Origin of the sequence: Ruegeria sp. HKCCA0235A (genome assembly GCF_013033235.1) — a bacterium.
GTDB lineage: Bacteria > Pseudomonadota > Alphaproteobacteria > Rhodobacterales > Rhodobacteraceae > Ruegeria.
This window is the reverse complement of record NZ_WQDQ01000001.1, coordinates 339,604-395,485: the sequence shown is the minus strand read 5'-3', so window position 1 is coordinate 395,485 and position 55,882 is coordinate 339,604. Positions and strand designations below refer to the sequence as shown.

59 protein-coding genes and 1 tRNA gene (2 of these 60 running past the window's edge) are annotated in these 55,882 nt (G+C 56.9%); 36 read left to right on the top strand and 24 right to left on the bottom strand.

Going from position 1 to position 55,882, the window contains the following annotated elements:
* The 3 genes from alaS to GOW56_RS01965 all read left to right on the top strand — a co-directional run.
* Window positions 1-1,021, top strand: partial view of an alanine--tRNA ligase gene (alaS, locus tag GOW56_RS01975; RefSeq protein ID WP_171204779.1) — the end only. The gene continues 1,652 nt to the left of window position 1, outside the view; 1,021 of the gene's 2,673 nt are visible here — the last part of the coding sequence; its start codon lies beyond the left edge, outside the window; the stop codon is at window positions 1,019-1,021.
* 1 nt (window position 1,022) lies between these two features.
* A complete protein-coding gene (locus tag GOW56_RS01970; RefSeq protein WP_170344227.1) occupies window positions 1,023-1,310 on the top strand; it encodes a DUF1330 domain-containing protein in 288 nt (95 codons plus the stop codon).
* Window positions 1,311-1,679: 369 nt separating this feature from the next.
* Complete coding sequence (locus tag GOW56_RS01965; protein WP_371807867.1) at window positions 1,680-2,303, top strand: transglutaminase-like cysteine peptidase; 624 nt, start codon at window positions 1,680-1,682, stop codon at window positions 2,301-2,303.
* Here GOW56_RS01965 and GOW56_RS01960 read toward each other — a convergent pair.
* From GOW56_RS01960 to GOW56_RS01935, 6 genes are all read right to left on the bottom strand, one after another.
* Entirely contained in the window at window positions 2,212-2,610 is a 399-nt protein-coding gene (locus GOW56_RS01960) for a hypothetical protein (protein ID WP_217358777.1), read from the bottom strand. The two genes, GOW56_RS01965 and GOW56_RS01960, sit on opposite strands and share 92 nt — an antisense overlap.
* Window positions 2,611-3,221: 611 nt before the next feature.
* Window positions 3,222-5,039, bottom strand: a complete 1,818-nt coding sequence (gene typA / locus GOW56_RS01955) for a translational GTPase TypA (RefSeq protein WP_170344229.1) — start codon at window positions 5,037-5,039, stop codon at window positions 3,222-3,224.
* Between the two features lie 76 nt (window positions 5,040-5,115).
* On the bottom strand, window positions 5,116-5,451 hold the full coding sequence (locus tag GOW56_RS01950; RefSeq protein ID WP_152458020.1) for a multidrug efflux SMR transporter: 336 nt from the start codon (window positions 5,449-5,451) through the stop codon (window positions 5,116-5,118).
* A gap of 379 nt (window positions 5,452-5,830) precedes the next feature.
* Window positions 5,831-6,994 carry an HD family hydrolase gene (locus GOW56_RS01945; RefSeq protein WP_171204777.1) on the bottom strand — a complete coding sequence of 388 codons (1,164 nt, stop codon included), beginning with the start codon at window positions 6,992-6,994 and terminating at the stop codon, window positions 5,831-5,833.
* Window positions 6,991-7,236, bottom strand: a complete 246-nt coding sequence (locus GOW56_RS01940) for a hypothetical protein (RefSeq protein ID WP_152458018.1) — start codon at window positions 7,234-7,236, stop codon at window positions 6,991-6,993. The genes GOW56_RS01945 and GOW56_RS01940 overlap by 4 nt, the downstream gene beginning before the upstream one ends.
* Window positions 7,236-7,889, bottom strand: coding sequence for an alpha/beta hydrolase (locus GOW56_RS01935; RefSeq protein WP_152458017.1), 654 nt, complete (start codon window positions 7,887-7,889; stop codon window positions 7,236-7,238). Before GOW56_RS01935 ends, GOW56_RS01940 begins: the two co-directional genes overlap by 1 nt.
* Before the next feature lie 181 nt (window positions 7,890-8,070).
* On the opposite strand from GOW56_RS01935, the gene GOW56_RS01930 reads away from it, so the two are divergent.
* From GOW56_RS01930 to GOW56_RS01880, 11 genes are all read left to right on the top strand, one after another.
* On the top strand, window positions 8,071-8,529 hold the full coding sequence (locus GOW56_RS01930; protein WP_171115867.1) for an Rrf2 family transcriptional regulator: 459 nt from the start codon (window positions 8,071-8,073) through the stop codon (window positions 8,527-8,529).
* Between the two features lie 50 nt (window positions 8,530-8,579).
* A complete protein-coding gene (locus GOW56_RS01925; RefSeq protein WP_171204776.1) occupies window positions 8,580-9,623 on the top strand; it encodes a cysteine desulfurase family protein in 1,044 nt (347 codons plus the stop codon).
* Window positions 9,624-9,641: 18 nt separating this feature from the next.
* Complete coding sequence (gene sufB / locus GOW56_RS01920; protein ID WP_171204775.1) at window positions 9,642-11,162, top strand: Fe-S cluster assembly protein SufB; 1,521 nt, start codon at window positions 9,642-9,644, stop codon at window positions 11,160-11,162.
* Entirely contained in the window at window positions 11,162-11,365 is a 204-nt protein-coding gene (locus tag GOW56_RS01915; protein ID WP_171204774.1) for a hypothetical protein, read from the top strand. The genes sufB and GOW56_RS01915 overlap by 1 nt, the downstream gene beginning before the upstream one ends.
* Before the next feature lie 49 nt (window positions 11,366-11,414).
* The gene (sufC, locus tag GOW56_RS01910; protein ID WP_171204773.1) at window positions 11,415-12,170 is read left to right on the top strand and encodes a Fe-S cluster assembly ATPase SufC; all 756 of its coding nucleotides are present in this window, start codon (window positions 11,415-11,417) and stop codon (window positions 12,168-12,170) included.
* The gene (locus tag GOW56_RS01905; protein WP_170344240.1) at window positions 12,170-13,450 is read left to right on the top strand and encodes a SufD family Fe-S cluster assembly protein; all 1,281 of its coding nucleotides are present in this window, start codon (window positions 12,170-12,172) and stop codon (window positions 13,448-13,450) included. The genes sufC and GOW56_RS01905 overlap by 1 nt, the downstream gene beginning before the upstream one ends.
* Window positions 13,450-13,935, top strand: coding sequence for a YIP1 family protein (locus GOW56_RS01900; RefSeq protein WP_170344241.1), 486 nt, complete (start codon window positions 13,450-13,452; stop codon window positions 13,933-13,935). Before GOW56_RS01905 ends, GOW56_RS01900 begins: the two co-directional genes overlap by 1 nt.
* Complete coding sequence (locus tag GOW56_RS01895) at window positions 13,932-14,498, top strand: YIP1 family protein (protein WP_171168083.1); 567 nt, start codon at window positions 13,932-13,934, stop codon at window positions 14,496-14,498. Before GOW56_RS01900 ends, GOW56_RS01895 begins: the two co-directional genes overlap by 4 nt.
* 12 nt (window positions 14,499-14,510) lie before the next feature.
* Entirely contained in the window at window positions 14,511-15,731 is a 1,221-nt protein-coding gene (locus GOW56_RS01890) for a cysteine desulfurase (protein ID WP_152458008.1), read from the top strand.
* 77 nt (window positions 15,732-15,808) lie between these two features.
* Window positions 15,809-15,885 (top strand) — tRNA-Arg (locus GOW56_RS01885).
* Between the two features lie 465 nt (window positions 15,886-16,350).
* Window positions 16,351-16,683: a hypothetical protein gene (locus GOW56_RS01880; protein WP_171204772.1), complete on the top strand. Its 333-nt coding sequence runs from the start codon at window positions 16,351-16,353 to the stop codon at window positions 16,681-16,683.
* Window positions 16,684-16,738: 55 nt separating this feature from the next.
* On the opposite strand, the gene GOW56_RS01875 is transcribed toward GOW56_RS01880, so the two are convergent.
* A complete protein-coding gene (locus tag GOW56_RS01875; protein WP_171204771.1) occupies window positions 16,739-17,308 on the bottom strand; it encodes a DUF882 domain-containing protein in 570 nt (189 codons plus the stop codon).
* A gap of 351 nt (window positions 17,309-17,659) precedes the next feature.
* Between GOW56_RS01875 and GOW56_RS01870 the strand changes: the two genes are divergently transcribed.
* From GOW56_RS01870 to GOW56_RS01855, 4 genes are read left to right on the top strand one after another with little or no spacing between them, the layout of a single operon-like run.
* Window positions 17,660-19,267, top strand: coding sequence for a murein L,D-transpeptidase (locus tag GOW56_RS01870; RefSeq protein WP_171204770.1), 1,608 nt, complete (start codon window positions 17,660-17,662; stop codon window positions 19,265-19,267).
* Between the two features lie 34 nt (window positions 19,268-19,301).
* Window positions 19,302-20,393, top strand: coding sequence for a UDP-3-O-(3-hydroxymyristoyl)glucosamine N-acyltransferase (gene lpxD / locus GOW56_RS01865; RefSeq protein ID WP_171204769.1), 1,092 nt, complete (start codon window positions 19,302-19,304; stop codon window positions 20,391-20,393).
* 32 nt (window positions 20,394-20,425) lie between these two features.
* On the top strand, window positions 20,426-20,683 hold the full coding sequence (locus GOW56_RS01860) for an acyl carrier protein (RefSeq protein ID WP_171204768.1): 258 nt from the start codon (window positions 20,426-20,428) through the stop codon (window positions 20,681-20,683).
* Window positions 20,684-20,692: 9 nt separating this feature from the next.
* Window positions 20,693-21,901, top strand: coding sequence for a beta-ketoacyl synthase (locus tag GOW56_RS01855; protein ID WP_152458002.1), 1,209 nt, complete (start codon window positions 20,693-20,695; stop codon window positions 21,899-21,901).
* A 51-nt stretch (window positions 21,902-21,952) separates the two neighbouring features.
* Here the strand turns inward: GOW56_RS01855 and GOW56_RS01850 are convergent, their stop codons facing one another.
* Window positions 21,953-22,531, bottom strand: coding sequence for an invasion associated locus B family protein (locus GOW56_RS01850; protein WP_171115889.1), 579 nt, complete (start codon window positions 22,529-22,531; stop codon window positions 21,953-21,955).
* Between the two features lie 448 nt (window positions 22,532-22,979).
* On the opposite strand from GOW56_RS01850, the gene GOW56_RS01845 reads away from it, so the two are divergent.
* Window positions 22,980-24,527: a helicase HerA-like domain-containing protein gene (locus GOW56_RS01845; RefSeq protein WP_171168144.1), complete on the top strand. Its 1,548-nt coding sequence runs from the start codon at window positions 22,980-22,982 to the stop codon at window positions 24,525-24,527.
* Window positions 24,528-24,559: 32 nt separating this feature from the next.
* Here GOW56_RS01845 and GOW56_RS01840 read toward each other — a convergent pair whose 3' ends face one another.
* The 7 genes from GOW56_RS01840 to GOW56_RS01810 form a co-directional block, all read right to left on the bottom strand.
* On the bottom strand, window positions 24,560-24,814 hold the full coding sequence (locus GOW56_RS01840; protein ID WP_171115893.1) for a hypothetical protein: 255 nt from the start codon (window positions 24,812-24,814) through the stop codon (window positions 24,560-24,562).
* Window positions 24,815-24,995: 181 nt separating this feature from the next.
* On the bottom strand, window positions 24,996-26,309 hold the full coding sequence (locus tag GOW56_RS01835) for a branched-chain amino acid ABC transporter permease (RefSeq protein ID WP_171204767.1): 1,314 nt from the start codon (window positions 26,307-26,309) through the stop codon (window positions 24,996-24,998).
* Entirely contained in the window at window positions 26,306-27,316 is a 1,011-nt protein-coding gene (locus tag GOW56_RS01830) for a branched-chain amino acid ABC transporter permease (protein WP_152457997.1), read from the bottom strand. Before GOW56_RS01830 ends, GOW56_RS01835 begins: the two co-directional genes overlap by 4 nt.
* Window positions 27,317-27,525: 209 nt before the next feature.
* Entirely contained in the window at window positions 27,526-27,855 is a 330-nt protein-coding gene (locus GOW56_RS01825; RefSeq protein WP_171115897.1) for a hypothetical protein, read from the bottom strand.
* A gap of 328 nt (window positions 27,856-28,183) precedes the next feature.
* Window positions 28,184-29,014, bottom strand: a complete 831-nt coding sequence (locus GOW56_RS01820) for an ABC transporter ATP-binding protein (protein WP_171204766.1) — start codon at window positions 29,012-29,014, stop codon at window positions 28,184-28,186.
* Complete coding sequence (locus GOW56_RS01815) at window positions 29,011-29,799, bottom strand: ABC transporter ATP-binding protein (RefSeq protein WP_152457994.1); 789 nt, start codon at window positions 29,797-29,799, stop codon at window positions 29,011-29,013. Before GOW56_RS01815 ends, GOW56_RS01820 begins: the two co-directional genes overlap by 4 nt.
* Window positions 29,800-29,924: 125 nt before the next feature.
* A complete protein-coding gene (locus tag GOW56_RS01810; RefSeq protein ID WP_171204765.1) occupies window positions 29,925-31,106 on the bottom strand; it encodes an ABC transporter substrate-binding protein in 1,182 nt (393 codons plus the stop codon).
* A gap of 153 nt (window positions 31,107-31,259) precedes the next feature.
* On the opposite strand from GOW56_RS01810, the gene GOW56_RS01805 reads away from it, so the two are divergent.
* Both GOW56_RS01805 and GOW56_RS01800 read left to right on the top strand, forming a co-directional pair.
* Window positions 31,260-32,357: a PQQ-dependent sugar dehydrogenase gene (locus GOW56_RS01805; protein WP_171168154.1), complete on the top strand. Its 1,098-nt coding sequence runs from the start codon at window positions 31,260-31,262 to the stop codon at window positions 32,355-32,357.
* A 96-nt stretch (window positions 32,358-32,453) separates the two neighbouring features.
* Complete coding sequence (locus tag GOW56_RS01800; RefSeq protein WP_171115904.1) at window positions 32,454-32,981, top strand: GNAT family N-acetyltransferase; 528 nt, start codon at window positions 32,454-32,456, stop codon at window positions 32,979-32,981.
* Window positions 32,982-32,990: 9 nt separating this feature from the next.
* Here GOW56_RS01800 and GOW56_RS01795 read toward each other — a convergent pair whose 3' ends face one another.
* Window positions 32,991-33,995: a GlxA family transcriptional regulator gene (locus GOW56_RS01795; protein WP_171168156.1), complete on the bottom strand. Its 1,005-nt coding sequence runs from the start codon at window positions 33,993-33,995 to the stop codon at window positions 32,991-32,993.
* A gap of 169 nt (window positions 33,996-34,164) precedes the next feature.
* On the opposite strand from GOW56_RS01795, the gene GOW56_RS01790 reads away from it, so the two are divergent.
* Complete coding sequence (locus tag GOW56_RS01790) at window positions 34,165-35,535, top strand: class II 3-deoxy-7-phosphoheptulonate synthase (protein ID WP_171115908.1); 1,371 nt, start codon at window positions 34,165-34,167, stop codon at window positions 35,533-35,535.
* A 68-nt stretch (window positions 35,536-35,603) separates the two neighbouring features.
* On the opposite strand, the gene GOW56_RS01785 is transcribed toward GOW56_RS01790, so the two are convergent.
* Window positions 35,604-36,278, bottom strand: a complete 675-nt coding sequence (locus GOW56_RS01785) for a PAS domain-containing protein (protein WP_171115910.1) — start codon at window positions 36,276-36,278, stop codon at window positions 35,604-35,606.
* Window positions 36,279-36,523: 245 nt separating this feature from the next.
* Between GOW56_RS01785 and GOW56_RS01780 the strand changes: the two genes are divergently transcribed.
* The 11 genes from GOW56_RS01780 to GOW56_RS01730 all read left to right on the top strand — a co-directional run bounded on the left by GOW56_RS01780 (window position 36,524) and on the right by GOW56_RS01730 (window position 46,972).
* Complete coding sequence (locus tag GOW56_RS01780) at window positions 36,524-37,414, top strand: YicC/YloC family endoribonuclease (protein WP_152457987.1); 891 nt, start codon at window positions 36,524-36,526, stop codon at window positions 37,412-37,414.
* Between the two features lie 17 nt (window positions 37,415-37,431).
* On the top strand, window positions 37,432-38,073 hold the full coding sequence (gmk, locus tag GOW56_RS01775; RefSeq protein WP_152457986.1) for a guanylate kinase: 642 nt from the start codon (window positions 37,432-37,434) through the stop codon (window positions 38,071-38,073).
* Window positions 38,070-38,594, top strand: a complete 525-nt coding sequence (locus GOW56_RS01770) for a gamma carbonic anhydrase family protein (RefSeq protein ID WP_171204764.1) — start codon at window positions 38,070-38,072, stop codon at window positions 38,592-38,594. Before gmk ends, GOW56_RS01770 begins: the two co-directional genes overlap by 4 nt.
* A 27-nt stretch (window positions 38,595-38,621) precedes the next feature.
* The gene (locus GOW56_RS01765) at window positions 38,622-39,662 is read left to right on the top strand and encodes a cell wall metabolism sensor histidine kinase WalK (RefSeq protein WP_171204763.1); all 1,041 of its coding nucleotides are present in this window, start codon (window positions 38,622-38,624) and stop codon (window positions 39,660-39,662) included.
* A 194-nt stretch (window positions 39,663-39,856) separates the two neighbouring features.
* Window positions 39,857-40,897 carry a substrate-binding domain-containing protein gene (locus GOW56_RS01760; RefSeq protein WP_152457983.1) on the top strand — a complete coding sequence of 347 codons (1,041 nt, stop codon included), beginning with the start codon at window positions 39,857-39,859 and terminating at the stop codon, window positions 40,895-40,897.
* A 92-nt stretch (window positions 40,898-40,989) separates the two neighbouring features.
* Window positions 40,990-42,462: a phosphate ABC transporter permease subunit PstC gene (gene pstC / locus GOW56_RS01755; protein ID WP_171204762.1), complete on the top strand. Its 1,473-nt coding sequence runs from the start codon at window positions 40,990-40,992 to the stop codon at window positions 42,460-42,462.
* On the top strand, window positions 42,459-43,790 hold the full coding sequence (gene pstA, locus GOW56_RS01750) for a phosphate ABC transporter permease PstA (RefSeq protein WP_171204761.1): 1,332 nt from the start codon (window positions 42,459-42,461) through the stop codon (window positions 43,788-43,790). The genes pstC and pstA overlap by 4 nt, the downstream gene beginning before the upstream one ends.
* A 12-nt stretch (window positions 43,791-43,802) precedes the next feature.
* Window positions 43,803-44,600: a phosphate ABC transporter ATP-binding protein PstB gene (gene pstB, locus GOW56_RS01745; RefSeq protein WP_152457980.1), complete on the top strand. Its 798-nt coding sequence runs from the start codon at window positions 43,803-43,805 to the stop codon at window positions 44,598-44,600.
* A gap of 16 nt (window positions 44,601-44,616) precedes the next feature.
* The gene (phoU, locus tag GOW56_RS01740; protein WP_171115921.1) at window positions 44,617-45,318 is read left to right on the top strand and encodes a phosphate signaling complex protein PhoU; all 702 of its coding nucleotides are present in this window, start codon (window positions 44,617-44,619) and stop codon (window positions 45,316-45,318) included.
* Between the two features lie 12 nt (window positions 45,319-45,330).
* Window positions 45,331-46,020 carry a phosphate regulon transcriptional regulator PhoB gene (phoB, locus tag GOW56_RS01735; protein ID WP_152457978.1) on the top strand — a complete coding sequence of 230 codons (690 nt, stop codon included), beginning with the start codon at window positions 45,331-45,333 and terminating at the stop codon, window positions 46,018-46,020.
* Between the two features lie 184 nt (window positions 46,021-46,204).
* Window positions 46,205-46,972 carry an SDR family oxidoreductase gene (locus GOW56_RS01730; protein WP_171204760.1) on the top strand — a complete coding sequence of 256 codons (768 nt, stop codon included), beginning with the start codon at window positions 46,205-46,207 and terminating at the stop codon, window positions 46,970-46,972.
* Here GOW56_RS01730 and GOW56_RS01725 read toward each other — a convergent pair.
* Together GOW56_RS01725 and GOW56_RS01720 are read right to left on the bottom strand one after the other, a co-directional pair.
* Window positions 46,969-47,838, bottom strand: coding sequence for an acyl-CoA thioesterase II (locus GOW56_RS01725; protein WP_171204759.1), 870 nt, complete (start codon window positions 47,836-47,838; stop codon window positions 46,969-46,971). The genes GOW56_RS01730 and GOW56_RS01725 overlap by 4 nt on opposite strands.
* 51 nt (window positions 47,839-47,889) lie before the next feature.
* Complete coding sequence (locus GOW56_RS01720) at window positions 47,890-49,122, bottom strand: serine hydrolase (RefSeq protein ID WP_171204758.1); 1,233 nt, start codon at window positions 49,120-49,122, stop codon at window positions 47,890-47,892.
* A gap of 197 nt (window positions 49,123-49,319) precedes the next feature.
* Between GOW56_RS01720 and GOW56_RS01715 the strand changes: the two genes are divergently transcribed.
* On the top strand, window positions 49,320-49,949 hold the full coding sequence (locus GOW56_RS01715) for a 2-hydroxychromene-2-carboxylate isomerase (RefSeq protein WP_152457975.1): 630 nt from the start codon (window positions 49,320-49,322) through the stop codon (window positions 49,947-49,949).
* Window positions 49,950-49,977: 28 nt separating this feature from the next.
* On the opposite strand, the gene GOW56_RS01710 is transcribed toward GOW56_RS01715, so the two are convergent.
* Entirely contained in the window at window positions 49,978-50,796 is an 819-nt protein-coding gene (locus GOW56_RS01710) for an SDR family oxidoreductase (RefSeq protein WP_171204757.1), read from the bottom strand.
* Window positions 50,797-51,252: 456 nt separating this feature from the next.
* Here GOW56_RS01710 and aroQ point away from each other — a divergent pair, with 456 nt between their 5' ends.
* Entirely contained in the window at window positions 51,253-51,702 is a 450-nt protein-coding gene (gene aroQ / locus GOW56_RS01705) for a type II 3-dehydroquinate dehydratase (protein WP_152457974.1), read from the top strand.
* The gene (locus tag GOW56_RS01700; protein WP_152457973.1) at window positions 51,699-52,454 is read left to right on the top strand and encodes an autoinducer binding domain-containing protein; all 756 of its coding nucleotides are present in this window, start codon (window positions 51,699-51,701) and stop codon (window positions 52,452-52,454) included. The genes aroQ and GOW56_RS01700 overlap by 4 nt, the downstream gene beginning before the upstream one ends.
* Before the next feature lie 366 nt (window positions 52,455-52,820).
* Here GOW56_RS01700 and tsf read toward each other — a convergent pair whose 3' ends face one another.
* The 4 genes from tsf to GOW56_RS01680 all read right to left on the bottom strand — a co-directional run.
* Entirely contained in the window at window positions 52,821-53,696 is an 876-nt protein-coding gene (tsf, locus tag GOW56_RS01695; RefSeq protein WP_171115937.1) for a translation elongation factor Ts, read from the bottom strand.
* A 76-nt stretch (window positions 53,697-53,772) separates the two neighbouring features.
* The gene (gene rpsB, locus GOW56_RS01690) at window positions 53,773-54,573 is read right to left on the bottom strand and encodes a 30S ribosomal protein S2 (protein WP_152457971.1); all 801 of its coding nucleotides are present in this window, start codon (window positions 54,571-54,573) and stop codon (window positions 53,773-53,775) included.
* A 166-nt stretch (window positions 54,574-54,739) separates the two neighbouring features.
* Window positions 54,740-55,594: a 1-acyl-sn-glycerol-3-phosphate acyltransferase gene (locus tag GOW56_RS01685; protein ID WP_171204756.1), complete on the bottom strand. Its 855-nt coding sequence runs from the start codon at window positions 55,592-55,594 to the stop codon at window positions 54,740-54,742.
* A protein-coding gene (locus GOW56_RS01680; RefSeq protein WP_171204755.1) for a GNAT family N-acetyltransferase crosses the window boundary here: on the bottom strand, window positions 55,581-55,882 show its final stretch. 454 nt of this gene lie beyond the right edge of the window; 302 of the gene's 756 nt are visible here — the last part of the coding sequence; its start codon lies beyond the right edge, outside the window; its stop codon occupies window positions 55,581-55,583. The genes GOW56_RS01685 and GOW56_RS01680 overlap by 14 nt, the downstream gene beginning before the upstream one ends.

Here is a 55,882-nt window from a genome sequence, read left to right as displayed (position 1 = left end):
CGAGCTGGAAGTCGATCATGCGCGCCGCACGGCAATCCGGGCCAACCACTCGGCCACCCACTTGCTGCATGAAGCGCTGCGGGAAACGCTGGGCGACCATGTGGCGCAGCGCGGCTCGCTGAATGCGGCGGATCGTCTGCGGTTCGACTTCAGCCATTCCAAAGCGCTGAGCCTGGAGGAAATCCAGAAGATCGAACGTGAGGTGAACGGTTTCATCCGCCAGAACTCGGCTGTCGAGACACGGGTCATGACACCGGATGACGCACGCAAACTGGGCGCGCAGGCACTGTTCGGCGAGAAATACGGTGACGAGGTGCGTGTTGTTTCGATGGGCAAGGCACCTACGGGCAAGGGCCATGATGGCGAAACCTGGTCGATCGAACTGTGCGGCGGCACCCATGTGCGCCAGACGGGTGACATCGGCACCTTTGTTATCCTGGGCGACAGCGCAAGCAGTGCCGGCGTGCGCCGCATCGAGGCACTGACCGGGGATGAGGCGTTCCGTTACCTTTCGGCACAGGATCATCGTCTTGCGCAGGTGGCGTCGGAACTGAAGGCGCAGCCGGATGATGTGGTGGCCCGCGTGAAAAGCCTGCTGGAGGAACGCAAGTCATTGCAGAACGAAGTGGCGCAACTGCGTCGAGATCTGGCGATGGCCGGCGGGAACGGGCAGGGCGGTGGTGCCGAAGCGCGTGATGTGAACGGCGTGAAGTTCATAGCGCAGGCCCTCAGCGGGGTGTCCGGCAAGGATCTTCCGGCATTGATCGACGAACACAAGGCGCGTCTTGGGTCGGGGGCGGTGTTGCTCATCGCGGATACCGGCGGCAAGGCCGCGGTTGCGGCTGGCGTCACCGAAGACCTGACAGGAACCGTTTCGGCGGTCGATCTGGTCAAGGCCGCCGTGGTGGAATTGGGCGGCAAGGGCGGCGGCGGCCGCCCGGATATGGCCCAGGGCGGTGGACGGGATGCGTCAAACGCGGATTCGGCGATCAAGGCCGCAGAACAGGTTTTGGGAGGATAAGATGGCCGCACTCTGGATTGCACATGTGACGGTGACCGATGCTGAGGCGTATGGAAAATATGCCGAATTGGCCGGGCCGGCCATTGCCAAGCACGGGGGCACTTTCATCGCCCGTGCGGCGCGTTACGTTCAGTTGGAAGGCAAGGAACGGCCACGCAACGTTGTTGCCCGTTTCCCGTCGCTTGAAGCGGCTGTCGAATGCTATAACTCGGATGACTATCAACAAGCATTGAGTCATGCGCGCGACGCCAGTGAACGTGAATTGGTTGTGGTTGAAATCACGGAGTGAACGTCTGCGTTCACGAAGTGTAGCGCGGTTTGCCCGGTAAACGGGCAGCCAATAGGCAATCATTGGCTTATGCCACGATCGACCTTGGAAACTCAGCTCGCAAATATGGGCTGAGTTTATTTTTTCATTATTTCAATTACTTGTCAGGCCACGCCGTCGCGGATTTGCGCGTTTAGCGCCTGAATTGTGGCTGCTTCACCCAAATTCTTGCGCAAAAAGGTCAGATTGACGGACGAATTTCCGCCCTTTTTCCCCTTCAACTTTTTAGGTGATTGCCTGCGCGGGGTTGTTCGCGGATAGTTTCACGAATCGGAATGCGACCCTGTTTGACGTGCAATCGTACGAAGAACATCGGATTGGGGTACAGGCATGAAACACTTCACAAATCTGGCCAAGCGGTTTGGTGCAAGACTTCTGCCGGTTTCAGTGCGGGCTTTCAGCATCAGTTTTTTGGGCGTTTGCACCATCGCCATGGCCCCCGCCGCACATGCTTCCGGGAACGGGTTTATCCCAAGTGTCGCGTCCTCGCCGCCACCGTCAGGAGCTATCAACCTGTGTGCTCAGTACCAATGGGCCTGTGCAGGAAAACGATCCGTATCCATGTCCAGCCAGCAAGAACTGAAGGTTGTCGAACAGATAAACCGGCGCGTGAACAGATCGACGCGTGAAGTCACCGATCAATCTCAGTATAAAACGACTGAGCGTTGGGCGCTTCCGACGGCCAGGGGCGGCGATTGCGAAGACTTCGTGCTGTTGAAGAAAAGGGATTTGATCCATGCCGGCGTCGATCCAAGCAAACTCTTGATCGCTACTGTTCTGGACACGCGCCGAGTGCCTCATGCGGTGCTGGTGTACCGCTCTTCAAACGGTGATTTGGTTTTGGACAACCTCACAAACCGTATCAAACCCTGGACAGCGACGCGGTACCTGTTTCTTCGCATGCAAGACCCGAACCGGCCCGGACGTTGGGTTGGTGTTTACGGGCATAGCTGAGGAAAACTGAAAACTTTTTTGAGAAAGTGAAAACCGGTGCAATCGAATCTTGCACCGGTATTTTTGCTTCCAAATCAGAAGGTTTCGCCGCCGCCTTCACCTTCACCTTCACCTTCACCTTCACCTTCGCCGCCGCCTTCACCTTCGCCGCCGCCTTCACCTTCGCCGCCGCCTTCGGTTTCACCACCGCCTTCGTTTTCACCACCAGTGCCGCCACCTTCACCGCCAGTGCCACCGCCTCCAGTGCCAGTTCCACCGCCTGAACCACCGCCGCCACCGAAAGCCGGGCTGCTGTTGACAGTCTCATCAGACGGGCCATCTCCGGACCGTTGATCACTTGCGCCGATCGATGCCGTGGGAAAATCAGAAAGCAAATCTGCAAGTGGTGTGCATTCAGCTCCGACTCGCGCCAGAATTTGATCGAAATCGTGCCGGCGTTGAATGTACCGGATCATACCCGATGTCACCGCGTCGCACTCACATAACACCTGTGCGGAAGCTGCGGATTGTCTGGCTGTTTGAACGGTACATGTCCCGGCTGCGAAAGCTTCACCCGCAGGCGAAAACAAAAACGTCGTAGCAACAAAAAACAGCGGGATATTGCGGGACCGGATACCCATTTGGAACTCCTCGAAACTCGATACTTTACTACGTGTTCATATGAACCACCGAAGCGAGGGTGTTTATGAACGACGTCACACAACTGGCATATTTTCACCTTAAACGGGTCTCAATCACAATATGTGGGCCGGGGGAGTGGTGAAGAATTAATGCAACCGGAAGCAGAAAGCCGCCTGTTATCAAAAGAAAACCGGGCGCAGTGCCCGGTTGTCCATTTTTCATCTTTTGTCCGTTTGGACGCAAAATTGCCACACTTGGGCAATTGTTTCTGATCGCGACGGTGGTCTGCCCGGAAAATCAGGCCGACTTGGCCATCCGCTTGCGTTCGTGCGGATCAAGATAACGCTTGCGCAAGCGCACCGCATTCGGTGTGACTTCGACCAGTTCATCGTCGTCAATATAGGCAATTGCCTCTTCCAGCGAGAATTGAACATGCGGTGTCAGGCGAACCGCATCGTCCGAGCCACTGGCGCGTACGTTTGTCAGTTTCTTGCCCTTCAGCGGGTTCACTTCCAGATCATTGTCACGAGAATGCTCGCCAATCACCATGCCTTGATAGACATCCGTTTGGGGGCCGACAAACATCCGGCCCCGCTCCTCCAGGTTCCACAGGGCGTAAGCGACGGCCTGACCGTTCTCCATCGAGATCAGAACGCCGGCCCGGCGACCCGGGATCGGGCCTTTGTGCGGCGCCCAGCCATGGAACACGCGGTTCAGAACGCCTGTGCCGCGGGTGTCAGTCAGGAATTCGCCGTGATAGCCGATCAGACCACGGGACGGTACATGCGCGATGATGCGGGTCTTGCCGGCCCCAGCGGGGCGCATCTCGACCAACTCACCTTTGCGCGCCCCTGTGATCTTCTCGATCACCGAGCCCGAGTATTCATCATCCACGTCGATGGTGACTTCTTCGATGGGTTCCAGACGCTGTCCGTTTTCTTCGCGGAACAGAACCTGCGGGCGCGAAATGCTGAGCTCGAACCCTTCGCGACGCATGTTCTCGATCAGAACACCCATCTGCAATTCGCCTCGGCCGGCGACCTCGAAAGCCTCGCCGCCGGGTGTGTCGGTGACGCGAATCGCGACATTGGATTCGGCTTCTTTCATCAGGCGATCACGGATGACGCGCGACTGAACCTTCTTGCCGTCACGACCGGCCAACGGAGAATCATTGATGCCAAAAGTTACGGTGATCGTCGGCGGGTCGATGGGCTGTGCAGGCAGGGCTTCTTCGACCTGCGGAGCAACCAGAGAATCCGCCACGGTGGCTTTGCTCATGCCGGCGATGGTGACGATGTCACCGGCTTCGGCCACATCGATAGGTTGCTGTGCCAGCCCACGGAATGCCAATATTTTTGAGGCGCGAAAGTTCTCGATCAACGATCCGTCACGGCTCAGGGCTTTCAGGCTGTCGCCAGCTTTCAATGTGCCGCTTTCCACACGACCCGTCAGAATGCGGCCGATGAAAGGATCGCTGCCCAAAGTGGTGGCCAGCATCCGGAACGGCTCACCCTTATGCGCGATCTGTTTCGGGGCAGGAACGTGATCGACGATCAGATCAAACAGTGCGCTCAGGTCCTTGCGCGGGCCGTCCAGCTCCATATCCGCCCAGCCGGAACGGCCTGAGGCATACATGGCCGGGAAGTCCAACTGATCATCATCGGCACCGAGGTTTGCGAACAGGTCAAAGCATTCGTCCAGTGCGCGGTCAGGTTCCGCATCCGGCTTGTCGACCTTGTTCAGAACCACGATCGGGCGCAGGCCCAGCGCCAACGCCTTCGACGTCACGAATTTGGTCTGCGGCATCGGGCCTTCGGCGGCGTCAACCAGCAGGACAACGCCATCGACCATGCTGAGGATACGCTCGACCTCACCACCGAAATCGGCGTGGCCGGGGGTGTCGACGATGTTGATGCGTGTGTCTTTCCATTCGACCGAAGTTGCCTTGGCCAGAATGGTGATGCCACGCTCGCGCTCCAGATCGTTGCTGTCCATGGCGCGTTCCGCCACGGCCTGGTTTTCCCGGAACGCGCCGGATTGTTTGAGCAGCTCATCCACCAGGGTCGTCTTGCCGTGGTCCACGTGAGCGATGATTGCGATGTTGCGCAGGTCCATGAGAGGTCAGCCTTTGAACGGGAAGTTGCCGCGCGCATAGCGCGGCGCGACAAAATATACCAGCCCTAACCGATGATCAGTGACCGGCAGTCTTGGAAAAGAGGTGAATGATCAGGATTCCGGACAAGATCAACGTCAACCCCAGGATCGCAGGCCAATCCAGCCTTTGGCCGAACACGATGAATCCGATCACGGCGATCAGAAAGATGCCCAGACCGGACCAGATCGCATAAACGATACCGACAGGCATGTATTTCAGCGTCAGCGCCATGAGGTAAAATGCGAGTCCGTACCCCACGACCACAAGGACGGACGGCCAGAACCGGGTGAATTGTTGACTGGCCTGCAAGGCCGTGGTGCCAATGGTTTCCGCAACAACAGCCAGCATCAGATACAGATACGCTTGGGGCATTTTGATCCTCGAAACAGGAAAGATACCCTCGCGTTGAGCATGAAACCGAAGCGGTGGGCAAGGCGATTTTTTGGGTCTGAGGATATGAGAATACCATCTGAGGTCAGGTATACCTGACTATTCAGAGAATCGAATTGGTGTAGTCTTCTCAACGTATTTTATGATTTGTTATTGAGTTTTGAGTTATGACGACATTTTCGAAATCCGTAATATTTGCTGCGGGTCTGATAGTGGCGATTGGGTGGCTTGCTGACGGGGGGTCCGTCGAAGTTGAAGCAGCCAACATGGTTGAACAGTTTGATGGTAGTAGTGTTTTTTAAGCGCCACGTAGAGCTTAGCAGGGAAAAAGGAGCCGTCGGGCTCCTTTTTTCTTTTCTGCCTAGTGGTGTACAGCCTCGACGCTCTGGAAGTGTGCAGCCAGTTGCGGTTGCAGCCAATCCCACAGCCTGGGAGAACCTGCTGCAATCGCAGGCTGAACGCGTGCCTCAAGCTGGGCATATGTTACCTTGTAATCGACCCACGATCCGCCACCGGTTTCCAGATTGGCGACAGGTGTCTGAAAACGATCAACGGCTTTGGCGAACCTGGCGTCGGGGCTATCTGCCGCTTCAAACTCGTGCCACAATGTCGTGAAGGTGTTGCATTGCGTGTCGGGCAGCAACCCGAACAAGCGCTTGGCGGCCGCTTGTTCCTTGGCTGCTTGCGCTGCGTGATCGACCTGCCCGTGGATCGGATTGTCGCCAGCGTCGATTTCAACGATATCGTGCAGCAACAGCATCTGAAGGACCCGATCAACACTGACCCCCGGGGGCGCGTTTTCAGCCAGGACCCAGGCGTAGAGCATGATGTGCCACGAGTGTTCTGCCGAGTTTTCGAAACGATCACCCGCCATCAGCCGCGAGGCACGGAGAACAGACTTCAGCTGATCAGCTTCGGTCAGAAACGCCAGCCGTGTCGTAAACGCGTTGGCCTGCGAATCTGCACCAGCCAGCAGGTTTGCGGCGTGCTCGTAGGCCAGTGGAAAAACCTTTTCCAGATAGGCGGCGCGACCGCCTTCGAGATTTGAACGCGCTATGTCCACGTGATCCGGATCTGGGTTCGGGGCACACAGAACCTGAAACAGTGGCTGACAACGATCCAGAACCTTTGCAAACCGGGCGTCGGCGGTCTGATCCTCTTCAAATTCACGCCAGACAGCGTGAAACGCATCGGCCTGATCCTTTGGCAAAAGCCCAAACAGTTCTTTGGCTGCAGCTTGCTCAGCTTTGGCAACCAAGTTCCAGTCAGTCTTAAGGTGGATTGGATGGTCGCCGACAACGATTTCAACAAGGTCATGCAGCAACAGCATGCGTATGACCCGATCAATCGAGACATCCGGCCCTGCCAACGGGGCCATGACAAGGGCCCACAAGGCCAAATGCCAGCTGTGTTCTGCCGAGTTTTCGGGTCTGGACCGGTCAAGCAGGACATTTGCCCGCTCGACCATTTTCAGTTCGTCGGCCCGTTTCAGAAATGCGATTTGCGCCGACAAACGGTCGGTCATTGCTTTTCGATCGCCTTCTGCTTTGCACGATGCGCAGACAAGCGTTTGATCACGAACTGCCTGGCTTTCCGCTCAGCCAACCGAACACGAATTTCCGTCAGAAACGCCTCTTCCAGAGACTGAGACGCGGCCCCGAGCACTTCACCAACTTCGACAAAGAACCTGTCTTCGCCTGTCTCATCCATAACCTTCATCGTATCTTCGGCCAGTTTGGCGGCAAGAGATGTGATGGTGTCGGACATCAGCGGGTGTTCTCGGTCAGGCGGCGTTTCACATAGTCGCTGACATTGGTGATCAGCGTATCCATATGACGATCCTGAAAGAAGTGATCTGCACCTTCCACTTCGGTGTGAGTGATGGTGATTCCCTTCTGCTCGTGCAGCTTGTTCACCAGCGAGGTCGTGTCAGCCGGTGGCGCCACCCTGTCAGCGGTGCCGTTGATGATCAGGCCGGAAGACGGGCAGGGGGCAAGGAACGAAAAGTCATACATGTTTGCAGGGGGCGATACACTGATGAACCCCGTGATCTCAGGGCGGCGCATCAGCAGTTGCATACCGATCCACGCACCGAACGAGAAACCTGCGACCCAGCAGTGTTTCGAATTGTTGTTCATCGATTGCAGGTAGTCCAGCGCCGACGCCGCATCGCTCAGCTCGCCCACGCCCTGATCATACTCGCCCTGGCTGCGACCGACGCCGCGGAAGTTAAAGCGCAACACGGTGAAACCCATGTTGTAGAAGGCATAGTGCAGATTGTAGACCACCTTGTTGTTCATGGTCCCGCCGAACTGAGGGTGCGGGTGAAGCACGATGGCGATCGGTGCGTCTTTTTCCTTTTGCGGGTGGTAGCGGCCTTCCAGGCGGCCTTCGGGTCCGGGAAAAATCACCTCGGGCATGTGTGCTTTGGTCCTGTCTTTTTCGTACCGATGCCCGGATATACTTGACGATAATCGTCGGGCACCTTAGAACGGTTCTAATTATATTGCTTGGCGCATACCAGCGCTGTCAGTCGGAGATACGCACTGGCAACGTCGGCGTCAATGATTTCGCGCAAATCCTGCTGAAAGGGGACATGGAATGAAGCTGTCGACCAAAGGGCGTTACGCAATGGTCGCCCTGGCGGATATTGCGCTCCAGCCGACGGAACGACTGGTGACGCTCGGGGAAATCTCCGAGAGGCAGGACATTTCGTTGCCATATCTCGAGCAGCTCTTTGTCAAACTGCGCCGGGCGGACATGGTGTCTTCCGTGCGGGGGCCCGGCGGCGGGTATCGACTGGCACGCCCGGCATCTGAAATTCGTGTCGTCGAAATTCTGGCGGCCGTGGACGAAACCGTTGATGCGCTGCAAAAAGGGGCCGGAGCGTCCGGGGCCTCGTCCGGCAGCCGCGCTCAATCATTGACCAATCGGCTTTGGGAAAGTCTCAGTGCGCATGTCTATGTGTTCCTGCATCAAACCCGTTTGTCAGATGTGATCAAGAACGACCTGGCCCCGTGCCCGGCCGTTCCGAGCCTGTTTTCCGTTGTAGATGAATGATCTGAACGGGCGGGATATGAAATGAAGTCTGTCGGCAAAAAGATGTATCCATGAAACGTGTTTATCTGGATCACAATGCAACAACGCCGCTGCGCCCCGAAGCGAGGGACGCGATGATTGCGGCGATGGATGTCTGCGGCAATCCCTCGTCGGTTCATGCGGAAGGTCGGGCCGCCAAAGCTCTGATCGAGCGCGCCCGGGCCCAAGTTGCATCGGCCTTTGGGGCGGATGGGGCGGATATCGTCTTTACATCTGGTTCAACCGAAGGTGCGGCGCTGGCATTGTCGGGGCGTCAATTGCACGGCGCGGCGATTGAACATGACGCGGTAAGAGCTTGGATCAAAGAGGATCTTACGGTTTCCGAGGCCGGAGACGTGCAGGTAACCGCACCTGAAATGTCGACATTGCAACTGGCAAACTCAGAGACGGGGATTGTTCAATCACTGCCGTCCGGTCTGGCCGTGACAGACGCCACACAGGCTTTTGGCAAGCTGCCCGTCGCGTTCAACTGGATGAATGCCCAGATGGCCCTGGTCTCGGCGCATAAACTGGGCGGTCCAAAGGGTGTCGGGGCCGTTGTGATGCAGCGCGGAACCGATCTGGCAGCTCAGATCAAGGGGGGCGGCCAGGAAATGGGCCGCAGGTCAGGAACCGAAAATGTCATTGGTATCGTGGGGTTCGGGGCCGCAGCTGAAGCTGCGATGCGGGATCTGGCCAATGGCGTTTGGGAGCAGATCGAAGAATTTAGAAATATTCTAGAAAACGCTCTTGAGGCCGCTGTAAAATCACCTATTTTTGTCGGGAAAGGGCGGCAACGCCTGCCGAACACCCTGTGTTTTGCTGCGCCCGGGTGGAAGGGCGAAACCCAGGTCATGCAAATGGACCTGTCGGGATTTGCGGTCAGTGCGGGCTCTGCCTGTTCCAGCGGCAAGGTTCGTTCCAGCGCGGTGCTTACCGCCATGGGATTTGACGAGGAAACGGCCAGCAGCGCACTCCGCGTATCGCTGGGACCTCGGACAACGGAAGAAGATGTGCTGCGTTTCGCCGAAACGTGGCTTGAGAAAGAGAAAAAGCATCGCGCGCGCGCCGCGTGATCTGACGGAGGGTAAGTTATGGCCGCTTTGGACCAGACCCAGGTGAAAGAGGGTGTCGATCAGGAAACCGTGGATGCGGTGCGCGAGGTCGGAACCTATAAATACGGCTGGGACACGGACATTGAAATGGAGTACGCGCCGAAAGGTGTGAACCCGGACATCGTTCGTCTGATCTCGGAAAAGAATGAAGAACCGGAATGGATGACCGAGTGGCGTCTGGCCGCGTTTGAACGCTGGACCAAGATGGAAGAACCGAAATGGGCCATGGTCACATATCCGAAGATCGATTTTCAGGATCAGTATTACTATGCGCGTCCGAAATCGATGGAAGAGAAACCCAAATCGTTGGACGATGTCGACCCCAAGCTGCTGGCCACTTACGAAAAGCTTGGTATCCCTCTGAAAGAACAGATGATTCTGGCCGGCGTCGAAGGTGCTGAGGATGCGCCGGCCGAGGGGCGCAAGGTTGCTGTGGACGCGGTGTTTGACTCGGTGTCCGTCGGCACGACCTTTCAGGCCGAACTGAAAAAGGCCGGTGTGATTTTCTGTTCGATTTCCGAAGCGATCAAGGAACATCCTGAGCTGGTCAAAAAGTATCTGGGCACTGTGGTTCCGGTGTCGGACAACTTTTACGCGACATTGAACTCGGCGGTGTTTTCGGATGGGTCCTTCGTCTACATTCCGCCCGGTGTCCGCTGCCCGATGGAGCTGAGCACCTATTTCCGAATCAACGCCGAAAACACCGGCCAGTTCGAGCGTACGCTGATCATCGCTGACAAAGGCTCGTACGTGTCCTATCTGGAAGGCTGCACCGCGCCCCAGCGCGACACCGCGCAGCTGCACGCGGCCGTGGTCGAGATCATCGTCGAAGAAGATGCAGAGGTGAAATACTCGACCGTTCAGAACTGGTTCCCCGGGGATGAGAACGGCAAGGGCGGCATCTATAACTTTGTGACCAAACGCGCCGATTGCCGAGGTGATCGGTCCAAAGTGATGTGGACGCAGGTGGAAACTGGGTCTGCCGTGACCTGGAAATACCCGTCCTGCATCTTGCGCGGCAACGAAAGCCAGGGTGAGTTCTATTCGATCGCGATTGCCAACAACTATCAGCAGGCCGATACAGGCACCAAGATGGTTCATCTGGGCAAGAACACCAAGTCGCGCATCGTGTCCAAGGGCATCAGTGCGGGCAAGGCGCAGAACACCTATCGTGGTCTGGTCTCGATGCACCCGAAGGCCAAGGACAGCCGCAACTATACCCAGTGCGACAGCTTGCTGATCGGCGACAAATGCGGCGCGCATACAGTTCCGTATATCGAGGTCAAGAACAACTCCTCCCGCGTTGAGCATGAGGCGACGACATCCAAGGTGGATGACGATCAGCTGTTCTATTGCCGTCAGCGCGGCATGGATGAAGAAGAGGCCGTGGCTTTGGTGGTCAACGGGTTCTGCAAGGACGTTCTGCAAGCACTGCCGATGGAGTTCGCCATGGAAGCGCAGCAACTGGTGGCAATCTCGCTGGAAGGGTCGGTTGGCTGATGACGCGGGCGTCACGAAGCGGCATCCGGAAAGAAGACGTGCTGACCTGGCTGGGTTACGCGTTGCCGGTTCTTGGCGGTCTGCTGGGTATGGCTTACGTCAACATCAACCACATGGAATTCATCAACCCGGTTTGGGCGGTTGGCGGAGGGGCGATCCTGGGTTGGATCGTCGCGCGGCTGATCCGCAAGTTTCTGGGATAGGAAGGTTTCGGGGCCACGGTGCCCCTTGCGATACGCAAAAGGATAAAAAATGCTGGAAATCAAGAATCTGCACGTGAAGCTTGAAGAAGAAGACAAGCAGATCCTCAAGGGTGTGGACCTGACGGTTGAGGCTGGCAAGGTACACGCGATCATGGGGCCGAACGGGTCAGGCAAGTCAACACTCAGCTATGTGCTGTCGGGCCGCGACGGGTACGAAGTGACCGAGGGTTCTGCCACGCTGGATGGCGAGGACCTGCTGGAGATGGAACCGGAAGAGCGCGCCGCTGCTGGCGTATTTCTGGCGTTCCAGTACCCCGTGGAAATTCCGGGCGTGGGCAACATGACTTTCCTGCGCACCGCCGTGAATGCCCAGCGCAAGGCGCGTGGTGACGACGAGCTGTCCGCGGCGGATTTCCTCAAGGAAGTGCGTGCCAAAGCCAAGACGTTGAAGATCGACGCGGACATGCTCAAGCGTCCGGTCAATGTGGGCTTCTCGGGTGGTGAGAAAAAGCGCAATGAAATCCTGCAAATGGCCATGCTGGAACCCAAAATGTGCATCATGGACGAAACCGACTCGGGTCTGGATGTGGACGCGATGAAGCTGGTCGCCGAAGGTGTGAATGCCCTGCGCGATGAAGGTCGTGGGTTCCTTGTCATCACCCATTATCAGCGCCTGCTGGATCACATCAAACCCGACGTCGTGCACATCATGGCCGATGGCCGTATTGTCAAGACCGGAGGCCCCGAACTGGCGCTTGAGGTTGAAAACAACGGTTATGCCGACATTCTTGCCGAGGTGAACTGATGGCCTTGCCCGAAGTCAAACAATCCGCAACCGAGGCCCGGCTGTCTGCCTTGACCATGCCCGATGCGGGCTGCACCCGCGCCGCGCGCGAAGACGCGCTGGCCCGTGTTCTGGAAACCGGTCTGCCCGGACGGCGTGACGAATATTGGAAATACACTCAACCGGATACGCTTGTCTCGCCAGACGCGCCTCCGGCGGCGGTGTTTGCCGATGATGAGCCGTTGATGTTCAGCGAGCTCGACCGGCTGAACATCGTCTTCGTGGACGGTGAATTCAGTGCCGAAGAGTCGGACGACCTGTCGCTGGAAGGCGTGACCATCGACCGGCTCGAGGATATCTGCTGCAAGGACATTCATTGGGCGAAAGACCTGTATGGCGTACTTGAAGCGCGCGGTCAGTCCCCGGTCCAGCGCCCGTTGGCGGCGTTGAACACGGCCTTTGCGTCGGATGGTGTGGCGATTCACGTTACTGGCAAACCGTCCAAACCGATCAACCTGATCTATCGTCATGCGTCGCCGACCTCTGATGCGATCCTGCATCATGTCGTTCGTGTGGAAAGCGGGGCCGAGGCCACCATTCTGGAAACCGGCCCGGCTGCGTCACGCTTCAACAAGTGCATGGAGATCGACATTGCCGACAAGGGCACGCTGCATCATGTGCGCGCGCAGGGCAGGGACCATGAACGCCGGGCCGCGACCCATATGTTCACCCGCCTTGGCACGGAATCGGTTTACAAGTCCTTCACTTTGACCGTGAACGGCGTGCTGACCCGCAATGAGCAGGTCGTCGAGCTGACCGGCGATGACGCGGTCGCCCATGTGGCCGGGGCCTGTGTTGGCGATGGCGACTTCCATCATGACGACACGGTCTTCATCACCCATGACGCGGTAAACTGCGAAAGCCGGCAGGTGTTCAAGAAAGTGCTGCGCAACGGGGCGACCGGCGTGTTCCAGGGCAAGATCCTGGTCAAGGAAGGCGCCCAGAAGACTGACGGTTACCAGATCAGCCAATCGCTGCTTCTGGACGGTGACAGCCAGTTCCTCGCCAAGCCCGAGCTTGAGATCTATGCCGATGACGTGGCGTGTTCGCATGGTTCGACCTCGGGTGCGATCGACGAAACCGCGCTGTTCTATCTGCGGTCCCGTGGCGTGCCGGTCAAGGACGCGACCAACATGCTGACTTTGGCCTTTCTTGCCGAAGCGGTGGATGAGATCGAAGACAGCGCCTTGACGGACGAGATCGTAAGCCGTCTGGAAGGGTGGCTGGCGCGTCGTGGCTGATGGCTGTCTCGTCTGACATACTGGCCACATACCGGGGGCCGGGGCGCGTGGTGCACCGGCTTCTAGAAATGGGTCAGCGGGAAGACAGGGCGCTGGTGTTTGTCATGGCCTTTTGCGTGGTGGCCTTTGTTGCGCAAATGCCCAGCCTTGCCCGCAAAGCGCATATTGAAGGTGTCGAGCTGAACATGCTTCTGGGCGGCGCCTTGCTGGGGTCGGTGTTCATATTGCCGTTGTTTTTCTATACGCTGGCGCTGGTTTCCTATTGGGCGGCGCGGATGGCGGGCGGGCAGGGCACAGCCTATGGCGCACGACTGGCCCTGTTCTGGGCGTTGTTGGCATCCGCCCCCCTGGTCTTGTTGAATGGTCTGGTTGCCGGGTTCATCGGGCCCGGGCCCGCTTTGACAATTGTGGGTGTCGCCTGGGTTGCTGTTTTTGTCTGGTTCTGGTTATCCGGTCTGAGACAAGTACAAAGGTCCGCTGCATGACGATCAATTCCCTTGGCGCTCTGGCGGTTCTGACGATCAGAAGCCCCGACCAAGCCGCCCGCCAGCTGTTGTCCCTGAAGCCGGGGCGGGAAGGTTTGTGGTTGGCCTTTGCGCTGGCAGTGGTTCTGAACTGTCTCGTGCAGTTGGGCATCGATTTGTCGGTCCCCGTGCCGCAGGGTCAAATCGCACCGCCACCCGAAAGTATCCCCGTTGTTTTGCTGCGGTCCGCCGGAGCAATGCTGCTGAGCATCCTCGCGTTCTTCGTCGTCGGAAAAGCGATAGGCGGCAAAGCAAGCTTTGACGATCTGATGGTCCTGACAGTGTGGTTGCAGTTCCTGCAAATCGTTGCCCTGGTCATGACCCTTGTTCTAAGCCTGACGATGCCGTTTCTGATGATGATGATGCTGTTCGCGACGGCGATCCTGAGCCTTTACATCACGCTTCATTTCCTGAACGAAGCGCATCAATTCGGATCCCTTTGGAAGTCCTTCGCCGTAATTCTGTTGTCAGCCCTGATTGCGGTTCCCTTCGTCCTGTATTTAACACCGGCCGCGCCTGTCTAGGAAAACCGTATCATGTATGATGTGCAGAAAATTCGCTCTGACTTTCCGATCCTGTCACGTCAGGTGAATGGCAAGCCGCTGACCTATCTGGACAACGGTGCGTCGGCTCAGAAGCCTCAGGTCGTCATCGATGCGGTGACCCGTGCCTATTCCGAAGAGTATTCGAATGTTCACCGTGGATTGCACTATCTGTCCAATCTGTCGACCGAGAAATACGAAGCCGTTCGCGGCATCATCGCCCGTTTCCTGGGGGCATCAAACGAGGATGAGATCGTTCTGAATTCCGGAACGACCGAAGGGATCAATCTTGTTGCCTATGGCTGGGCCATGCCGCGCCTCGAAGCCGGGGATGAGATCGTCCTGAGCGTCATGGAGCATCACGCCAACATCGTGCCCTGGCATTTCCTGCGGGAACGGCAGGGCGTTGTTCTGAAGTGGGTGGATGTGGACGCTGACGGAGGGCTGGATCCGCAGGCGGTGATCGATGCGATCGGCCCGAAAACCAAACTTGTGGCCGTGACGCAATGTTCCAATGTTCTGGGTACCGTCGTGGATGTCAAAGCCATCACCGAAGGTGCACATGCCAGGGGCGTACCGGTGCTGGTCGATGGCAGTCAGGGCGCGGTGCATATGCCGGTGAACGTGCAGGACATCGGTTGCGACTTTTACGCCATCACCGGCCACAAGCTGTATGGCCCGTCGGGGTCGGGTGCGATCTACATCAAGTCCGAACGCATGGCCGAGATGCGCCCCTTTGTCGGTGGCGGTGACATGATCAAAGAGGTCAGCAAGGATCAGGTGATCTACAACGACCCGCCAATGAAGTTCGAGGCCGGAACACCCGGCATTGTCCAAACCATCGGCCTGGGAGTTGCGCTGGAATACATGATGGATTTGGGAATGGACAACATTGCCGCCCATGAATCCGGCCTGCGAGACTATGCCATGCAGCGCCTGAACGGTCTCAACTGGCTTCAGGTTCAGGGCACGCGGCCAGACAAGGCTGCCATCTTCAGCTTTACGCTGGACGGGGCCGGCCATGCCCATGATGTATCCACGATTCTGGACAAAAAGGGGGTTGCCGTCCGCGCCGGGCATCACTGTGCGGGCCCGCTTATGGATCACCTGGGCGTCACGGCGACCTGCCGTGCCAGCTTTGGTCTCTACAACACGACGGATGAGGTCGACACACTGATCGAAGCGCTTGAATTGGCGCATGATCTTTTCGCCTGATTTTGGTTTCAAAGAGGGTGCAACAATCACGATTTTCAGTTGCACCCGGATTGGAACAAGGTTAGCTAACGGCCAAGGCACCTGTAGCTCAGCTGGATAGAGCGCTGCCCTCCGAAGGCAGAGGCCAGAGGTTCGAATCCTCTCAGGTGCGCCACCATCGCCATATTTCTAAGGCTTTTTGGCAAGACAGGAACTTCTGCGCCGAATTGGCAGAAGTTCGCGGGCCACATGGCCGTCGCTAATGAAGGACAAGGGTCCTGCGCTGGTCCGAGGATATGCCGCAGAATAGCGTCATTCAACATCTGACCGGCCAGGAATTCTTCTGCTTTCGCGTTTTCGGTTTCCAGCGCCCGAAGCTTCTTGGCTTCCAACAGTTCCAACCCGCATCTGCTGTTGAAACTACGAAAGGTGTCCTGGCTGATCCCCTCTCGGGATATTTTCAACGCTAATACCCTTTCGGGCCATGGATAGTGTCTGCACGCCTCCGTTTTTCGCCCGCTTGCCACCACCCTAACAATCCTGACAATCATTTTGAGGCTTAACCCCTCAAGCAGTGGTTTTTTTGATGTACACTTTACGAACGAGGCTGGCGCGCGTCAGCTCAAATGGAGGAAGGAATGTGAAAGTCATCTCTTCAAATAAGAAGCTGATAATCGTTGTCGTGATTGTAGCACTATTGGGTAGCGCGATTACCGGGGTTTCAGCTTCAAGCGTTTTAGGATGGATCGTGGTCGCCGTAATTCTGGCGTTTATCCTTGAAAAGCTGACCGATGATGAAGAACCCGAAAGCGATGATGGTTCAGAAAGCGACAATGCTTCCGGTTCCAGTGTTCCCACTGAGGTCGGTGATGAAAAGTCTCGTGAGACCAGCAATTCCACTGCGGCGACAGCATCCAGCAATGACACCGGAGGCGGTGATGCCGGCGGCGGAGGGGGAGACGCGGGGATGTAACTGGCCGCCCCAGTCAAACCCCTGTCATATAAGCCGAGATCGTGAAGTCGCTGTCCTAGCCGCGCCAGGTGCGGACGACACCGCAGTCCATATGCACGAAATTGGACCCGTAATATTGACCGACACCGCCGGCCCGGCATGACATAGCAGCCTTAGCCATCTGCGAGACGGAGCGGGAAGACAGGCGCAGGTCTGCCGCTTGTCCCTTCATATGAAGCGACTTCCGGGCGACGCCGCGAGAGCGGGCGCGGAGCATGGCGTTGGTCTGGGGGGAGCGATAGCCCGACAGCAACATGTAAGGTTCGTTGACATCCAGAAGGTTGTGTGATGCCGCCATGATATCAATCGTGCGTAAATCGATGGATTTTACGTGATCCGTGCGCCAATCGCGCATGAAATGGTTCACTTCTTTGACAGCGTCCTTGATATATTTACCATCGACCCAATAAATCATGTCCAACCGTTCGCCCGTGCGACCGGAATACATGCGAATGCGACGGATATCGCCGCCGCCGCGCAAAAAGCCTGCTGCATTGGAGTAGGTGGGTGCTGCTGCGACTGCTGTTGCTGCAAACGCACCCAATAGGGCACGTCGGGTCAAGCCCGAGGAACTGCTCTTGGTCATTTTGGTTCGTCCCGTACTGTTCCTGCCTGCGCACGATGTTACGCGCGCTGTCTTAATTTTTTCCCATCCCAGATGCGGAATTTATGACACAATCGGATTCGACGGCCAAGAAGTGTTTCATAGTCACCTTTTCAAGGGGGAATTTTCGGCAGATTTTTGCGCAAATGTCACAGCCGAGCGCAGAATAGTTGCAGGTGTGAGCTGCGCATCACCGGGCCGATGCAAACGCGCATCAGACGACAACAGAAGCAATTCGGTAAGGAATTTGTGAATCGACAAGTCAGCGCAGTCAAACTCATAGTTGTTCGACACACATATCATCAACCAAGCCATTGATTCCAAGGCCATCCAATGCTTTCTGTTTTCCGAACCCGTACCAGTATCCTGCTTGCCGCCTGTTTTGCGGCCACTGCCAGTATGGCAAACACCACTTCTGAACCTGCGCACAACACGGCGTTTCAGATGGCCGTTGCAGAACATACCCCACGGGAATCGCAGATCGCAGAGTTTTACCGGACAAACGGGTTTTCGCCGATTTGGGTGGGTGAATCCGATGAGCATATGCAACGCCGGGCCGCATTGATCCAGGCACTGTCACATGCGCATCTGCACGGTCTGCCGCAGGCTGATGCCACTGTTTCATCCTTGATTCAGAAAATGCAGGATGCACGCTCGACACGCGACCTTGGCGCCGTTGAGGCTGAACTGAGCAGGGTTTTCGTGGATTTTGCCGACGCATTGTACTCGGGTTTTCTTCGGCCCGGAAACATCGACGACGGGCTTGTTCGGTCGGTGGATCGTCGTAGCGCGGCCGAGCATCTGAACGCCCTGAACACACATGGCGCCGCGTATCTTGCGCAATTGGCTCCTCAAACCCGTCAGTACCGGGCTCTGATGAAGCAGAAACTGGCGCTTCAGGATTTGGTAGATCAAGGCGGTTGGGGGGCGACTGTCCCGGAAACCAAGCTGGAATACGGTGATACCGGGCCCAATGTTGTAAAGCTTCGCAATCGGCTGGTGTTGATGGGCTACATGAAACTATCGGCCAGCCCGTCTTTCGACGCCGCGCTGCTGGAAGGGGTCAGGGCCTTTCAAATCGCGCATGGATTGGAACCCGATGGTGTTGCAGGCAAGGGCACGATTGCCGAGTTGAATCGCCCCGCCGTGGACCGGCTCAAGGCAGTTTATGTTGCTCTGGAACGAGAGCGCTGGTTGCCTCGGGATCGCGGCGCACGTCATATTCTTGTCAACCAGACAGATTTTTCGGCAAAGATCGTGGATGACGGGCAAGTCACGTTTGAAACCCGTGCGGTGATCGGCAAGAACACGCATGATCGCCGCAGCCCAGAGTTCTCGGACGTGATGGAGCATATGGTGATAAACCCCAGCTGGTATGTTCCGCGCTCGATCATCACCAAGGAATACCTTCCGAAGCTGAAAGCGAACCCCAACGCGGTCGGTCATATCCAGATCACGGACAGCAGGGGGCGGCAGGTCAATCGCGGGGCGGTTGATTTCAATCAGTTCACCGCGCGAAGCTTTCCTTTTGCGATGCGCCAGCCGCCCAGCAAAAGCAATGCTTTGGGGCTGGTCAAGTTCATGTTCCCCAACAAGTACAATATCTATCTGCATGATACGCCTCAGAAAAGCCTGTTCGCGCGTGAGGTGCGGGCGTTCTCGCACGGCTGCATCCGATTGGCTCAGCCTTTCGAATTTGCCTATGCATTGCTGGCCAAACAGGAAGAGGATCCCAAGGCATTCTTCCATCGTGTTCTGAACACGGGAAAGGAAACCAAGGTCGATTTGGAACAAAGAGTTCCGGTTCATCTGATCTATAGAACGGCATATGTCGGGCCAAAAGGCGAGGTGCAGTATCGCCGCGATGTCTATGGCCGGGACCGCAAGATTTGGGAGGCCCTGCAAAAGGCAGGGGTGGCCCTGCCGGACGTTCAGGGTTAAGCACAGGGCAAATCCTGCCAAAAGGAAGCCCGAGATGCAGTTTACCATTCAGCAAATCGCCGACGCTTTGGGTGCCGAATGCCAAGGCGACGGTGGCCTGACGATCGTGCGGGCGGCCGAGCCGGGCGATGCCGGACCAACAGATCTGGCCATGGCCATGTCACCGAAATACGCCGAAGCGCTTTCGAAAGGGGAAGCGCGCGCCGCCGTTCTGTGGGAAGGCGCGGATTGGCAGGCAATGGGGTTGCGAGCGGCCATTTTCGTGAAGCGTCCGCGCATGGCGATGGCGGGGATCACCGCAATGCTGGATCGCGGGCAAGGGATTGAACCGGGCATTCACCCTTCCGCAGTGATCGATCCAACGGCCGAAATTGGACCAGATGTGGCGATAGGACCTCTGACTGTTGTTGGTGCTCGGGCGCGAATAGGTTCGGGCTCGGTCATCGGTGCACACTGCGTGGTGGGAATGGACGCCATTCTTGGCGAACAGGCCCTGTTGCGCGAAATGGTTAGTATTGGCGCGCGCGCACAAATCGGGGATCGGTTCATCGCGCAACCCGGTGCAAGGATTGGCGGCGACGGGTTCAGTTTCGTAACGCCCGAGGTCTCTGGCGCTGAGCGCGCCCGCGAAACGTTGGGTGATCAAGGGGACGCCAAGGCGCAAAGCTGGCTTCGCATCCATTCTTTGGGCGCGGTTGAGATCGGTGAGGATGTCGAGGTTGGCGCCAATTGCACCGTCGATAATGGAACCATCCGCAGCACGCGGATCGGTGACGGCACCAAGCTGGATAATCTTGTCCATGTCGGGCACAACACCCGCGTCGGGCGGGATTGTCTGCTGTGCGGTCAGACGGGTGTGTCCGGCTCGGTCGAGATCGGCAACAACGTTGTTCTGGGTGGTCAGACCGGAGTGGTCGACAATATCTTCATAGGGGACGGCGTCATTTCGGGTGGGGGCACGAAGATTCTGTCAAATGTGCCCGCCGGGCGCGTCGTAATGGGGTATCCGGGCATCAAAATGGAGACGCATACCGATGTCTACAAGGCGCAGCGGCGACTGCCCCGAATGGCACGCGACGTTGAGGCACTGAAAAAGGCTGTTTTCAAACAGACCCCAAGCGATTAAATCATCGTCAAACTGAAAATCAGGGGATCGACATGAGCATCAGCGACCGCGTCATCGCAATCATTGCAGAGCAGGCCGTGCTGGAGCCATCGGATGTGACGCCCGAAAGCACGCTGGAAGATCTGGGAATCGACAGCCTTGGTCTGGTCGAAAGTATTTTCGCCATCGAGGAAGAGTTCGACATTTCAATTCCGTTCAACGCCAACGAACCCAAGGCCAACGATTTTGACATATCCAATGTCGCTGCGATCATTGCCGGGATCGAAAAGCTCGTGTCGGAAAAGGTCTGACTGACGCTCATGAAACGTGTTGTCATTACCGGCGCAGGTACGATCAATTCACTGGGCCATTCGGTTCCTGACACCCTGGAAGCCATGCGCGAAGGCCGTTGCGGCATCTCGGAACTGGAATTTCGGGATGTTGATCGGTTGGCCATCAAAATCGGCGGGCAGGTTCGCGGCTTTGAGGCTGAAGGTCGGTTCAACCGTCAGCAGATGTCGTTGTATGACCGGTTCACTCAGTTCACTCTGACCGCCGCCAAAGAGGCCATCGATCAGTCCGGCATCGAGTTTCACGGAGAGTTGGCCGCAAAATCAGGTGTTGTTTTGGGGACCGCCGGCGGTGGCGTATCGACCTGGGATGACAATTATCGCTCGGTTTATGAGGACGGAAAGAACCGGGTACACCCGTTTGTTGTTCCCAAACTCATGAACAATGCGGCGGCCAGCCATGTTTCTATGGAACACAATCTCAAAGGCCCCAGCTTCACCGTGTCGACCGCCTGCGCGTCGTCGAACCATGCCATGGCTCAGGCCTTTCAGATGGTCCGAAGCGGTATGGCCCCGGTCATGATCACTGGCGGATCTGAATCCATGTTGTGCTTTGGAGGCGTCAAGGCCTGGGAAGGGTTGCGCGTCATGTCCAAGGATGCGTGTCGACCGTTCAGCGCCAACCGCAACGGAATGGTACAGGGCGAAGGGGCCGGTATCTTTGTTTTCGAGGAATACGAGCACGCCCGCGCCCGTGGCGCCGAGATCATGTGCGAAGTCGTTGGTTTTGCCATGTCGTCGGATGCGGCCGATATCGTGATGCCCAGCAAGCAAGGGGCTTCAAGGGCCATGTCAGGTGCCTTGGCCGACGCCAGATTGAATGCAAGCGATGTGGGCTATATCAACGCACACGGCACCGGGACGGCCGCGAATGACAAAACCGAATGCGCCGCCGTTGCGGATGTTTTTGGGCCCCATGCTGACGACCTGATGATATCGTCGACCAAATCCATGCATGGTCACCTGATTGGTGGAACCGGCGCGGTGGAACTCTTGGCATGTATCATGGCGCTGCGGGACGGTGTGATTGCACCCACCATCGGATACGAGGAACCCGATCCGGAATGCGCGCTTGATGTTGTGCCGAACGAGGCTCGGGAAGCCAAAGTTGACGTCGCGCTCAGCAATGCGTTTGCTTTCGGCGGGCTGAATGCGGTTTTGGCGTTGAAGCGAATTTAATCCGCGAAGCGCCGCCGCAATCGGTGCGGCGGCACAATCGTAAATGCACCCTCAGTTCGCGTTGACGGTTAGGGTGTCATAGCCGGACGTAAAGCCGGACAACGACATCTCCATCTCCAGTACCTGATCAGGGAAGCGGGCCGGAACCAGCGAAAAGATCGCCTTGGTGCCAGCTTTCATTGCATCGATATCGCCTTGGCTTAGGCCCAGCTGCGCGACGCAGCCAACAGGCAGGCAATGATGATAGTTGTACAACTTGCGGGGCGCACCATCGATGGACAGGGCGAGCTGAGCTTGCAGCAGTGTTTCCAAGGGAACGATCACATTCGCCCATGCAACTGCCGCGCCGCCCTCGGGCAGTCTTCCAATCGACACCTCAGCTATCGGATCACCCTGGTTGCCCTTCAGAATCTGGACGATGGCGCACGGGTCTTCGCCTTGCTGCGCCTTGATGCAGGACAAGTCCCAGTCACCGAACTTTTCCTTGACGAACTGTTCTCCGGGGCGCGGGCCTTCCTGACCCAAATCGAGACCGTTGTCCGGTTCGGATGTCGTTGTGTCCTGCGCATATCCTGCGCCACATAGAAGAATTGCCGCCACTGTACTTAGCGAGAGGATTTTCTTGATCATGAATGCCTCGACTTGATGCTTGAGCTTTTTGCTTCGTTTAACACTCTTCTGAACTGGTGTCAGGCACTAACAGAACGCCATGTCTGAACGTGAACGGATTCTTGCCAGAACACCAGAAACCAACTGCCCTGAGACAGAAAAAGAGAGCTGTATAAGCCAGCTCTCTTTTCCAAAAGGTTCTCCCCGTCGGACTGGCCGACTTATTTATGCGCAAACCCTACGAAAGGGGCGCAGACGGGTCAACAGCTATCCTCAAATTTTAATATTACGGTCAGAACTTTGAAACCAAATTCGAACCCGTAAAAAAGCCGTGCCCGAAGGCACGGCCAGTCGACAGGGAGGAAGTCTGCCCCACGTGAGGGAAACAAACGCGGGGCAAATTGACTATCGCAGTCAAAGGTTAACTTTGTATGCTGGTCACGGATCGGTGAAACATAAGGCAATGTTAATGGGCAAGAATATATTTTTGGGTGGCGGAGGCGAAGGCTATGGCCAGCCGCAGGAACTGGCGCTGAAATATGCGAACCGCCATGGGCTGATTGCCGGCGCCACCGGGACCGGTAAGACCGTAACGTTGCAAATCCTCGCGGAAGGTTTTTCCCAAGCCGGAGTTCCGGTGTTTTTGTCCGATGTCAAAGGCGATCTGTCGGGCCTGGCTTTGCCCGGAAGCGACGCGCATAAACTGCATCAGGCATTTATGGATCGTGCCAAACGCATTGGGTTCGACGATTTTGCCTATTCCGCCTGCCCGGTTACGTTCTGGGATCTTTTTGGCGAACAAGGCCATCCGGTGCGGACGACGGTCACTGAAATGGGCCCTTTGCTGCTGTCCCGGTTGATGGAATTGAGCGAAGCGCAGGAAGGCATCCTGAACATCGCGTTCCGCGTGGCCGATGAAGAGGGAATGCCTCTTCTGGATCTCAAAGACCTTCAGGCGCTGCTGGTCTGGATCGGCGAGAACCGGGCCCAGCTTTCATTGCGATATGGCAATGTATCGACATCTTCGATCGGTGCGATCCAGCGGCGATTGCTGGTATTGGAAAACCAGGGTGGAACAAAGCTGTTTGGCGAACCCGCGCTGGATCTGTCCGATTTGATGTGCACCGATGAAAACGGGCAGGGGATGGTGAACATCCTTGCTTCGGACAAACTGATGGCCGCGCCACGGCTTTATGCGACATTCCTGCTGTGGCTGCTGAGCGAATTGTTTGAGGAACTTCCCGAAGTCGGTGATCCTGACAAACCCAAGCTGGTGTTCTTCTTCGACGAAGCGCATCTGTTGTTTGACGGTGCTCCGAAAGTGCTGGTGGACAAGGTCGAACAGGTTGCGCGCCTGATCCGGTCCAAAGGCGTGGGAGTCTATTTCATCACCCAGAATCCCGCCGATATTCCCGAGGATATTCTGGGGCAGTTGGGCAATCGCGTTCAGCACGCTTTGCGAGCCTTCACGGCGCGTGACCGAAAGAACCTGCGTCTGGCGGCGGAAACCTATCGCGAAAACCCCGCCTTCGACACCGAAGCCGCAATTCGTGAGGTGGGCGTTGGTGAGGCTGTCACGTCGATGCTGCAGAAAAAAGGTGTTCCCGGAATTGTCGAGCGCACATTGATTCGTCCGCCGGGTTCCCAGTTGGGGCCCATATCTGATGCGCAGCGGCGGACCATTCTCGATGCCTCGCCAATGGCGTCGAAATATGATCATGAAATTGATCGAAAATCGGCCTTTGAAATCCTCCAGGCTCGGGCTGAGGCCGCCGCCAAGGCCGCTGAACAGGCAGAGGCCGATGAATTGCTGGAGGCACAATCACCGATGGAACGAGAGTATTCTTCAGCTCGCAGATATTCAGGAAGCCGGGTTGGCAGATCCTCGTCCCGGGTGCAACGGAGGAAAGACACGTTTGCATCGGCGATGACCGACGCGGTTATCAAAGAACTGAAAGGAACGACCGGACGCCGGATCGTTCGTGGTATTCTGGGTGGATTGTTCCGCAACAGATGACGGAACGGCGCCCATCACGGGCGCCGCAATGTTTACTTCAGACGACGCTGGCCTTCCTGACGGCAGTAGGCGTCAGCCTCCGGCACGGACATTTTCGAAGCCGGGAAGTCAATCGCCCGGTCCCAGGTCACCCGGTCGTGACGGTATAGCTGACAGGTTACGACACCTTTGGGCGTTTGAACCTTGACGGGAGTTGTCTCAAGTTCTTCCGGTGTGGGAATGCAGGCGGTTGTTACGATGGCAACAACCGGAAACAGAAGCAGTGTCTTGAACCGTGGTGCTTTCATTTTTGACTCTTTTCAAAACGTGTAAATGATCGTTACAGATCGGCGTAGACGGATGTGAGTGCCGGCGACATACCGCAAAAAGAAAACACTGCGGTGTGTCCGTTTATTCAAAAAATCGTTAAGAATCAAGAAACCGCGCCGGATGAGAGGCGCGGTTTCGCTTATTGAAGGTGGAAGTGATCTATTTCTCTGGGATCAGCCCTCTTGGGCTGAATCTGAGAACAATCAACAAGATCAGACCCATCGTGAACAGGCGCATATGCGCGGCGCTGTCCAGCAGGTGGGCTTTCAATGCACTTCCGTCCGGCAAGCCGGCGGTAATGACATTCATCAGCCACAAGCCGATCGGTTCAACCTGAACCCACAGGAACCAGATGAGGAATGCGCCCAGAACGGCCCCGAAGTTGTTGCCCGAACCACCCACGATCACCATCACCCAGACCAGAAAGGTAAAGCGAAGCGGTTGATACGCGCTTGGCGTCAACTGGCCGTCCAGCGTTGTCATCATCGCACCCGCGATACCGCAAATGGCCGAACCCAGTACGAATATCTGCAGATGACGACGGGTGACATCCTTGCCCATGGCCTCAGCCGCCACTTCATTGTCACGGATTGCGCGCATCATCCGGCCCCACGGGCTTTTCAGCGCCATCTGTGCCATCCAGAGCAGAACCAGAAGTACTATCATGAACAGCAGCGAATAGCCGAGTTTGACCGAGAGGGTGGACGCGGTGACGGGGTCCAACCCCAACCATTCGGCCCGCGCCAGAAAGGCCGGGTCGTTCTGCAAATCCACTTCGTAGCCCACAACAGGGGACGGGCGTGGGATGCCGTAGACATTCTTGACGCCCCGGGCCAGCCAGTCTTCGTTTTTCATGACGGCGATGATGATTTCGGCGATCCCCAATGTGGCAATCGCTAGATAATCCGAACGCAGGCCCAGCGCCGTTTTACCAATCAGCCACGCAGCACCCGCCGCCAGCAAACCACCCGCCGGCCAGGCCAACAGAACCGGCAGATTCAAACCGCCGATATTGCCGGCAATCGCCGGGTCGATGGCCTCGACTGCCGCAATGCTGGGATCGAACACCGCGCGATAGACAAAAAAGCCCACGACAAGAACGGCGATGATCGTCAGGGTTTGCACACGGCCTTTCGGCAGCTTTGTTGCCACCAGAACGGCGGCAACCACTGTCGCGGCACCCAGCAGCAAAGACAGAACGATGCCATAACCTCCGGCAGCCCAAGCACCGGGCGTGGGCGGCGTTGAAACCAGTACGACGGCCAGACCGCCCAAGGCGACAAAGCCCATCACGCCCACATTGAACAGACCGGCAAAACCCCATTGCAGGTTTACACCGATCGCCATGATGGCGGAAATCAGCCCCATATTCAGGATCAGGATCGCGGTGTTCCAGCTTTGCGTGAAACCGGTCAACAGGATCAGGCCGCCGACAATTGCGAACAGCAGCGTGTTTTTGACAGAGTCGGTCATACGGCCTTTCCCTTGAAAAGTCCCGTGGGCTTGAACAGAAGCACAATCAGCAGGATGACAAAGCTGACCGCGAACTTGTAATCGGTCGAGAGGAGCTGGACCAAACCTGACGGCGCCAGACTTTCAGGCGACACATAGGTCAGCACCTTCTTCCAAGCGTATGTTATCGTCACTTCGGAAAACGCGATGATAAACCCGCCTGCGATGGCGCCCAGAGGATTGCCCAAACCACCCACGATGGCCGAGGCAAAGATCGGCAGCAGAAGCTGGAAATAGACGAAGGGTTTGAAGCTTTTGTCCAGCCCGTAAAGAACGCCAGCAGTTGTGGCCAGCGCCGCAACGATGATCCATGTGATCATCACCACACGTTCCGGGTTGATGCCTGACAACAGCGCCAGATCCTCATTGTCCGAATAGGCCCGCATCGACTTGCCGGTGCGCGTCTTGTTCAGAAACCAGAACAGCAGCGCCACGGCAACAACGGCCACGATCACCGTGATACCTTGCGACGTCTTGATGGCCAGACCCTCACGCAGACCGGTCATCGCCTTGAAATCGCGTGCCGAAACAATGAACCGAGCCCCATCCGAAAACCGTTGGTCATCCGGCCCGATGATAAACCGGACAAGGCCGTTCATGATGAACATCACGCCCATGGAGACGATCACCAGAATAACGGGCTTTGCCTTTTGTTCACGGTAGAATTTGTAGACCAGCCTGTCGGTGATCAGCACCAGCACGATACAGCCCAGGATGGCAAAGGGCAGGGCAAGCAGGGCGGTTGGCAACGGTCCAAAGCTGATTCCGGCGGCCTGCAACCCCCATGTGACCAGTACGGCGACCATCGCGCCAAAGGCCATGGTGTCACCATGGGCAAAGTTTGAAAACCGCAGGATGCCGTAGATCAGGGTCACGCCAAGCGCGCCCAATGCCAGTTGGCTGCCATAAGCGACCGCTGGAACCAACACAAAATTCGCAAGCGCAACAAGCGCGTTGAGTAGATCCATTATTTCTTCTCACTGTCCGGGTGCGGCTTTATGGCACGACGCCGACGAAAGACACAACAATTTGGAACATGATTTTTAGGGCTTTATGCATGTTTTTATGCCGCTTGGCAGGCTTCGGACACGCTGGCAGAGGCCCCTTGGTTCTTCCCCAAAGAGAAAGACCGCGCCACACTGAGGGGCGCGGTCCGAAATCATGAAAGATCGCGGGTCTAGGCACCGGTTTCCGTGCATTGGCCGCGATCATTTTGCAGAACCGGGCGGCGGATGGACAGGTTGTAGGACAGATCCGGGCTTTTGACGAAGAACGTCATGACATGCTGCTCGGTCGTCAGGATGAACGTCAAGTTGTTCAGCCCCGGAAACACCTGCGCATCCCCGGTCGTGTCACCGAACTTGACCGATCCCTTTTGCGCACCTTCGAACCGTGTCAGCCGATACTCGGTTCCATCAATTTCCGATGTACACACAAATTCGCGCTGCTGAGCGACGGCACCGGTTGCCAGTTGTGCGGCCAGGGCGGCGATCATCCATTTTTTCATTTTGACTTCCAATTCTTGTGTCCCCAACCGGGGCGCGTTTCGGGGATTGGTTTAGGTGTTCGGGCGCAGCGATATTTTTGAAATTGGGCCTGATTAAAGCAGCAGATTGGCATTCGGCGCGTTTTCAAAGTCTTTTTTCCGCAACGGCCCGCAGGAGATTAATTGATATTTTTCAGATACCTAATAAAGGTTCTCATGTCCTGAGCCTCGGTTTGAAGCACCGGTTGCCACGTTCTGGCCTTCAATTTTGCGCATTGCGATCAAGCAAAAGGACCAGCCGAGAATCTCGACTGGCCCCACATGAAAATCTGCCATTGAAAAGCGTCGATCAGCCGCCCAAAAACGACTTTCGCACCTCGGGGTCGGCCAGCAGTTCCTTGCCCGTTCCGGTATAGGCATTGCGCCCCTGAACCAGAACATATCCCTTGTCGGCAATCTCCAAGGCCTGGCGGGCGTTCTGTTCCACCATCAGGATCGGCAAGCCGGTGCGGGACACTTCGATGATCCGGTCGAAAAGTTCATCCATCACGATCGGCGAAACACCTGCCGTAGGCTCGTCGAGCATCAGCACCTTGGGCTGGGTCATCAGGGCGCGGCCCACGGCGACCTGTTGGCGTTGTCCGCCCGACAGTTCTCCGGCGGCCTGATTGCGCTTGTCGCGGAGGATGGGGAACAGGTCATAGACCTGCTCCATCGTCTGGCTGATGTCGTCGCGACGGATGAAGGCGCCCATTTCCAGGTTTTCCTCCACCGTCATAGAGGTAAAGATGTTCTGTGTCTGCGGCACAAAGCCCATGCCACGCATGACCCGATCCTGCGGGGTGAGGTTTGTAATATCCTCGCCGTCCAGACGCACAGACCCTGAACGGACATCCAGCATCCCGAACACAGCTTTCATCGCCGTAGACTTTCCCGCACCGTTGGGGCCGACGATGACTGCGATTTCACCCTTGTCCACCGCGATGGTGCAATCATGCAGGATGTCCGGCCCTTTGCCGTAGCCACCCGTCATGGTGTCGCCGATCAGAAAAGGGCCGCCCTCGACCTTATGCGTCGCACCACTTTTGCGATGGGCCGGCGTCATGGTGCCGACACCGTGCGGATTGGTGATCGAAGCGTCCTTGTTGCCCTTGTCATCCTGATAGGGGTTGTCGCTCACGCGCCTGCCTCCAGTTTGTCTTTGTTCTTCAGGCCGGTGCCCAGATAGGCTTCGATCACGTGCTCGTTCGCCTTGATCTCGTCCAAGGTACCCTCGGCCAGAACCTTGCCTTCAGCCATGCAGATGACTGGATCACAGATCTTGCCGATGAAATCCATGTCATGTTCGATAACGACGAAGGTATAGCCGCGTTCCTTGTTCAGGCGCAGGATCGTGTCGGCAATGGTCATTAACAGGGTGCGGTTCACACCCGCGCCGACCTCGTCCAGAAACACGATCTTGGCATCCACCATCATCGTGCGGCCCAGCTCCAGCAGCTTTTTCTGACCACCCGAGACCTGACCCGCCTTGTGATCGGCCAGATGTTCAATCGTCAGAAACTCCAGCACCTCATCGGCCTTGGCCTTCAACGCGCGTTCTTCATCAGCGATGCGCTTGCGGCCAAACCACGTGTTCCACAGCGACTCGCCTGATTGCGCGCCGGGCACCATCATCAGGTTTTCGCGGCAGGTCATAGACGGGAATTCATGTGCAATCTGAAACGTGCGCAACAGACCCTTGTGGAACAGTTCATGCGGGGGCAGACCGGTGATATCCTCGCCGTCCATCACCACCTTGCCGCTGGTCGGCGGCAGAACACCTGCGATCACATTGAACAGAGTGGTTTTTCCTGCCCCGTTGGGCCCGATCAGGCCGGTGATCGACCCTTTCTGGATTTCCAGCGATGCCCCGTCCACCGCATGAAATCCGCCGAAATGCTTGTGCACGTCCTCGACGACGATCATCTTTTCCCCTTGCCGCCTGTTCGGCGCTGTTGTCTCGACCCCGTTTGCCGGGTGCGGTCTTTTTTCATTGAAACAGCCCGGACACAAGGCCCGGGCTGCTTGCATTCATAGCTTTTGGCGATCAATCAACGGAAGTTGACGGTCTTGTTTTCACCGTCGGTCACTTCGATCTCACGATAGGAACCCGCGCTTTCGCCGGGGCCGATCAGCTCAACACCGGACGCACCGACATAGTCGATGTCCTGACCGTTTGCCAGCAATTCCAGACCCTTGGCCAGTTCGCCGGGATAGATCTTTTCGCCCGGAGCGTTGGCAACGTCCATGATCTTGCCGCCATAGTCGGCCGGATTGGTCGATCCGGCAGCCTGCATGGCCAGCATGAACAGAGCCGCAGCGTCATAGGATTCGGGCGAATAGGGCGACGAACCGTCGAAGCCTGCTGCCTCGGCCATGGCGAAATACTTTTCGGCGCCTTCACCGCCCGAACCGGCGATCTGACCGAACGAACCGTTCAGGTCGGGGCCGACATTGGCCGGCAGCGAGTCACCGATCATGCCGCCGGGCAGGCCAAAGGTGTCAAACGCACCGCTGTCCAGCGCCGACTGGATGATGCCCAAACCGCCCTGATCCAGATAGCCCGCAACAACCAGAATGTCGCCACCGGCCGAGGCCAGAGCACCAACTTCGGCCGAATAGTCGGCCTTGCCATCCTCGTGCGCTGCAACGATGGTCACTTCACCACCTGCTGCCTCGAAAGAGGTTTGGATCGCGTCCGCCAGACCCTTGCCGTAGTCGTTGTTGGTATAGGTCAGAGCGATCGAGTTGATGCCGCGATCCTTCAGGATATCCGCCATCACCTGGCCTTCGCGCGCATCTGAAGGCGCGGTGCGGAAGAACAGGCCGTTGTCTTCCATGGTCGACAGGCCCGGCGAGGTCGCCGAGGGTGAGATCATGACCATGCCATTCGGAATCGCGACGTTCTGAAGGATCGCACCGGTCACGCCCGAGCAATCGCCGCCTATGATGCCGGCAACACCGTCGGCAATCATGCGTTCGCCGTTCGAAGTGGCCAGACCGTTATCAATGCAGCCGGTGTCGGCGCGCGATGCGGTCACTTTGGATCCATCCAGCAGTTTTCCGGATTCGGTGACTTCCGCAATCGCCAATTCAGCGCCCGAACCCATTGCGGGTGCCAGCGATTCAATTGGGCCGGTGAAACCGAACAAAACACCAAGCGTAATGTCTTCGGCCAGCGCAGGACCGGCCAGCAAAGCGGATGCTGCAGTTGCTGTAAGCAGCTTTTTCATATGGTTACTCCCTATTGTGAACGTATTCGTTCTGGCCACGAACCTAGGCAAGCTGCCCGGAAAAGAAAAGTCCTAACGCAATCGTGCCTTTATCGATCGGAAATCTATCTGTTTTGTTAGGGTTTGCCCAAGATTGTCCGGAGAGGGGTCAACATGCTCAGAGCTGCCGCGATTCTGTTCTTCACTTTTTGCACTCAAAGCGCCTTGGCACAGGCGTTGTCGACCTCGGTCGGGAATATTGAACTTGTCGAAATGGCAGGCGGGCTGGATACGCCCTGGGCCGTAGGCATCCTGCCTGACGGCAGTTTTCTTGTCACCGAACGGGACGGAAACCTGCTGTATGTTAAGGACGGAGAGGCGAAAGCCATATCCGGCGTTCCCAAGGTTGCAGCTTCGGGGCAGGGCGGATTGCTGGACATCACGATCCCGCGCGATTTCAATCAAAGCCGCGAGGTCTTTCTGACCTTTTCAAAACCGCAAAAAGGTGGCGCAGGCACGGCTGTCACCGTCGCGCGCCTGTCTAAGAACGGCACGCGTCTGACGAATCTGCGGGTCATTTTCGAGGCTTCCCCCGGCGGATCAGGCGGGCGGCATTTCGGCTCGCGCGTTGTAGAAGCCAATGACGGCACGCTTTTTGTAACCATCGGAGACCGAGGAGATGCGCCACAGGCGCAAGATCGCTCGAACGCCATAGGGTCCGTGATCCGTATCAACCGCGACGGCTCGGTGCCGTCGGACAATCCTTTCATCGGGAAGGCAGATATCCGACCTGAAATCTGGACCTATGGGCACCGCAACCCACAGGGGGCCGATCTGGATGCGCGCGGCCGATTGTGGGTGTCTGAACACGGTGCGCGCGGCGGTGACGAGGTGAACCTTGTCAAACCCGGCGCCAATTTCGGCTGGCCGGTCATCTCGTACGGCACGCATTATTCCGGAGAGAAGATCGGCGAGGGCACCAGCAAGCCCGGTATGGAACAGCCGCGCCTGTACTGGGACCCGTCGATCGCGCCGTCGGGGTTGATGGTTTATTCCGGCGATATGTTTCCTGAATGGCGGGGCGACATTTTCGTGGGCTCGCTGAAATTCGACTATATCGCGCGGCTGTCCGGAGACCCGCTGCGCGAGGTCGAGCAGATCAAGGGCCCCGAGACCGAACGGGTCCGCGACATCGTGCAGGCCCCGGATGGGGCGATCTGGTTCATTTCAGTCGGGCAGGGCGCAGTTTACAGGATGTCTGTCAAACAGTGACATACAAGGCATGCCAGCAGACTTTACAATTCCGTTTGCGCGTTTCCATCGTCGCAGTCACTCTGTCCAACAGGTTACACGGTTAAGGGGATATCAATGAGTGATTTCGACATTGAATTGTGCACAAGTATCCCGCCAAGAACCGAGCTGAATATTATTTTGGAGCAATATTATGCTCTTATCGCTCAAAGAATGCAGGGTATGGGGTTCGAATTGGATCCTTCCGCACCGCAAAGCGCACTTGAGGAATTCTGGGCGAACACGGATGACTACATGCCTCCGAACGGATGCCTAATCGTCGCAAGAAACCGAGGTGGCAAAATCGTGGGGTGTGGAATGATGAAACGGTTTGATCAGTCTACCGGCGAGTTGAAACGTGTATTTGTAACCGAAGACGCTCGGGGTACCGGAGTCGGGCGCGCATTGATTCAAGCACGAGAACAAGCCGCCAGAGCTATGGGGCTGAAGCGGTTAATCGCAGATACACTCACCCCAAATGTGGAAATGAGGTCTTTGTATCCCAAGCTCGGGTTTGTGGAACTGGACTCTCCGATCGAGACAACAACCTACAAAGATCAGCCCATGCTCCGACCGTACTTGCACTATTTCGTCAAAGAGCTTTGACGCTGAGCCTTAGACTGACAGTCTTCCACTTTGCGCACCACGCTCGCGATAGGGCGTGGTGTTGTAATGCGCCCGGTAGCATTTCGAGAAATGGCTGGGCGAGGCGAAACCACAGGCCAGCGCCACGTTGATGACGCTCATGTCTGTCTGCATCAGCAGGTTGCGGGCCTTGTGCAGGCGCAGTTCCATGTAATAGCGCTTGGGGGAACGGCTGAGATACCGGCGGAACAGACGCTCCAGCTGGCGGGTTGACATACCCACGTCCTTGGCAAGGATCGAGGGCGAGATCGGCTCTTCGATGTTTTTCTCCATCATCAGGATAACCTGGCTCAACTTCGGATGCCGCACACCGATTCGGGTCGGAGTTGACAGGCGCTGCGTGTCCTGGTCGGTTCGAATCGAGGAATAGATCATCTGATCCGCCACCGCGTTGGCCAGATCCTCGCCATAGTCATCTGCAATCAGCTTGAGCATCAGGTCAATCGACGAGGTGCCGCCCGCAGTCGTCATGCGGCTGCCATCGATCTGAAAGACGGCTTTGGTCAGTTCGACCTCATCGAATTCCTCGATGAAACTGTCAGAGTTCTCCCAATGGATCGTTGCCTTCTTGTTGTCCAGCAACCCGGCCTTTGCCAGAGTATAGGCCGCAGTGCAGAGGCCACCGATCCGCAATCCCCTTCGGGCTTCGCGCCGCAGCCAGTTCAGCACGCGCTTGCTGGTGGCCGCCTGAACGTCCACACCACCGCAAATCAGAACAACGTCGTCTCGCTGCAGCTCTACCAGATCACTGTCAAGCTTGAACTCGGTCCCGGCCGAGCAGGTTACCGTCTCTCCGCCTTCTCCCATCAGCTTCCAGGTGTAAAGCTGTCTGTTCGCCATGCGGTTGGCGATGCGCAGACTGTCAAGCGCCGAAGCAAAGGACAGAAGCGAGAATTTGTCCAAAAGGACAAACACGAAATTCCGGGGTGGGGCCGCAGTGTCTTCCACCGTGACAACTTGGCGTTGCTCTTGCATGGCGAGATGTCCTTACTTCGCTGCTGGTCAGTTGATTATCCAGCAGCAGATTTGACAGCCACCATGATCAAAGCTTGTTTACGTCGTCAAGAGGCGCAAATGGGATATGGTCACTCTTCATTGCATTTTGTATAGAGACCACCTGAAAACTTCAGCGGAGATCAAAGCTATGACCGAATGGCAAAAATCGAACTGGCGCAACAAGCCCCGGGTTCAGATGCCAGATTATACCGACGCGGCCGCGCTGGCCAAGGTCGAGGCTCAGCTTTCAAAGTATCCCCCGCTGGTCTTTGCCGGCGAGGCGCGGCGTCTCAAACAGCATCTGGGTGCCGCCGGGCGCGGCGAGGCCTTCCTTCTGCAAGGTGGGGATTGCGCTGAAAGCTTTGAACAATTCAGCGCTGATGCGATCCGTGACACGTTCAAGGTGATGCTGCAAATGGCGATGGTTTTGACTTATGGCGCCAAGGTGCCAGTGGTCAAAGTCGGTCGTATGGCCGGGCAATTTGCCAAACCACGCAGTGCCCCGACCGAAGTCGTGAACGGTGTGGAACTGCCAAGCTACCGCGGCGATATCATCAACGAATTGGCCTTCACGCCCGAAGCCCGGATTCCGAATCCCAACAAGATGTTGCAGGCCTACACGCAAGCGGCGGCGACGCTGAACCTGCTGCGTGCGTTCTCGACCGGCGGCTTCGCGGATATGAGCCGCGTGCATGCCTGGACTTTGGGTTTCGCGGATGAACAGGACGTTCAGAAATATTCCGAGGTTGCCGATCGCATTCAGGACACCATCGACTTCATGGAAGCCGCTGGAATCACTGCGGAAACAACCCATGAATTCTCGACCGTCGAATTCTACACCAGCCACGAAGGGCTGCTGCTTGAATACGAAGAGGCACTAACGCGTCTGGATTCCACCTCGGGCAACTGGCTGGCTGGCTCTGGTCACATGATCTGGATCGGCGACCGCACCCGTCAGCCCGACGGCGCGCATGTCGAGTTCTGCCGCGGGGTTCTGAATCCGATCGGTCTGAAATGCGGCCCGACCACCACGGCCGAGGACCTCAAAGTTCTGATGTCCAAGCTGAACCCCGACAACGAAGAGGGGCGCCTGACCCTGATCGCGCGCTTCGGTGCGGGCAAGGCGGGCGAGCATCTGCCGCGTCTGATCAAGGCGGTCAAGGAAGAGGGCGCCAAGGTCACCTGGGTCTGCGACCCGATGCACGGAAACACGATCAAATCGGCCACGGGCTATAAAACCCGCCCGTTCGATTCTGTTCTGCGCGAGGTGCGTGACTTTTTCGGAGTGCATCAGGCCGAGGGAACCATCCCCGGTGGCGTGCATTTCGAAATGACCGGGCTAGATGTGACCGAATGCACCGGCGGTGTACGTGCCGTGACTGAAGAGGACCTGTCGGACCGCTACCACACCGCTTGCGATCCGCGCTTGAACGCGTCGCAGTCGCTGGAACTTGCGTTCCTGGTGGCGGAAGAGCTGACCAACCTGCGCCGCAACGGCTCAAAACGCGCGGTAAGCTGAGCGCATCTGAAACACTGACAACAGCGGGCCATCGGCCCGCTGTTTCCGCTCAAGGTAATCGGCGGGTCTCAATCGTCGCGAGACACCACCAGATGAAGATGGCTGGCAGAGCGTTTGAATTCGCGTTGTTCCTCGGCAAAACCTTCCACAGGCCGGCGCAGTGTGGGCGCGGGCACCTGAATTTCAGAAACCGGTTTGATCCGCGTATCGGTCAGAGTAAACCGGCGCGGTGTCTTGCCGATTGCGCCATCGGCGATCATGACCCCCAAAATACGACTGACATCCCCAAGGTCACTTTTCAGCGGCAGAAGGATCATCCGGGCCTGCATCCGGGTACATCCCAACGTCCCGCCCGAGTTCAGACTCAATTCGGCAACAGCGGGGGACGCAAATACCTGTTCCAGTACATCCTTGGTTTGCGCGCGGGCATCGGGTTGAAAAAACGCGGTCAACGGCATCCCCCGCACTTCCATACCTGCAAGCGCGTTCAGATGGCTGCCTGCCAGACGAAAACGGGCCAGGCCGGGTGCGATGCGTTCCAGGATGAACGTATATTCAAGAACATTCTCAAGACCGCGCGGGTCGATTTGAGACCGCATCGGCACGCTGTCGCCGCTCAACAATGCGGTCCAATACGCCTCGGCCTGGCGGATCGGCGATAGGCTGCGCCCACTGTCAAAGCGATCCATTGCGACGATCTTTCCAAATTCTGACCCGGAACCTATCCCGAAAAAGGTTTTCATTTTCATCACCCTACCGTCAATTGTCCGCCTTTTTCATAAAATGCAACACATTGGAAGCATCTGCGGCCCGCAAACCATTGCTATAGGCATTTTGACTCGGGTTAATTCAATTTTGGAGCAATTCTTTAACGAATGGTTAACTTGCGCCAAACAATTGCGTCGTCAGCAAACTCTTGCTCTGCACCAGTCAATAGCATTAGGTGCGGCACATGCTCGAAACAGCAGGGGAACAGGAAAGGGCCATCATGATCAGATCCATGACCGGGTTTGCCTCGGGGAAGGGAACTTTCGGCCCGCACAGTTGGTCGTGGGAACTTCGCAGCGTAAATGGCAAGGGGCTGGACATGCGTCTGCGCGTGCCCGACTGGTTGACCGGCCTCGAAGTCGCGTTGCGGGCGTCCCTGTCCAAATCCCTGAGCCGGGGAAACGTGACCCTGTCGATGCGCTTGAACCGCGAGGATTCTGCCCCGGAACTGGCCTTGAACGAAACCGCGATGGCTGCGGCCCTGACAGCTCTCGAGCGAACGGAAGCGCTGGCGACTGCGCGCGGCATCACGCTGGCGCCGTCGCGTGCGTCAGATCTTTTGGCGCTCAAGGGGATGATGGATGCAGGAACCGAGGCCGACGATCCGGCTCCGCTTGTTGCTCATCTAACGTCCGAATTCAAAGATCTTCTGGCGGCGTTCATAGATATGCGCAAAGCCGAAGGGGCAGCTTTGGCCGCTGTCTTGAACACGCAACTGGATCAGGTCGCGGAGCTGACGGCGCAGGCCGCAGAGATTGCCGAGCAACGCAAGGACAAGATGACCGAGGGGCTGCGCGAGAATCTCGCGCGGGTGCTGGAGAATACGCAGGGCGCGGATCCCGATCGTGTCGCGCAAGAGCTGGCGATGATCGCGGTCAAGGCGGATATCACCGAAGAAATCGACCGCCTGACCGCGCATGTGGCGGCCGCTCGTGAGTTGTTGGCACAGGATGGGGCCGTGGGCCGCAAGCTGGATTTCCTGATGCAAGAGTTCAATCGCGAAGCCAACACGCTGTGTTCCAAGGCGCAAAGCTCGGACCTGACATCGGTCGGGCTGGAACTGAAAGCGGTGATCGATCAGATGCGCGAGCAAGTGCAGAATGTGGAATAAGAATGGGAACGACTGACATGGCGGACCGCCGAGGCCTACTAATCATCCTGTCTTCTCCGTCCGGAGCGGGCAAATCGACCCTGGCCAGACGGCTGATGGCCTGGGATACGGATCTGGAATTCTCGATCTCGGCGACGACCCGCGCCCCACGCCCCGGAGAAGAGCATGGGCGCGAGTATTTCTTTCTGTCTGAGGACGAGTTCAAACAGCAGGTCGCTGATGGGCAGATGCTGGAACACGCCCATGTATTCGGAAACTTCTACGGCTCGCCTGCCGAGCCGGTCAAAAATTCGATCAATGCCGGTAAGGACGTGCTGTTCGACGTCGACTGGCAGGGTGAAGTGCAGATCCGAAATTCGGATCTGGGCAAACACGCGTTGTCGATCTTCATTCTGCCGCCGTCCATCCCCGAGCTGCGCCGCCGGCTGGAAACACGCGGGCAGGACAGTGATGACGTCATCGCCCGTCGAATGCTCAAAAGCTGGGATGAAATCAGCCACTGGGGCTATTACGACTACGTCCTGATCAACGACGACCTCGAGGCAACCGAAGAAAAGCTGAAAACCATCGTCAGCGCGGAACGGATGCGCCGCATTCAGCAACCCAGGTTGCAACAGCACGTCCGCAAGTTGCAGAGAGAATTCGAGGGACTGTCATGACCATTTATGCTTTGGGAGAGCAAGCTCCGCACATTCACGAGGACACCTGGGTCGCGCCGGATGCCAATCTGATTGGCAAGGTTGTGCTGGAGCAGGGGGCCTCGGTCTGGTTCGGATGTACTATTCGCGCGGATCACGAAGAAATCCGGATCGGCGAGGGCAGCAACGTTCAGGAAAACTGCGTGATGCATATCGACGCCGGCTTTCCCCTGACGATTGGTCGAAATTGCACCATCGGGCACAAGGTGATGCTGCATGGCTGCACCATAGGCGAAAACACTTTGGTCGGAATGGGCGCAATCGTTCTAAACGGCGCAAAGATCGGCCGGAACTGTCTGATCGGAGCAGGGGCCCTGATCACCGAGGGCAAGGAAATCCCCGACAATTCGCTTGTCATGGGATCGCCGGGCAAGGTCGTGCGTCAGCTGGATGAGGCCGCAGCCCAAAGGATCACGTTCAGTGCGCTGCACTATCAGGAAAACATGCGCAAATTCCGCGAAACCCTGAAACCTGCGCTTTGACGCCACGGAATGAGTGGGTTTTGACGCATGACCGAAGACGTTCTTGAGGACATTGTTCTTGCGATCCCGCTGCCGGCGCTGATGGTGGATCAGACCGAACGGATCATTGCCGCGAACACGGATGCAACGTCACTTCTGGGCCAGAACATCGTTGGACGTCATTTTGCGACCATATTGCGACAGCCGCAGGTTCTGGACGCGATTGAGCAAAGCCTGACAAGCAGAAGCGCAAAGAAAGCACGTCATCTGTCCAATGACGGTGCGCAGGACACAACATACACAGTTGAATGCAGATACATGAACGGGGTCGCTTCCGAAGGGGCCGTCATGGTCACGTTTCAGGATACCACCCATCTGGAGCACGCCAGTCAGATGCGGAGGGATTTCGTGGCCAATGTCAGCCATGAATTGCGCACGCCGTTGACCGCCTTGATGGGGTTTATCGAAACCCTGCGCGGTCCGGCACGGGACGATCCCGCCGCGCGTGACCGGTTCCTCAAGATCATGGCCGATGAGGCCAACCGGATGAACCGTCTGGTCGGGGATCTGTTGTCGTTGAACCGGGTCGAAAGCGAAGAACGTGTTCGACCCAAGCAACAGCTGGAACTTACCGGTCTTCTTCAATCCACGATAAATTCGCTGCGGCCCCTTGCGGAAGACGCTGGCGTGGTTTTGTCGCTGGATGTGAAAAACGGCCCGCTTTCAGTCACCGGTGACGGCGACCAGTTGCGACAGGTTTTCACCAATCTTATCGAGAACGGGATCAAATATGGCGCCAGCGGCGGCAGTGTTACGGTACGTGTCCTGCCAGCGGACAGGGATCCGGCGATGCGCGGCCCGGCAGTCCGAATCCAGTTCATAGACAAAGGGCCCGGCATAGATGCCGTTCACCTGCCGCGCCTGACAGAGCGATTCTATCGCGCCGACAGCCACAGGTCGCGGCAGCTGGGTGGAACCGGGCTTGGCCTTGCGATCGTGAAGCACATCGTCAATCGCCATCGTGGAAGACTTCGTGTCGAAAGCGAATTGGGAAAAGGTTCTGTTTTTACGGTCATTTTGCCCCGTTGAAACAACTTGGAATGCAGGTTTGCTTTTAATCTGACCCCACGGGGCATTGACTGTTCCAGGGGGCAAACGCAAAAAAATCTCCTGCTGTCATAAAACCGTTACGCATGTGTCACAAAAGGCTTACGCACGCCCCATAGGGGTCCCCGCAGGATCATCATGGTGGTGATCAAGTACACCTTTTCAGGGAGACTGAAATGTCCTTTGTAAAACTGTCGGCATCTGCGCTGGCTATCGCTGCCGTCTCGGCGACCACTGCTGCGGCGCGTGACAATGTTCAGATCGCCGGTTCGTCGACCGTTCTGCCTTATGCCTCGATCGTAGCCGAACTGTTCGGTGAAAACACAGACTTTCCAACTCCGGTTGTTGAATCCGGCGGTTCGTCGGCTGGTCTGAAGCGTTTCTGCGAAGGCGTCGGCGAAAACACCATCGACGTTGCAAACGCGTCGCGCGCGATCCGTGAAAAAGAGATCAAAGCCTGCGCCGAAAACGGTGTGACCGACATCATGGAAGTCCGCATCGGTTATGACGGCATCGTATTCGCTAGCCAGCAGACCGGGCCTGCCTTCACCGCGTTCGAACCGTCCGACATTTTCAACGCTCTGGGTGCAAAAGTTCTGAAAGACGGTGAGATCGTTGACAACCCGTACAACACCTGGGCCGAGTTCAACCCAGAACTGCCCGATGTTGAAATCGCAAGCTTCATCCCGGGCACCAAGCACGGCACCCGCGAAGTGTTCGAAGAAAAAGTTCTGCTGATCGGTTGTGAAGAAACCGGCGCCATGGAAGCCATGATCGCGGGCGGCATGAGCGAAGACGACGCTGAAGATGCCTGTCTGGCGGTTCGCACCGATGGCAAATCGGTTGATATCGACGGTGACTACACCGAAACCCTGGCGCGTATCGACACCAACCCCAACGGTATCGGCGTGTTTGGTCTGGCGTTCTACGAGAACAACACCGACAAGTTGAAGGTTGCCACCATGTCGGGCGTCGCACCGTCGACCGAAACCATCTCGACCGGCGAATATCCGGTTTCTCGCCCGCTGTTCTTCTACGTGAAGAAAGCTCATATCGGCGTGATCCCGGGCCTGAAGGAATACGCGCAGTTCTTCACCCATGACGAAATCGCCGGTCCCTCGGGCCCGCTTGCCAACTATGGCCTGGTCGCCGATCCCGAACTGGCAAAAACTCAGGACGCGATCGCCAACGAAGTCACCATGGGTTCGGGCAGCTGAGCCTGACACCGTTCTAATGCAAATAGGGGCGACGGATCAGTCGCCCCTTCACTGTCTTTTTACTACTCGCAATCGAAGGCAATGGGGGTGTCATGCCGATACTTTGGCTCTTTCTGATCGTTTCGGCGATCGCGGCTGTCGGCTATCTGTTGGGACGCACACGCGCACTGCAAAACGCAGATGGTGACAGTCGGAATCTGCATTCCCTGCCATCATTTTACGGCGCAAACGTTGCGCTGAAGACACTTGTTCCGGCCTTCGGTCTCTTGATCGTGTGGCTGTTGGCGCAGCCTTTCTTTCTCAATGCGCAGGTGTCGGACATGATACCGGACTCCGTGATAAAGGAAGGTTCCTCTCGCAGCCTGGTGATGGCCGAAGTACGCCGCACCGCCGCCGGGCTGGACAATGCGGTTGCGCTTGGAACCCTGACCGAGAACGCCGCCAGTGATGCCGATGCAAATATCGGCGAGATCACACAGCTTTTGAAGGACGCGGGGCAGGTGGTGACCTCGGACATCACCCAACCGGTACTGCGCGCTGCGCAGAGCTATCGCGCCATGAGCTCGACCGGGTATGCGATCATGTCCATTGCCGTTATCGCGGTTGCTATGATCGGTGCCGTAGCGGGCTGGTTGCAAACCAACGCCGAATACCGTGCGCGCAACGTTGTGGAACAGGGGGTTCGTGTCCTGCTTCTGGCGGCCGCGTCGGTTGCAATCCTCACAACGGTGGGCATTGTCCTGTCTCTTGTGTTCAACACCTGGGAGTTCTTCAAACTATATCCGGCGTCAGATTTCTTTTTCGGTATGACCTGGGCGCCCAGCTTTTCGGGCCGCGGCGGGTTGTCCGAACTTGGGATCTTGCCGCTGCTGTGGGGGACGCTCTACATCTCTGTCGTGGCGTTGCTGGTCGCAGTGCCGATCGGGTTGTTCGCCGCGATCTATCTCAGCGAATACGCTTCGCCCCGTTTGCGGTCTGTCGCCAAGCCGCTGCTTGAGGTGCTGGCCGGGATTCCGACCATCGTTTACGGTCTCTTCGCTTTGTTGACCGTTGGCCCGCTGCTGTTGGATGTTTTTGGTGAAAGTGGCCTGGGCTGGATGAAAGCCGGCACCGCCGTCATGACTGCGGGTCTGGTGATGGGGATCATGTTGATCCCGTTTGTCTCATCACTGTCTGACGACATTATCAACGCGGTGCCGCAGGCCATGCGCGACGGTTCTTACGGTCTTGGCGCCACGCAATCCGAAACCATCCGTCAGGTCGTTCTGCCCGCCGCGTTGCCCGGTATCGTCGGCGCGATCCTTCTGGCGGCATCGCGCGCCATCGGCGAGACCATGATCGTGGTTCTCGGGGCAGGGGCTGCGGCCCGCCTCAGCCTGAACCCGTTCGAAGCCATGACAACCGTGACAGCCAAGATCGTCAGCCAGTTGACGGGGGACGCCGACTTTGCCTCGCCCGAGGCGCTGGTCGCCTTCGCACTTGGCATGACCCTTTTCATTCTCACCTTGGGGCTCAACGTGTGTGCCCTGTATATCGTGCGCAAATACCGGGAGCAGTACGAATGACCGACACCAGTATGCAAAGCCCCCAATCCGGTCGCCATAGGATCTCGCTCACGGCTTCGGATGAACGCACGAAGAAACGTGCCAAAGCCGAGAAACGGTTCCGTGCTTATGGCATCGCCGCAATCGCAACCGGTCTGTTCTTTCTGGTTGTTCTGTTCGCTTCGATCCTGTCGCAGGGGATTCCGGCCTTCCAGCGCACGGTCGTCAGCATTGATTTCACACTGACCGAACCGCAGCGGGACGAGGCCGAAGGGGCCCTGTTCAAGACAAAAGTCTATTCCAACCTGTTCGTCGCCCAGTTGAACAGTGAACTTGCTGAACGCGGGATCAGCGTTGATTTTGATGAGGCCGCGATCGAGCGTCTTTTGGGTAAAGTCGGCGGCACGATCCGGACCTTTTACACCGAAAACCCCGACAAGCTGGGTGAGCCGGTCCAATTCGATCTGGCGGCATCCAGCCGGGTGGACGGGTATTTCAAAGGCCGCGTATCCCGCGACACGATACAGGACAGCCGGTTTCTGCAAAAAAGCGATCTGGATCTGGTCGATGCGCTGGAACAGGCCGGCATCATCAAGCAGGCATTCAATTGGCCCTTCATCACCGGAGCGGACGCAGGCGTGGACAACCCCGGCGGCGCAGGTATCGGTGTCTCGGTTGTGGGATCATTCTTCATGATGCTGGTCGTTCTGTGTCTGTCTCTGCCGATTGGCGTTGCAGCTTCGATCTATCTCGAGGAATTTGCGCCGCAGAACAAGCTGACTGACCTGATCGAAGTGAACATTTCGAACCTGGCCGCGGTTCCGTCCATCGTCTTCGGTATTCTGGGCCTGGCCGTTTTCATTCAGTTCATGCATCTGCCGCAATCGGCACCGCTGGTCGGTGGTCTGGTTCTGACCCTGATGACGCTTCCGACGATCATCATCTCGACCCGCGCGTCCTTGAAGGCCGTGCCTCCGTCGATACGCGACGCGGCGCTTGGGGTAGGGGCGTCGAAAATGCAGGCGGTGTTTCACCACGTGTTGCCGCTGGCTGCGCCGGGCATTCTGACAGGTACCATCATCGGTCTGGCGCAAGCCTTGGGTGAAACCGCACCTCTTTTGCTGATCGGCATGGTGGGGTTTGTCGCACGCGGATATCCCGACGGCTTTCTTGCAGGCTTTACCGAGCCGAATTCGGCCATGCCCGCCCAGATCTATACATGGGCCGCACGCGCTGACGTCGGCTTTTACGAGAAGGCGTGGGGTGGGATCATCATACTTTTGATGTTCCTGCTGACCATGAATATCATCGCAATCATCTTGCGCCGCCGCTTTGAACGCCGCTGGTAAATGGGGGCTGGAATGAACGACATGACACGAGTGGAGAGAACCGTGGACTCCAAAGACATCAAGATCAACGCCAAGAACGTACAGGTTTTCTACGGTGAAACCCATGCCATCAAGGACGTGAGCGTTGAGATCGAAGACAAGACCGTCACGGCCTTCATCGGGCCATCTGGTTGTGGCAAGTCCACCTTCTTACGCTGCCTGAACCGAATGAATGACACCATCGATATCTGCCGTGTCGAAGGCGACATCCTGCTGGATGGTGAAGACATCTATGACAAGCGTGTCGATCCGGTCCAGTTGCGCGCCAAGGTCGGAATGGTGTTCCAAAAACCCAACCCGTTCCCGAAATCGATCTATGACAACGTGGCCTATGGCCCGCGCATTCACGGCATGGCCCGCAACAAGGCGGAACTGGATGAAATCGTGGAAAAATCCCTGCGCCGCGGCGCGATCTGGGATGAGGTCAAGGATCGTCTGGATGCACCGGGCACCGGCCTTTCCGGCGGCCAGCAGCAGCGTTTGTGCATCGCCCGGGCCGTCGCCACCGAACCCGAAGTTCTGTTGATGGACGAGCCGTGCTCGGCCCTTGATCCGATTGCGACCGCACAGGTCGAAGAGTTGATCGATGAACTGAGGTCGCGGTTTTCTGTTGTGATCGTCACCCACTCGATGCAGCAGGCGGCACGGGTCAGTCAGAAAACGGCCTTCTTCCACTTGGGTAATCTGGTTGAATTCGGTGAAACCGGCCAGATCTTTACCAATCCGATAGATCCGCGCACGGAAAGCTACATTACAGGCCGTATCGGCTAAGCACAGGTATCTGACAATGAGCGAACAACATATTGCAACTGCTTTTGATCGCGACCTCGAGGCGATCCAAGCGCATATCATGAAGATGGGCGGACTGGTCGAGGCCGCCATCATAGGCGCGGCCCGCTCGCTGGAAACCCGTGATGAAGAGTTGGCGCAAGAGGTGCGAAAAGGCGACAAAGCCATCGACGCGCTTGAAGAACTGATCAACGAAGAAACGGCCAGGTTGATTGCGCTGCGGGCACCCACGGCCAGTGACTTGCGGCTGATCCTGTCGGTTCTGAAGGTGTCCGGCAACCTTGAGCGCATTGGCGACTATGCCAAGAATATCGCCAAACGAACTACGGTTCTGGTCAATGCCAGCGAGATTAACGGAAGCGCTGCGGCCCTGCGCCGTATGGCACGCGAGGTCGAGCGGATGCTGCGTGATGCGCTGGATGCCTATATTCAGCGCGATGCGGAACTGGCCACAGACGTCATCAACCGTGATGAAGAAGTTGACCAGATGTATAACGGCCTGTTCCGGGAGTTTCTGACATTCATGGCCGAAGACCCACGCAATATCTCGGCCTGCATGCACCTGCATTTCATCGCCAAGAACATCGAACGCATGGGCGATCACGTAACCTCGATCGCTGAACAGGTCGTGTATCTGGTCACCGGCGACCGCCCGGCCGAAGCCCGGCCCAAGGCTGACAACACGTCGCAAACCGTTTAGGAGACGAGCGAGATGTCCGCAGATCAACCTACCGTTTTGGTTGTAGAGGATGAAATGGCCCAGCGTGAGGTTTTGGCTTACAACCTTGAAGCTGAAGGGTTTCGGGTTTCCAAGGCTGGCAACGGCGAAGAAGCCATGCTGTTGGTTGACGAAGACTGTCCGGACATCATTGTTCTGGACTGGATGATGCCCAATCTGAGCGGTATCGAAGTCTGCCGACGCCTGAAAAGCCGTCCGGACACGCGTTCAATCCCGATTATCATGTTGTCGGCCCGGACCGAGGAAGTCGACAAAGTCCGCGGTCTTGAGACCGGCGCGGATGATTACGTGGTCAAGCCATATTCCGTGGTCGAGCTTATGGCGCGCGTTCGCACGCAATTGCGCCGCGTCCGTCCTTCGACCGTTGGTTTGCGCCTGGAATTCGATGACATCATTCTTGACTCCGAGACGCACAAGGTCAGCCGGGACAACAAACCCCTAAAACTCGGGCCGACCGAGTTCCGTCTTCTCAGCACATTCATGGAAAAGCCGGGCAGGGTCTGGAGCCGCGAGCAATTGCTGGACCGGGTTTGGGGTCGCGACATCTATGTCGATACCCGAACCGTTGATGTGCATATCGGGCGATTGCGCAAAGCTTTGACGCAATATGGTGGGACCGATCCAGTACGAACCGTCCGCGGCGCTGGATACGCCTTGGGATAACCACATCCTGCGTATATGGCGCCAAAATCGTTTGAATTTTGACAGGAGCCGTATTTGTGGGTGGCGCCCGTGGCGGTAGTCGGTATTCGCATAATCGGTATTATGGTAATTAATGGCGGCTTGTAACTTGGCAGCAAAGTGAACACTCTGCCCAGAACACATAAGACTTGTTTTGGAATGCGCCATGGAGCTCAGAAATAGAACTGTCATCGTGACCGGTGCCGCAGATGGCATTGGCCGGGGTTTGGCGGAACGTTTTGCTCAGGAAGGTGCGCGCGTCATCTGTTCGGATATTGACGAGGCCGGAGCCCGTGACATCGCAACCCAAACTGGCGGAGTTGCCTTCACATGTGACGTCTCGGATGAGGAACAGATCAAGGCGTTGATTGATTTCACCGAAGATACTGTTGGCCCAATTGATCTGTTCTGCGCAAATGCCGGCATCCTGACGCTTGGCGGTCTGGATGTTCCCGATGATCAATGGGAAAAAATTTGGAAAATCAACGTGATGTCGCACGTGTGGACCGCGCGCCATTTGGTGCCTCGCATGATCGGTCGCGGCGGCGGATATATTCTGACGACGGCCTCTGCGGCGGGTTTGCTGAACCAACCGGGTGCAGCGCCATACGGTGTCACGAAACACGCGGCGGTCGGATTTGCCGAGTGGCTGTCGCTGACATATGGCGCCAAAGGTCTGCGGGTTTCGGTTCTTTGTCCTCAGGCGGTTCGGTCAAAAATGACTGAAGGACATGAGGTTTCAGTGGCATCGATCGACGGAATGCTGGAGCCCGATGACGTCGCTGAAACCTGCGTACAAGCCATCCGGGAAGAACGATTTCTGGTTCTTCCGCATCCGCAGGTTTTGGATTATCTGCAACTCAAAGCGGCTGACTACGATCGCTGGCTGGGCGGGATGCGAAAGTTGAATCAACAGTTTACGCCAGATACTTAACGTTTTCTCTGAACCTTCCTCATAAGACCTTCCTGAGCCACCGACGCGACCAGGGTTCCGTCTTCTGAATAGATCGATCCGCGATTGAAGCTGCGTCCCTGCCCCGTCCACGGAGAATCCATCACATACAGATGCCAGTTCTGAAATTTCACAGGTGCATGAAACCACAAAGCATGGTCCAGACTGGCGCCGTTGAACTCTCCGGAAAACCAGCTCAGCCCGTGCGGTCGCAAACCTGACGACATCAGGTTCATATCAGACGCATAGGCCAAAAGCAGATGTTGAGTTTTCGCGTCCGCAGACGCGGCAGCCGCCATGCGAAACCAGGTTTTATTGCGGTCGTCCGACACTTCGGGGTTGAACGGATCCAGATGGTCCACCTCCCGCACTTCGATCGGGCGTTCACGCAGAAGCTCACCGCGAAAACCTTCGGGCACGCGATCCACATATGCGTGTCGAAGCTCGGAACGTGATGGGTATGTCTGTGGAGGATTCACGGTTGGCATCGGATGCTGATGATCCCAACCTTCATCCTGAACGTGAAAGGACGCTGACATATTCAGGATCTGCTTGCCATTTTGAATGGCAACAACGCGACGGGTTGTGAACGACCCACCGTCACGCGCCCTATCCACCTGATAAATAACAGGTTTATCTGGATCCCCGGGGCGGATGAAATAGGCGTGCAGGGAATGGCACAACCGGTCTTCCACGGTTCTGTACGCCGCGGCCAGGGCCTGCGCAATGACCTGACCGCCGAAAATTCGGGTTGGTGTTTCTCCACCCGATCCTGTGCCGCGGAAAAGATCGACTTCAAGCCGTTCGATATCCAGAAGGTCCAGTAAGATGCGTTCCGCTTCGGTCATTGTCTGCTCATGGGCTAATTGATCGAAACCCGGGTATCAGCCTGAGCAAAATCATTCAATAATGGCGGCGTGCACCAAGGCCTTGAGTTCAGCCCGGGATGGGTAGGAACTGGACGGCGACAATTGCGTGAAGAACACAGCCGTCAGATCGTTCTGCCAGTCGATCCAGAAATAGGTCGAGGCCATGCCACCCCAGCTGAAATCACCAACGGATCCGGGCACGCGCACCCGACCCGGGTTGAGGACAATCGACCCTGCAAGGCCAAATCCCATGCCTTCCATGGGCTGTTCTGCAAAGCTCTTTGGTCCCATCGAAGCTATATCGCCCGGCAAGTGGTTGCGCATCATGAAGTCCACCGTTTTCGGGCCAAGCAGTTGATGCCCGTTGCCGGACCCGCGATTGCGAAGCATGTCGACGAATTTGACATAGTCATCGATTGTGGAAACCAGCCCGCCGCCGCCCGAGAACGTTGTCGCATTCACAAATGGAGAAGCTTCGTGGGCATCCACCAGACGCAAGGTATCGCCTCCCTGTTCTGCGGAATTCAACGCCATCGCATCGCCGGCCAGCGGCGTATAAAGCGAGGCGAACCGGTCCCCTGCCCCGTCGGGCACGGAAAACCCGGTTTCGCGCATCTCGAGGGGCGCCAAGATTTCCTGCCGGAAGAATTGTTCCAGGGTCTGTCCCGAGACGACCTCGACAACGCGCCCAAGCACATCGGTTCCAACCGAATATTCCCACCGTGTTCCGGGCTGGAAAGCCAAGGGTAACTCTGCCAGTTCACGTACGCGATCTTTCAGAAGACCCTGATTTGGTTTAAATATAAGGTCCTTTTCATCCATCGCCTCCGGCAGGAACCCGGGGTTGAACGGATAGCTGAAACCGCTGGTATGGGTCAGCAACTGATGAAGGGTCGGGCTTGCCGCGTCCTCGGTTTGATCCAGCTTGTCCGCGCCGGGTACCAGAGCCTGCATCTGTTTGTACTCGGGAAGGAAATCCGACAGCGGTGCGTCGAGGTGAAACAGCCCACGTTCCGCCAGCATCATCAAGGCAACAGACGTAACGGGTTTGGTCATCGAGTAGATGCGCACCAGCGTATCGCGTTGGAACGGCAAGTCCTCTTCAAGATTTCGCAGGCCGCTGGAGTGGAAAAAGACCTCATCCCCCTTGTGCTTCAGCAAAAAGGAAGAGCCCGCGTATTTGCGCTGCTCAACATAGCGGTCCATCCAGATGCGAATCCAGTTCAGGCGCGTTTCATCGAACATGACTTGTTTTCGAAGCATTTTTGAGTTCCACCAGAAGTTGACTAACATCGTGTACGCGTAGGGCCTGAAACAACAGCAAAACCCGGGCTGAAATGAATGGTTATACAAGCAGAGCCAAGAGGCACGCCTTAAATCCAAGTGATACAGTGAAACCGTCACAGATTCGCTTGTAAATTGTTGGACGGCGACGTGCCGGATTGGCCTGGAGGAATAGAATGACGCAAAGCATAGATTTCGTTTACGATTTTTGCAGCCCAAATGCCTTTCTGGCCCACAAGATGCTGCCAGAGCTGGCCGCGCGGCATAATGCCAAGATCAGGTATTCCCCTGTCCTTCTGCCCGTTGTTTTCAAGGCAACGCACAACCAGAGCCCGTTTCAGGCGTTTTCCGAAAACCGCCAGAAAACCGCCTATCTTACTCATGACTTGCATCGGTTCGCGCGGCGTCGCGGGCTGAGCTTTCACATGAGCCCGCATTTTCCGATCAATACGAAATTTGCGATGCGCGGCGCCCGGTTCGCTAGTGGTAAATCATGGGAAATCAAATACATAAACGCCATCTTTGATGCCATATGGGTGCATGGCCAAAAGGCGGATGAACTGGCCGTTCTGATTGACATTCTACAGGAAAATGAACTGCCGGTTCGCAAGCTGCGCGAGGCCATGACAAGCCCTGAAATCAAACAGGATCTGAAGGATCAGACCAAATCGTTCGTGCGCCGCGGCGTTTTTGGCGTTCCCAGCCTGTTTTACGGCTCTGAAATGTTCTTTGGCAAGAACAGCTTGCCGAACCTGGAAATTGAACTGTCGAAAAACAAGAAACGACACAAATCCAACACGTTGTGAACGGGATCGGTTTTGATCGCAGCGCGACTTAGAAAGCTTCGGCAAAGATATTGCCCGACGTTACAACGTTGATCCCACCAGAAACCGGGATGATCGAACCGGTTACATAACTGCCCCCGCGTCCACACAGAAACAGCACGCACCCCGCTATATCTTCATCACAGCCGACGCGCCCAAGAGGCACTGACTTGCCGACCTTTTCACGCTTGTCCTCATCCGCCGTAGCAAAGGCTGTCATCCGCGATACGAACGGCCCCGGAGCCAGCGCGTTGACCGTCACGTGGTAGGGCGACAGTTCCTTGGCCATGATTTTTGTCAGATGCAGAACCGCAGCTTTCGAGGCTGAATAGCTATAGGCGCCATCCCCCATGGGAACCTCTCCCATCACGGATCCAACATTCACGACCCGGGCCGGATCGTCTGCGGTTCCGGATTGCATCAACATTGGCAGCAGCCTCTGGGTAAGCTCGAATACCCCGGCCACGTTGACCGACATCACCTTGTCCCACGCGTCATAAGGAAACTGGCCCAAGGGTGCCCCCCAGGTCACGCCAGAGTTATTCATAAGAATATCAAGTCCTTCCGTCCGGTTCTGAATGTCCGAAACCAGTTTGGCGATACTTGCCTCGCTGCCGATGTCTCCGGCAAACCCTTCGGCACTTCCCGGTGCCTCCAGCGCATTCAACTCGGCGGCGGCCGCGACACAGGCGTCCCCGTTTCGAGAAGCGATCAACACGCGCGCGCCGGCCCTGACCAACGCCTCTGCGGCCATCCGACCGATACCCGTGGCGCCTCCGGTGACCAATGCGGTTTTGCCGGGCAGCGAGAAAAGGGTATCGGGGGTCATTGTCATGTTCCTCTGCTAAATCTGATTTCGGTTGCATTCCGGCCCGGTTCAAAGCCTTGTTGTCTTTGCGGCGATCAGCCGCCCGCTGCGTTGGCACGAAACCGGGTTGCACCAAAACTCCACATGACAATCTTCAATCGCATCAGAGACGGTTTGCAAGGATTACTCAGCGTCGCAAAGCGCCGGCTGGTAAGCCCGGATAGTTCCAATGTTCCGATACTGATACCGACGACAATGCGCCCGAAAACCTGTTTTCCCGCAATCGAAAAACGGACGTAAATGTACGGCCCAAGTCCAAACGGACGCGCTGTGTCGTCATGTCGAATGACTGAACTTGGTTTCCTCTTCCATCTCAAGGTCTGTTTTCAGGGCAACTGTCTGTATTCAATCCACCAAAGTCAGGTAGACAACCCGGCCTTTTCGCGTCTATGAACCAAGTATGGGGATCGTGAAAACATGCATAACGTTTTGGTATTGAATGGCCCAAACCTCAATCTGCTTGGCACACGGCAGCCCGAGGTTTACGGCAGCACGACACTACATATGATCGAGGATCGTTGCGTTCAGCATGGCGCCTCCATCGGGCTGGACGTCACCCACCTGCAATCCAATCACGAAGGTGTGCTGCTTGACGCCATTCACGCGGCCCGCGGTGTACAAAGCGGGCTGATACTGAACGCAGGCGCGTTCACGCATACGTCGATTGCCCTTATGGATGCGATTGCATCGGTGGAACTGCCGGTTGTCGAAGTGCATCTTTCCAACATTCATGCCCGGGAAACGTTTCGGCACAGGTCCTACATAGCCCCTGTCGCACTGGGTCAGATCTGTGGATTCGGTGCCCACAGCTATATCCTCGCGCTGGATGCGCTCGCGGCTCATCTGAAAGCAGGCAGCACGACATGAAGCTCAAGGAATATCTTCGGTTTGTCAGCTACGCCAAAACCCTGGAAGACCTGTGGGATGCACATTGCCGCCAAATGGCCGAATTTGGTTTTACCCGCCTGATCTATGGGTACACGCAATTCCGGACGGCCACGTCTCTGGGTGATCCAGAAGATTTCGTAATCCTGACGAACCACAAGCGGGCCTATGTGGACGGATTCATCAAGGATGGACTGTATTTTCACGCTCCGATGTTGAAGTGGGCCTTGGACAACGAAGGCGCCGCCAGCTGGAAAATGTTGCAGGACATGAACTCGGGCGGGACGATGACCGCGAAGGAACGCGAAGTTTTCGAGTTCAACAAATCCATGGGCGTGGTTTCGGGTTATACCGTCAGCTTCAACTCGGTTTCCATGCGCTCAAAAGGGGCGATTTCCCTGTCGGCCAATAATGGGTTGAGCCAGGAGGATGTGGATGCGGTCTGGGAAGAGCACGGCGACGACATTCTACTTATGAACAATGTCGCCCACCTGAAAATCCTGACATTGCCGTTCCATCCGCCGAACCGGGCACTTACCAAACGCCAACGCGAAGCTTTGCAGTGGGTTGGTGACGGAAAAACCACTCAGGATATCGCGCTGTTGATGGGACTGACATCTGCAACGGTGGAAAAGCACCTGCGACTCGCGCGCGAGGCGCTTTCGGTCGAAACGACGGCGCAAGCGGTTCTCAAGGCGTCACTGCACAACCAGATGTTCATTATGGAAGCATAACCGCAATATTTTGACGCTATCCCGCGTCAGTTTACCCTAGGTAAGGAAATCACTACTTTTCAAACCAATCGGAAAAGTTGCAAAGTGAGAGTGTTCCGTGAGTGGTGGCTTTAGCCAGGGAACATTGGATTGGATCTTTGCAATAACAAAGCTCTCCGATCACTCTGACAAGGGGGCGCCTATTTGTCCGCGTACCGGTGTCGGAATTTTGGGGGGCCTCGACCATCCCCATCATGCGGGGCCCTCCAATTCTTCTCTACATTTCAGAATTTTGAAATCCGCCGATGGCAGAAAAAAGGGTTACGCAGTGCGTAACCCTTTAGATTTGTTGGGAAAGGCCGTTGCTGGTACTTTCCCTGTGCCCTTTTAGCCTTGCGCGGCTTTGGCGACTTCGGCGGCGAAATCTTCTTTTTCAACCACGATGCCTTCGCCAACTTCCAGACGGATGAAGCCGGTGATGGTCGCGCCTGCTTCCTTGGCCGCTGCTTCGACGGTCAGGTCAGGGTTCACGACAAATTGCTGGTTCAGCAGAGTCGATTCCGCGACGAATTTCTTCATGCGGCCTTCGATCATCTTTTCGATCACCTGCTCCGGCTTGCCGGATTCGCGGGCGATGTCCATCTGGACTTGCTTTTCTTTCTCGACAACTGCCGGGTCCATGTCTGCTTCGGACAGGGCCGCCGGGTTCACAGCCGCGATGTGCATTGCAACCTGCTTGCCAATCGCTTCGTCGCCACCGGTCAAAGCAACCAGAACGCCGATTTTGCCCATGCCGTTGGTGGCCGCATTGTGGACATAGGACACAACGGTGTCGCCCGACAGTTTCGCCATGCGACGCACCGACATGTTTTCACCGATGGTGGCGATTTTGTCGGTCAGGGTGTCCGCAACGGACTTACCGCCCAGATCTGCTGCCAGCAGTTCCTCTACATTGTCGACGCCTTCAGCCGCATATGCAATCTTGCCGACCATTTCCTGGAACTCGGCGTTTTTCGCGACAAAGTCGGTTTCCGAGTTCACCTCAACAGCAACACCGCTGCCGCCATCGACGTGAACTGCAACCAGACCTTCAGCTGCGGTACGGCCCGATTTCTTGGCCGCCTTGGCCAGACCTTTGGTGCGCAGCCAGTCAACGGCTTCATCCATGTTGCCGCCGGTTTCAGTCAGCGCTTTTTTCGCGTCCATCATGCCTGCGCCGGTCGAGTCGCGCAGTTCTTTAACCATTGCTGCTGTGATTGCCATCTTTAGGCTCTCCTCAATTCAAATGGAATTGGGGCAGGTCTACCCTGCCCCATATGTCATTTACGTGACGGGCAGCTTACGCTTCGGCTTTGGCTTCCGGAGCAGCTTCTTCAGCGGGTGCTTCTTCCGCAACGGCTTCTTCAACCGGCGCTTCTTCGAATTCACCCAAATCAACGCCAGCGGCACCCAGCTGAGCGGTCATACCGTCCAGAGCGGCACGTGCGGCCAGATCGCAGTACAGCGAGATCGCGCGTGCTGCGTCGTCGTTGCCGGGGATGATGTAATCAACACCGTCGGGCGAGCAGTTGGTGTCGACAACAGCCACGACCGGGATACCCAGCTTGTTGGCTTCGGCGATGGCCAGTGCTTCTTTCTTGACGTCGATGACGAACAGCAGGTCAGGTACGCCGCCCATCTCGCGGATACCGCCCAGCGATGCTTGCAGCTTGGCCTGGTCGCGTTCCATGCCCAGACGCTCTTTCTTGGTCAGGCCTTCGGCGCCCGATTCCATCGCTTCGTCGATCTGGTTCAGACGGTTGATCGACTGGGAAACGGTTTTCCAGTTGGTCAGCGTGCCGCCCAGCCAGCGGTGGTTCATGTAGTACTGAGCCGACTTTTCAGCGGCTTCTGCGATCGGGCCAGCAGCCTGACGCTTGGTACCAACGAACAAAACGCGGCCACCTTTGGCAACGGTGTCACGAACGGCCTGCAAAGCCTGGTCCAGCATCGGAACGGTCTGGGTCAAGTCCATGATGTGGATGCCATTGCGCGAGCCGTAGATGAACGGGCCCATGCGGGGATTCCAACGCTGTGTCTGGTGGCCGAAGTGAACGCCAGCTTCCAGCAGCTGACGCATGGTGAACTCGGGAAGAGCCATGCTATGTTTTCCTTTTCCGGTTTACGCCTCGGCGGGGGTGAAAGAAGCGAATGCTCCAACCGGCGGGCCAGATAGGGATGTCTCCCCCACAAGGCCCAAACCCCGCCTGCGGGTTTGAATGGCGCGCGTATACGGCAGGTTTGAAGGCAGCGCAAGGGTCAAAGCCTTATTTTTCAAGCCGCGCCAATGCATGCGCGTGGCGCACTGCCGCCTCGCAATGGGCCGCCAGTTCCTTGCGGTTGGCGAAATCCCTGACCCGGGCGGGAGCGTGATAGATCAGCTCAACGGACCCCTGCCTGCGCGCGCCCAATGTCTTGAGCAGATGGGGCGCGAAATCCATATCGCCCCACCAGCCATAGAACCGGTCAGGCTGACCTTTCGGCGCGTGAAACACCACCGAGACCGGTTGAACATACATGAAATCCCGCAGCTCGTCTGCGAAGAAAGCGGCAAAGAGCGTTGTTTTAAATGGCAAAACACGCAATCCGTCGGTCGAGGTGCCTTCGGGGAAAAACAACAGCTTGTGTCCGGCCTTCAGGCGTTCTTCGAAGATCGCCGTCTGCTCGCGCGCCTTTTTGCGATCCCTTTCGATGAATACGGTCCCGGTGGCCCGTGCCAACCACCCGATACCCGGCCAGGTCGCAACTTCCGCCTTGGACACGAAGTAGACCCTTTTTCGGGCGTTCAGGGCAAAGATATCCAGCCAGGATGTGTGATTGGCGACAACGGCACCGTGTTCCTTCATCAACGCGCCCGAGCAGCGAAATCCGATTCCCAGGATTCGGAACGCGTTTCGGCACACGAACTGGCTGATGAACGGTGTAACGGGGCGACGAACACCACAAAGTGGCAACTCGATCAGTCGAATGGCCAACAGAACAAGCAGCCCACCGAACACAAGGATGGCCAAGGGCAAGCCCCTCAGGATCACAAGAATCCAGCCGACAAAACCCAGTTCGATCGGATCCGGCGCATCCTCACTGTTCCAAAGCGGATCATTCACCGGATCAAGCCCCGCCATAGATGCGCTTCTGCCGCTCGTTCATACGGGTCGTATCCAGGATCAGGCACACATCGGTGGTGTTGAAGGAATGATCGATGAACGCCCCCTCACCCACAAACCCGCCAAGCCTCAGATAGGCTTTGATCAGGGCCGGAACCTGTACCATGGCACGGCGACGATCCAGCGCGTCCGGTGCGACAAGATCCATGGTCTGAAACACGCTCGGCTGGGCGCGCACCCGCAGGTCTGGCGGCGCCAGATGATTGTGATGCAGCATCGACAGCGGCTGGGCCAGTTCCTGAACAT

Bases quoted from the DNA above. Each gene is read 5' to 3' on its own strand.
- GOW56_RS01780 (WP_152457987.1), top strand. From the start codon at position 36,524: ATGATCAGATCCATGACCGGGTTTGCCTCGGGGAAGGGAACTTTCGGC.
- GOW56_RS01850 (WP_171115889.1), bottom strand. From the start codon at position 22,531: ATGATCAAGAAAATCCTCTCGCTAAGTACAGTGGCGGCAATTCTTCTA.
- GOW56_RS01760 (WP_152457983.1), top strand. From the start codon at position 39,857: ATGTCCTTTGTAAAACTGTCGGCATCTGCGCTGGCTATCGCTGCCGTC.
- GOW56_RS01940 (WP_152458018.1), bottom strand. From the start codon at position 7,236: ATGTCCGACACCATCACATCTCTTGCCGCCAAACTGGCCGAAGATACG.
- pstA (WP_171204761.1), top strand. From the start codon at position 42,459: ATGACCGACACCAGTATGCAAAGCCCCCAATCCGGTCGCCATAGGATC.
- GOW56_RS01905 (WP_170344240.1), top strand. From the start codon at position 12,170: ATGGCCTTGCCCGAAGTCAAACAATCCGCAACCGAGGCCCGGCTGTCT.
- GOW56_RS01790 (WP_171115908.1), top strand. From the start codon at position 34,165: ATGACCGAATGGCAAAAATCGAACTGGCGCAACAAGCCCCGGGTTCAG.
- GOW56_RS01860 (WP_171204768.1), top strand. From the start codon at position 20,426: ATGAGCATCAGCGACCGCGTCATCGCAATCATTGCAGAGCAGGCCGTG.
- rpsB (WP_152457971.1), bottom strand. From the start codon at position 54,573: ATGGCTCTTCCCGAGTTCACCATGCGTCAGCTGCTGGAAGCTGGCGTT.
- sufC (WP_171204773.1), top strand. From the start codon at position 11,415: ATGCTGGAAATCAAGAATCTGCACGTGAAGCTTGAAGAAGAAGACAAG.
- GOW56_RS01715 (WP_152457975.1), top strand. From the start codon at position 49,320: ATGACGCAAAGCATAGATTTCGTTTACGATTTTTGCAGCCCAAATGCC.
- GOW56_RS01710 (WP_171204757.1), bottom strand. From the start codon at position 50,796: ATGACCCCCGATACCCTTTTCTCGCTGCCCGGCAAAACCGCATTGGTC.
- GOW56_RS01950 (WP_152458020.1), bottom strand. From the start codon at position 5,451: ATGCCCCAAGCGTATCTGTATCTGATGCTGGCTGTTGTTGCGGAAACC.
- GOW56_RS01685 (WP_171204756.1), bottom strand. From the start codon at position 55,594: ATGGCGGGGCTTGATCCGGTGAATGATCCGCTTTGGAACAGTGAGGAT.
- GOW56_RS01970 (WP_170344227.1), top strand. From the start codon at position 1,023: ATGGCCGCACTCTGGATTGCACATGTGACGGTGACCGATGCTGAGGCG.
- GOW56_RS01935 (WP_152458017.1), bottom strand. From the start codon at position 7,889: ATGCCCGAGGTGATTTTTCCCGGACCCGAAGGCCGCCTGGAAGGCCGC.
- GOW56_RS01730 (WP_171204760.1), top strand. From the start codon at position 46,205: ATGGAGCTCAGAAATAGAACTGTCATCGTGACCGGTGCCGCAGATGGC.
- GOW56_RS01915 (WP_171204774.1), top strand. From the start codon at position 11,162: ATGACGCGGGCGTCACGAAGCGGCATCCGGAAAGAAGACGTGCTGACC.
- GOW56_RS01795 (WP_171168156.1), bottom strand. From the start codon at position 33,995: ATGCAAGAGCAACGCCAAGTTGTCACGGTGGAAGACACTGCGGCCCCA.
- GOW56_RS01945 (WP_171204777.1), bottom strand. From the start codon at position 6,994: ATGACCGACCGTTTGTCGGCGCAAATCGCATTTCTGAAACGGGCCGAC.
- pstC (WP_171204762.1), top strand. From the start codon at position 40,990: ATGCCGATACTTTGGCTCTTTCTGATCGTTTCGGCGATCGCGGCTGTC.
- GOW56_RS01965 (WP_371807867.1), top strand. From the start codon at position 1,680: ATGAAACACTTCACAAATCTGGCCAAGCGGTTTGGTGCAAGACTTCTG.
- sufB (WP_171204775.1), top strand. From the start codon at position 9,642: ATGGCCGCTTTGGACCAGACCCAGGTGAAAGAGGGTGTCGATCAGGAA.
- gmk (WP_152457986.1), top strand. From the start codon at position 37,432: ATGGCGGACCGCCGAGGCCTACTAATCATCCTGTCTTCTCCGTCCGGA.
- GOW56_RS01855 (WP_152458002.1), top strand. From the start codon at position 20,693: ATGAAACGTGTTGTCATTACCGGCGCAGGTACGATCAATTCACTGGGC.
- tsf (WP_171115937.1), bottom strand. From the start codon at position 53,696: ATGGCAATCACAGCAGCAATGGTTAAAGAACTGCGCGACTCGACCGGC.
- GOW56_RS01785 (WP_171115910.1), bottom strand. From the start codon at position 36,278: ATGAAAACCTTTTTCGGGATAGGTTCCGGGTCAGAATTTGGAAAGATC.
- GOW56_RS01810 (WP_171204765.1), bottom strand. From the start codon at position 31,106: ATGAAAAAGCTGCTTACAGCAACTGCAGCATCCGCTTTGCTGGCCGGT.
- GOW56_RS01800 (WP_171115904.1), top strand. From the start codon at position 32,454: ATGAGTGATTTCGACATTGAATTGTGCACAAGTATCCCGCCAAGAACC.
- GOW56_RS01930 (WP_171115867.1), top strand. From the start codon at position 8,071: ATGAAGCTGTCGACCAAAGGGCGTTACGCAATGGTCGCCCTGGCGGAT.
- GOW56_RS01835 (WP_171204767.1), bottom strand. From the start codon at position 26,309: ATGACCGACTCTGTCAAAAACACGCTGCTGTTCGCAATTGTCGGCGGC.
- GOW56_RS01845 (WP_171168144.1), top strand. From the start codon at position 22,980: ATGGGCAAGAATATATTTTTGGGTGGCGGAGGCGAAGGCTATGGCCAG.
- GOW56_RS01875 (WP_171204771.1), bottom strand. From the start codon at position 17,308: ATGACCAAGAGCAGTTCCTCGGGCTTGACCCGACGTGCCCTATTGGGT.
- GOW56_RS01725 (WP_171204759.1), bottom strand. From the start codon at position 47,838: ATGACCGAAGCGGAACGCATCTTACTGGACCTTCTGGATATCGAACGG.
- GOW56_RS01870 (WP_171204770.1), top strand. From the start codon at position 17,660: ATGCTTTCTGTTTTCCGAACCCGTACCAGTATCCTGCTTGCCGCCTGT.
- GOW56_RS01960 (WP_217358777.1), bottom strand. From the start codon at position 2,610: ATGAGACTGTCAACAGCAGCCCGGCTTTCGGTGGCGGCGGTGGTTCAG.
- lpxD (WP_171204769.1), top strand. From the start codon at position 19,302: ATGCAGTTTACCATTCAGCAAATCGCCGACGCTTTGGGTGCCGAATGC.
- GOW56_RS01925 (WP_171204776.1), top strand. From the start codon at position 8,580: ATGAAACGTGTTTATCTGGATCACAATGCAACAACGCCGCTGCGCCCC.
- GOW56_RS01830 (WP_152457997.1), bottom strand. From the start codon at position 27,316: ATGGATCTACTCAACGCGCTTGTTGCGCTTGCGAATTTTGTGTTGGTT.
- typA (WP_170344229.1), bottom strand. From the start codon at position 5,039: ATGGACCTGCGCAACATCGCAATCATCGCTCACGTGGACCACGGCAAG.
- GOW56_RS01840 (WP_171115893.1), bottom strand. From the start codon at position 24,814: ATGAAAGCACCACGGTTCAAGACACTGCTTCTGTTTCCGGTTGTTGCC.
- GOW56_RS01815 (WP_152457994.1), bottom strand. From the start codon at position 29,799: ATGATCGTCGTCGAGGACGTGCACAAGCATTTCGGCGGATTTCATGCG.
- GOW56_RS01900 (WP_170344241.1), top strand. From the start codon at position 13,450: ATGGCTGTCTCGTCTGACATACTGGCCACATACCGGGGGCCGGGGCGC.
- GOW56_RS01765 (WP_171204763.1), top strand. From the start codon at position 38,622: ATGACCGAAGACGTTCTTGAGGACATTGTTCTTGCGATCCCGCTGCCG.
- GOW56_RS01720 (WP_171204758.1), bottom strand. From the start codon at position 49,122: ATGCTTCGAAAACAAGTCATGTTCGATGAAACGCGCCTGAACTGGATT.
- pstB (WP_152457980.1), top strand. From the start codon at position 43,803: ATGAACGACATGACACGAGTGGAGAGAACCGTGGACTCCAAAGACATC.
- GOW56_RS01825 (WP_171115897.1), bottom strand. From the start codon at position 27,855: ATGAAAAAATGGATGATCGCCGCCCTGGCCGCACAACTGGCAACCGGT.
- GOW56_RS01805 (WP_171168154.1), top strand. From the start codon at position 31,260: ATGCTCAGAGCTGCCGCGATTCTGTTCTTCACTTTTTGCACTCAAAGC.
- GOW56_RS01895 (WP_171168083.1), top strand. From the start codon at position 13,932: ATGACGATCAATTCCCTTGGCGCTCTGGCGGTTCTGACGATCAGAAGC.
- GOW56_RS01700 (WP_152457973.1), top strand. From the start codon at position 51,699: ATGAAGCTCAAGGAATATCTTCGGTTTGTCAGCTACGCCAAAACCCTG.
- aroQ (WP_152457974.1), top strand. From the start codon at position 51,253: ATGCATAACGTTTTGGTATTGAATGGCCCAAACCTCAATCTGCTTGGC.
- phoU (WP_171115921.1), top strand. From the start codon at position 44,617: ATGAGCGAACAACATATTGCAACTGCTTTTGATCGCGACCTCGAGGCG.
- phoB (WP_152457978.1), top strand. From the start codon at position 45,331: ATGTCCGCAGATCAACCTACCGTTTTGGTTGTAGAGGATGAAATGGCC.
- GOW56_RS01890 (WP_152458008.1), top strand. From the start codon at position 14,511: ATGTATGATGTGCAGAAAATTCGCTCTGACTTTCCGATCCTGTCACGT.
- GOW56_RS01770 (WP_171204764.1), top strand. From the start codon at position 38,070: ATGACCATTTATGCTTTGGGAGAGCAAGCTCCGCACATTCACGAGGAC.